The organism is Actinoplanes sp. KI2, from assembly GCF_025630775.1.
Classification (GTDB): domain Bacteria; phylum Actinomycetota; class Actinomycetes; order Mycobacteriales; family Micromonosporaceae; genus Actinoplanes.
In genome coordinates this window covers 1-56,612 of record NZ_JAOSZE010000028.1, presented here as the reverse complement: position 1 = coordinate 56,612, position 56,612 = coordinate 1, and the positions used below count along the sequence as shown (strand labels likewise).

Genomic DNA, 56,612 nt, shown 5'->3' with positions numbered 1-56,612 from the left:
CCAGGCAGGCGGCCAGATCGTCGAGCGTGATGAAGTCACCGGGTTTCGCGGCGCCGCGGTTGGCCAGCACCTCGATCGGCGGCCGGCCGGGGTCGCCGAGCTCGGAGACGACCAGGACGGCCTCGGTGAAGTCCTCGTCCCGGGTGTAGCCGCTGACCGTGACCAGGCAGCGCAGTCCGGCGCCGGTCGCCGCCAGCAGGCCGTTGCGGGAGTCCTCGACCACCAGGGTGTCCTCTTTACGCAGGCCCAACCGCTCGACGGTCAGGTGGTAGACGGCCGGGTCGGGCTTCTTCGCGGGCACGATGTCGCCGGCGAAGACCGGAATGTTTCCGGCCGTTTCCGAACCGACCGCGTTCTCCAGAACGGCGCGGACCGACTCCTCGGCCGAGGTCGAGGCGACCGCAACCGTCCAGTTCCGCTCGAGGGCGGCCGTGATGATGCGCTCGATCCCCGGCCGCGGCGGGAGGCGGCCCTCGGCGACCAGCCGCTTGAACGTCGCCGTCTTCGCCCTGTGCCAGGCCAGCAGCGATGCGGTCCGGTCGGAAACCCTCGCCGCCGAGGCGAAGGCGGGGTCGTCGAACAGGCTGGCCATCCGCTCCTTGCCGCCGCCGATCTTCAGCTTCTCGCCGTACTCCTGCTCGGACCAGTGCGCGGGGAGGCCGAACTGCTCGAAGGTGGCGTTGAACGCGGGCAGGTGGCCGTATCGCTCGGTATCGGCCAGCACGCCGTCACAGTCGAAGATGAGCGCGGTCACCAGGCCCGCCCCGCACTCCCGAACAGCCGGATGTGCCGGCGAGCCATCTCGAGCACCGCGGCCCGCTGATGACGGAAGAGGGTCGGCGGGTCCCACTTGTTCTTTTCCTCGGCGACCCGTAGGTGTTCGAGACCGCTCTGCATGAAGCTCTCCTTGAGCGCGGTGGAGATGTTCACCTTCGCGCAGCCGCGCGCGGTCAGATCGGTGAACTGGTCGTCGGACAGGCCGGTGCCGCCGTGCAGCGCCATCGGCACGCCGGTCGCCGCGACCAGGTCGCTGACCCGCTGCGCATCCAGCGTGGGGGCCTGTTTGTACTGGCCGTGCGCGTTCCCGATGGCCGGCGCGAAGCAGTCCACCCCGGTGTTCTTGATGAAATCGACGGCGACCTCGAGCGACTGGATCTGGGCGGCCTCGTCCGAGCCGAGGTCGTCCTCGACGCCCTGGATGCCCTCGATCTCGCCCTCGACGTGCCCGCCGGTGCGCCGCGCCTCGGCCACCACCTCGGTGGTCTGCCGCAGGTTCTCGGCCACGTCCAGCTCGTGCGCGTCGAACAGCACCGAGTTCCAGCCGCCGGCCAGGCAGTCGGAGATGACCGCGCGATCGGGGCAGTGGTCGAGGTGCAGGGTGACCGGCACATCCACCCCGCGGACCAGCGCCTGGACAATGCCGAACAGCCGGCCCCGCCCGTACTGGCGAACGGTTTTGACCGAAGTTTGCAGAATGACCGGCGCCCGTTCCTCGACCGCCGCGGCGAGGACCGCCTCGATGCTCAGGTCATTGATGATGTTGAAGGCGGCGACCCCGTACCGGTCGGCGAGCGCGCGATCCAGGATCTCCTTCATGGACACGACGGGCATGCGCCCAGTCAAGCCATGGGTCCCCCGATGGCGGTATGGGGTGAATTCCCCATGCCGGCCGAGATCCAGCCACTGGCCAGGGCGGTCATCACCGCCGCGGTCCGGTTCTTGGCGCCGGTCTTTCGCATGATCGCGCCGACGTGCTTCTCCACCGTCTTCGGCGAGAGCGCCAGCCGGGACGCGATCTCCCGGTAGGTGAGCCCCTGGCGGAGCAGCTCGAGGACGTCTGCCTCGCGGGCGGTGAACGGCGCCGGGCCGGCCGGGATCGCGTACGGGATGTCGGCCCGCAGGACCACCCCCCAACCGCGCACGTTCTCGACGCTGACCTCGCCGCCGGCGATGGTCGGCGGCCGGCCGGCCCAGGCGGCGCCGTTCGTCTCGTCCTGCAGGATCACCCGCACGCCCTCGGGCCGGTAGACGATCCCGACCCGCAGGCTCGGCCCGGCCTCGGCCACCAGGTTCGCGGCGACCCGCGCCACCTCCGGCGCGACCGGGCGCACGACGCCGGCCTCGGTCACCACGCGGCCCGCCCGGCGCAGCACGGTGGCGAGCGAGGTGCCCGGCCGGCTGGTCCGCACGATCGCCGCCGCCGCGGTCTGGGTCAGCGTCTCCAGATCGTCGACGTCCCGGGCGGAGAAGGTGCCGCTCCGCGGCGCGAAGGTCACGCTCACCGCGACCACGTCGCCGCGCCACCAGATCGGCACCGCCGCGGCCGGGCCGCGCCGCGCCGGGTCGGCCCCGGCCAGGTGCCCGGCCCGCAGCTGCCCGTACTCGGGGATGACCACCGGCCGGCGGCTGCCGTACGCCCGGCCGGTCGCGCCCTCGTCCAGCGGGAACCGGTCGCCCAGCCGGCAGAGCGCGCCGAACTCGGCGGCCTTGGTGTACCGGCCGGCCGCCGCGTCGATCAGCGAGACGCTGCCGGCGGCCGAGCCGGTGAGGTGGGCGGTGTGCCGCAGCAGGCGGCGCAGGACAGGCTCCAGGCGCAGGTCGCCGTAGACGTCGGCGACCGCGTCGGCCAGGCGGAACCCCTCCGTGGGTGCCACCCCCCGAACATACCCGGCCGCCGTCAGCCGGCAGTCAACGCCGTCAGCAGGCAGTCGATGTCGTCCGCGGTGGTGCCCAGGCCGAAGCTGATCCGCAGCAGGCCGCCCTCGCAGCCCGCGTTCCCGGTCTCCGCGGTCAGCCGCCGGACGAGCGGATGGGCGCAGAACTTGCCCGCCCGCACCCCGATGCCGTGGTCGTCGGCCAGCCGAGTGGCCACTTGCGACGGATCGCGACCGGTCAGCGCCACCGAGACGATGCCGACCCGCTCGCTGTCCGCACCGAACAGCGACACCTCGGTGACACCCGGCACCCGTCGCAGGCCGTCCCGCAGCAGCGCGAGCAGGTTCTGTTCGTGGGCGTGCAGGGCGGCACGATCGGATTCGGCCAGAGCCGAGCAGACGGCCGCGAGGGACACCGCGCCGAGCAGGTTGGGCGTGCCGCCCTCGTGCCGCGCCGGCCCGGTCGCCCAGCGCACGTCGCCGATCCGATCGCCGACCGCCGCGCTCGCACCGCCGCCGGCCAGGTAGGGCTCAGCCGCGTCGAGCCAGTCGGCCCGCCCGGCGAGCACACCCGATCCGAACGGCGCATAGAGCTTGTGCCCGGAGAGCGCCACCCAGTCCGCACCGGTCTCGGCGAGCGAGACCGGCGCGTGCGGGGCGAGCTGGGCGGCGTCGACGGCGACCCGGGCGCCGTGCCGGTGGGCGACCTCGGCCAGCCGGGCGATCGGCCAGACCTCGCCGGTCACGTTGCTCGCGCCGGTGACCGTAAGCAATATCGGGCCGCGCAGGTCACGCAGCGCACGGTCGACCGCGGCCACCGCCTCCTCGGGCGAGGACGGCGCGGGCAGCCGCAGCGGGTTCGGCCAGGGCAGCAGGTTCGCGTGGTGCTCGCCGTCGAAGACGACCGTGGTGGTGCCCGGCGGCAGCGCACGGGCCAGCAGGTTCAGCGCGTCGGTGGTGTTGCGGGTGAAGACGACCTGGTCGCCGGTTCGCAGGCCGAGGAAGTCGGCGATCACGTCGCGGGCGCGCTCGTACTCGAGGGTGGAGGTCTGCGACCGCGGCCCGGTGCCCCGGTGGACGCTGCCGTAGCTGGGCAGCAGCGCGGTGACCGCGTCGGCGGCGGCGCGCACGCACGGCGCGGTGGCCGCGTAGTCGAGATGGACGAATCCGGCGCCGATCACGGCCAGGTCATCGGTGTGCAGGGCAACAGACATGGTCACGCCTCCGCGTGGGTCGAGGACCCGGGCGGGTCCGCGCTTGCCCGCGTCGATCGACGCCGGCCCGGTCCTCACCCGGGGCACCCCATCGCGAACGGAAGGGTTGCCGGTCAGCAAGCCGGGGCTGTGCGCTGACACTCATGACCTGCCGACACGTTAGCAAATATGGTGAGCGCATGTACTCCGACGTTTGGGCCGAGTGGCACGCCGAACACGAGCGCCGCCGGTCCGCGCCGCACGGCTTCCTCGCGGTGACCGGTCTGCACTGGCTGTCCGGGTCGCCGCAGCGCTTCGAGGACGTGCCGGGGGAGTGGTCGTCATCGCCGGGCGGCGTGACGGTGACCTTGCGCGACGGCGAGGACCTGACCCTGGGCGACCGGCCCCTGGGAGTAGGCGCGCACGATCTCGGCAAGGTCGACGAGGACGGCATCACCGCCGCCTTCGGCGACGCGATCGTCGAGATAGCCAGGCGCGGCGAGGGCATCATCGTCCGCCCGCGCCATCCGGAAAATCAGCTTCGGCTTGCGTACGAGGGGACGCCGACGTTCCCGCCTTCGGAACAATGGCTGATCCCGGCGCGCTTCGTCCCGCTCGCCGCGGCGCGATCCGTCTCGCTCACCACGGTCGTCGACGGTCTGCTCGAACCGGACCTCGCCGTGGGCCGGGTGGAGTTCTCGATCGATGACGCGGCGCTGAGCCTGACGGTCTTCCCCGGTGCGGCGCCGGGCAGCCTGACCACGCTGTTCACCGACGCCACCTCGGGCGTGACCACCTATCCGGCCAGCCGCCGGCTCCACCTGCCGGCGCCGGCCGCCGACGGGACGCTGACGATCGACTTCAATCGCGCCACGAACCTGCCCTGCGCGTACACGCCGTTCGCGACGTGCGCGCTCGCGCCCCCGGAGAACCGGCTACCGGTCGCGATCACGGCCGGCGAGAAGACCCCGCCGACGAGCGCGCACTGAGGACCGCGCCTGCCCGGAGACGCGCGCGGATCGGTCAGATTCGCTCGCCGGTGATGTAGCCCTCGAGGCTGCTGCGCTCGGTCTCCAACTCGTCGATCCGGTTCTTCACCACGTCGCCGATGCTGACCACCCCGCGCAGGACACCGTCCTCGAGCACCGGGACGTGCCGGAACCGGTGCTCGGTCATCAGCCGCTCGACGTCCTCGACGGCGGCCTCGGGCGAGACCGACCGAACCTGGACGGTGTGGATCGCGCTGACCGGTTCGGTCAGGACCGCCGCGCCGCGCAGGGCGAGCGCCCGCACCACGTCCCGCTCGCTGACGATCCCATCGACCCGCGCCCCGTCCGCCGACACGATCACCGCACCGATCCGGTGCTCGGCGAGGAGCGCCAGTAGTTGGGTCACGTCCGATCCGGGTGTGACGGTAACAACCTTGTTGCCCTTGACGCGGAGAATGTCGCTGATTCGCATCGTTGCTCCCCATCTGCCGATCCGCGGAAGCCGCCGGGCGGGCCGTCCGATGACGGGGTGGCGACGCCACGTTGCGTGCATATGCCTTAGATGTAGTCAATCACGTCCTGATGTCAAGAGCATCGAGATGTCAAGTCCACGCAGGTAGCCGACCCGCTATGGTGCATCGATGAATCGGACCGCGTTGGTCACCGGAGTCTCGTCGGGAATCGGGCGGTCCACCGCGGCCGCGCTCGTCACCCGCGGCTACCGGGTGCTGGGCACCTGCCGTACGCCGTCGAAGCTGACCGATCCGCTCGACGGCGTGGAACACCTGGCGCTCGACCTCGCCGACGAGCGATCGATCGAGGCGCTCGCCGATCGGCTGACCGACGTGGACGTGCTGGTCAACAACGCCGGCGAGAGCCATTCCGGACCGTTCGAGGAGCTGCCCCCGGACGACCTTCGCCGGCTGTTCCAGGTCAACGTCTTCGGCCCGGTCCGCCTCGCCCAACTCGCCATCCCCGGGATGCGTTCGCGCCGGTACGGCCGGATCGTCATGGTCGGATCGATGCTCGCCTCGTTCCCGCTGTCGTACCGGTCGTCCTACGTCGCCGCGAAGGCCGCGCTCAAGGGCTTCAGCAACGCGGCCCGCCACGAGCTCTCCCCGTTCGGCGTCTGGTCGACCACGGTCGAACCCGGTTCGATCAACACCGGCATCAGCCAGCGCCGCACCAAGCACATCGCCGCCGATTCGCCGTACCGCAGCGACTTCGAGACGATGCTGGCCGCCCTCGACCGGAACGAGCGCTCCGGCGTCTCCGCCGACCGCGTGGCCGAGGTGATCGTCGGCGCGATCGAAGCGAAAAGACCCAAGCAGATGTACGCCGTGGGCAGCAACGCCCCGATCGTGTTCGCTCTCCAGCGCGCCCTCCCCGCCACCCTGGTCGAAAAGGCCACCCACCGCCGCCACGACCTGCGCCGCTGACCCGCCGCCCCACCGCGCCGCCGTCACGACCTGCGCCCGCCGACCCGCGCCGCCGTCATGACCCGCGCCGCCGTCATGACCCGCGCCGCCGTCCTGACCCGCGCCGCCGTCATGACCCGCGCCGCCGTCCTGACCCGCGCCGCCGTCACGACCTGTGCCGCCGTCATGACCCGCGCCGCCGTCACGACCTGTGCCGCCGTCCTGACCCGCGCCGCCGTCACGACCTGTGCCGCCGTCATGACCCGCGCCGCCGTCACGACCTGTGCCGCCTTCACGACCTGTGCCGCCGGCTGGCCATGCCGCCGGCCCGCCGCTGTCTCGCTGATCGGCCGCTCTGCTGCGCCACTGGTTCGCCGCCTCGCTGACCCGCCGACCTGCCGTCGCCGGCCGCGCGCTGCCGACCGCGCTGCGGCGCTCGTTGGGGCGCTCGTTGGGGCCGGGCGCTGCCGGCTCAGGTGGGCGGGTGGCGGCGTAGTCGCCGCAGGGCCAGGGCCAACTGCAATCGGAGGCGGCCGTGCGGGTCGCGGATCGTCCAGCCGAGCAGGTGTTCGGCCCGGGTGATGCGGTCCTGGAAGGTGGAGTGGTGCAGGCGCGACGCGGTCGCCGCCGCGCGCAGGCTGCCCGCCTCGGCGAGCGCGTGCAGGGTGGACAGCACCCACGGGCCCGCCGCCGTGGCGTGGTCGAGCGCGCGCAGGTCGGGCACCTCGGCCGTGTCGGGCAGATCGGCCAGCAGCGCCAGCCCGCCCAGATCCTCGTGACGCACGACCGTCGGCCCCGGGTCCTCGGCCGTGCCATCCGCGGCGAACCGCAGAGCGATCCGGGCCGCGGCGTACGACGCGGGCAGGTCACCCGGCGCGACCGCCGGACCGATCCCGGCCCGGGACCCGGCAGCGGGCGACGGCAGCTCCGGTGGCGCCTCCGCGGGACCGATCCCGGTGCGGCCGGCGATCGCGGACGTGGCCCCGGCGGGGACCACCCGCGGGCCCGACGGCAGGGCCGCGGCTCGGAATCGACCGGACTCGCTCAACCGCATCGAGGCGGCCGCCTGGCGGCGTACCTCTGGCGGAGCCGACGCATCGACGATCAGCTCGACCAGCGCCGGGTCTGCGGAGGGCGCCCGGCCGCGCGTGCGGTCGAGAACCGCGCGTGCCGCGCCCGCGGCTCGCTCCAGAATCATGGCCTCGACCGGGCCGGCCTCGCCGATCCGCTCCAGCCAGAGGATGGCCGAGGCGTCCGGAACCACGGGCGTACGCATCCAGCGCTCGTCCACCGCCGACGGGTCGGGCGCCGCGCGTCCCGCCGGATCGACGCGCACGTGGACGCGGCGCGATCGGTCGTCGAGGCGTGCGGGGCAGCCGGCGAGCACGGCCGCCCCACGGACGATCGCTTGCAGGCCGGCCCTGTTCTCGGCGAGGCCGTCGAAATAGGCGATCACTCGCAGCGCGGCCCCGGCGTCCGCGTCGAGGGCCGCCAGCCGCACCGCGAGATCCTTCACGTCGCCCCCGGAGATCAGCCGTTGAACAGGCGGTTGAGCCAGCGTACCCGGGCGTCGCGGGCGTCATGGCTCAGCTGCGCGGTCGGTGCCAGGCTGTCGAAGCCGTGGAAACCGCCCGGCCAGACGTGCAGCTCCGCGCGGCCGCCGGCCTGCCAGATCCGGCTCGCGTAGGCCACGTCCTCGTCGCGGAACGTCTCCGCCGAGCCGACGTCGATGAAGGCCGGCGGCAGGCCGGAGAGGTCGGCCGCCCGCGCCGGGGCGGCGTAGGGCGAGACGTCGGGGCCGCCGCGGGCGTCGCCGAGCAGCGCGGTCCAGCCGAACGCGTTTGCCTCGCGATCCCAAACGCCCAGACCGGCCATCTGCTGGGCGGACGGGGTCTCGTTGCGATCGTCGAGCATCGGATAGATCAGCATCTGACCGAGCAGTTCCGGTCCGTGCTGATCGCGAGCGCGCAGGGCGAGCGCCGCGGCCAGGCCGCCGCCCGCGCTGCCACCGGCCACGATCAGTCGGGACCGATCGAAACCGAGCTCGTCGGCGTGCTCGGCGGTCCAGAGCAGACCGGCGTAGCAGTCGTCGATCGGGCCGGGGTGCGGCGTCTCCGGCGCGAGGCGGTACTCGACCGAGACGACGACCAGGTTGAACTGTTCCGCCCAGTCGAGCATCTCCAGCACGCCGACCCGGCGGTCGCCGAGCACCATGCCGCCGCCGTGGGTGTGATAGACGCAGCCGAGCGTGCCGGTCGGCGCGGTCGGGGTGCAGATCAGCAGGGTGATGTCCGGGTCGTCGCCGAGGCCGGGCACGATCCGCTCCTCGATCTGGAACGCTCCGCCGCGGCGCAGCTCGTCCTCGGTCGGCACGGCCAGCACCGAGCCGGAGCGCACGGCGGCGAGCCGTTCGCTGTCGAGCGACGGCGTGATGAGGTCGGCGAGGGCGGTGAGCGCCGCGCCGAGTTCGGGGTCGAACGGCGGCGGGGGCAGGGTGGTCGTCACAAGGGCCTCCAGGTGAATGCGATATGACCGCGGACACCAGCATGAACCGGGCGTCGACCGGGGCCGAGCGCCAACCGGCGGAATCTCCCCGCCATCTGGCGGGCCGCGATCGTGCCCGGTCGAGTTTCCTCCGATGCGCGGTACATTCGCGACGGTCACTGTCCTCGTACCGACGCCCGGCGCGCCCGTCGCTGTCACATCCGTCCGCTGAAGGGAAGGCAGACATGGAACTGAACGATCAGGCCGTCATCACGAGTGGCAGCGACTTCTGGTCGAGCACGGCCGCCGGCGGCGTCCCGGCGATCACGCTGACCGACGGGCCGCACGGCGTACGGCTGCAGGTGCCGGACGCCGAGGACCTGCTGGCCGGCCAGCCGGCCACGTGCTTCCCACCGGCCGTGGCGTCCGGCTCGACCTGGGATCCCGGCCTGCTGCGCCGGATGGGCGAGGCGCTCGCCGAGGAGTGCCGGGCGATGGGCGTCCAGGTGCTGCTCGGCCCCGGCATCAACCTCAAGCGGACGCCGCTCGGCGGGCGGAACTTCGAGTACTTCAGCGAGGACCCGCTGGTCGCCGGCGTGCTGGCGGCCGGCTGGGTGCAGGGTCTGCAGAGCGGCGGGGTGGGCGCGTCGCTCAAGCACTTCGCGGTCAACTCGCAGGAGACCGATCGGATGCGGATCAGCGCGGACGTCGACGAGCGATCGCTGCGCGAGCTGTACCTGCGCGCCTTCCAGCGAGTGGTCACGACCGCTCAGCCCTGGACGGTCATGTGCTCGTACAACCGGATCAATGGGGTTTACGCCAGCCAGAACCGCTGGCTGCTGACCGACGTACTGCGGGACGAGTGGGGCTTCGAGGGCCTGGTCGTCTCCGACTGGGGCGCCGTCGTCGACCGGGTCGAGGCGGTCCGGGCCGGACTCGATCTGACCATGCCGGGGCCGGACCCGACCGGTGACCAGGCCCTGATCGAAGCGGTCGGCGATGGCCGCCTACCGGCCTCGACGCTGGCGCAGGCCGCCGATCGGGTTCGCGCGCTGGTGGACCGGACGACCGCGGCCGGGAGGACCGGCGGCTACGACGCCGACCGGCATCATGCCCTGGCCCGGGAGATCGCCGCCCGGGGCATCGTCCTGCTGAAGAACGAGGGCGATCTGCTCCCGCTCGGTCCCGACCAGACCGTCGCGGTCGTCGGCGAGCTCGCTCGCACCCCGCGCTACCAGGGCGGTGGCAGCTCGCAGATGACCCCGACCCGCCTCGACGACGCGCTCACCGCGATCGAGGAGTCGGCCCCGGGCAAGGTCCGGTTCACCGCCGACCCGGCCGAGGCGGTCGAGCTGGCCCGCACCAGCGACGTGGCGGTCGTCTTCGCCGGCACCGAGCAGGAGACCGAGGGCTCGGACCGGGCGTCCCTCGACCTGCCCGCCGACCAGCTGAGGCTGATCGCTGCGGTCGCGGCGGCCAACCCGCGTACGGTCGTGGTCCTCTCCAACGGCGCGGTCGTGCTCACCACGCCCTGGGACCGCGACGTGGCCGCGCTGCTGGAAGGCTGGCTGCTCGGCCAGGCCGGCGGCAGCGCCACCGCGGACGTTCTCTACGGCCGGGTCAACCCCTCCGGCCGGCTGACCGAGACGATCCCGCTGCGGCTCGAGGACCATCCGTCCTATCTGGACTGCCCGGGCGAGGCCGGGCACGTCCGCTACGGCGAGGGCATCCACGTCGGCTACCGCGGCTTCGACGCCCGCAAACAGGAGGTCGCGTACCCCTTCGGTTTCGGTCTCTCCTACACCACCTTCTCGTACGCGGAGGCGACCGCCACCGCGAGCGAGGCCGGCGTCGACATCCGCCTCCGCGTGACCAACACCGGCTCGCGGGACGGCCGCGAGGTGGTTCAGGCGTACGTGAGCCTGCCCTCCTCCCGGGTGCGGCGCGCCCCGCGGGAGCTGAAGGCGTTCGCCGGCGTCGAGATCCGCGCGGGCGAGACCGCCGAGGTGCTGCTGCACGCCGACCGATCGGATCTGGCCTACTGGGATGTGGTGCTCCAGCGCTGGGTGGTCGAGGACGGCACCTACACGATCGAGGTCGGCGCTTCCTCGCGCGACATCCGCGCCACGACCACGGTCGCGGTCCCCGGCGACGAGGGTCGCCACCCGCTGACCGCCGACTCCACGATCGGCGAGTGGCTCGCCGACCCGCGCGGCGCCGAGGTGCTCACCGAGGTCTTCACCAGGATGGCCACCGAGGGTGGTGGCGGGATGGCGGCGACGCTGACGCTGGACCCGGCGATGCTCCAGATGGCGGCCAGTTTCCCGCTCTCCCGGATGGCCATGTTCCCCGGCAGCCCGTTCACCACCGAGACCCTCGCCGGCCTGGTGGTCGCCGCGAACAAATAGCCGCGAACAAATAGCCGCGAACAAATGGCGGTCAGGGGCTCAGGGGCGTGCGGTCAGGTGGTCGAGGATGTCGTCGGCCGGGGTGCGGGCGCGCAGGACGTAGCGCTCGGTGTAATCGGCCACGGCGTCGCGCAATGAGCGGGCGGCGCCCTGGCGGGCCAGCGCCGCGTACGCGGCCAGGAAGCAGTCGCGGGCCGCGGCGGCCAGCACCGGGTCGGTCAGGGCGGCCCGGGCGGCTCGCTCCCACAGGCCGGGCTCGGATGCGAGGTGATCGGTCGCGATCTCGGCTTGCGCGGCGGCCCGCGGATCGTCGAGCAGCGCGGCGGCCACCGCGATCGGAAGACGCCACCCGTCGCCGGGCTGGGCGTCGGCCACGTCGAGTTCCAGATGACCGCGGGCGGCCACCGGCGGGCGCAGGGCGTCCAGGTGATCGGCCAGCTCGGTGGCCGTGGGGGCGTCGCCGGCGCGGAAACGGTCGCGAAGGGACACGCCGGCCGGCGTGGGGGTGCTCATCGCGTACGCAAGCCACGCCTGACGCGGATCGCCTGGCGGAACCACCGGCAGGTTCTTACGGCCCGCCTGCCGGATGCTGCGCAGGCCCGCCGCCGGAGCGTTCGCGAAGGCGGCGGCCAGGACCGGGGCGAGGCGGTGCGCCAGTCGCCAGCGGCGGGCGAGGCCGAGAATCCCGCCGCCCTCCAGGCCCGCCTCGAGGCCGACCCGGATGCCCGCCTCGGGGGAGAACCGGTCGCCGGGCGGGGCGATCAGCGGGCGGGCGGCGCGCAGGTCGTCGGTCATCCGGGCCAGGCAGACCGCGAGGCCGGGGGAGGGCGGACCGCTCACGATCGCCGACCGCGGTGATCCGGGCTTCAGGAAGCCGTGCCGGAGCGCATGGCGGCCGCGCACCTGCGGCGCGGGCACGTCGACCGCGGCGCCCACGAAGCCGGGCGGGGCAGGGGCGAACGCGTTTGCGGCGATGAGCTGTTCGGCGGCGTGTTCGGTCAAGGTGGTCACGGGGCGCCTCACGTGGTCCGGAAGGGGAGGCGAGCATAGCATTCCTATCTGCTAGCTAGGAATGCCCAGATCGGGAGCCGGACGGATTCCGACCCCATGTTCGGCAGCTTCCGGCCGTAGTTGAGCGGGTTGACGCCCGCCCCCTCGGGCTGTCACGCTCGTGAGCACAACCGAAGATCGCGCCGAACGAACCACGGCGGGAGAGCCCCGGTCACGCCGGGGCGCCGAAGGAGCAAATCCTCCCCGGGAATCTCTCAGGCCCCGATACCGTCGCATGGCAGGCGCCTCTGGAAAGCCGGGACGACCTGGTCCCGCACCCACGGTGCAAACCGCCGGAATCCGCGGCGGCGAAGCTCTCAGGTATCCATGACAGAGCGGGGAGGCCACCCTTGATGAGGGGAGCCTTTTCGTGCCGGTCAGCGCCTTCGACCTCTATTCGATCGGAATCGGTCCGTCGTCCTCGCACACCGTGGGGCCGATGCGGGCCGCGCGTCGCTTTGCCTTCGAGGTGCCCAAGGCCGGGCGGATCCGGGTCGAGCTGTTCGGATCGCTCGGTGCCACCGGCCGCGGTCACCACTCCGACGCCGCGGTGCTGCTGGGGCTGGAGGGGGAGGACCCGGCGACGGTCTCCGTCGCCGAGATGCCGGAGCGCCTCGCCGAGATCAGTCGGAGCGGAACCGTCCGGCTGGCCGGCGAACGGCAGGTTCCGGTCGAGCTGATCCTGCACCGGCGGCGCAGCCTCCCGTACCACCCGAACGGCATGACCTTCACGGCCTGGACCGTCGACGGACTGCCGCTCGCCGAGCGGACCTTCTATTCGGTCGGCGGGGGGTTCGTGGTCGAGGAGGGGGAGGAGCCGGCGGTGGACACGGCCGTTCTGCCGCTCCCGTTCGCCTCCGGAGCGGATCTGCTCGCTCATGGCCGGCCGTTGTCGGAGGTGATGCTCGAGAACGAGCGGGTCTGGCGCAGCGACCACGAGATCCGGGACGAACTGCTGCGGATCTGGCGGGTCATGCGTGCCTGCGTCGAGCGCGGCCTGCAGGCCGAGGGTGTGCTGCCGGGCGGGCTCGGCGTGCGGCGGCGGGCGCCGCAGATCTGGCGTGATCTGGTGCGCCGCCCGGACGCCGACGACCCCCTGCACGTGATCGACTGGGTCAACCTGTACGCGCTGGCGGTCAACGAGGAGAACGCGGCCGGTGGCCGGGTGGTGACCGCCCCGACCAACGGCGCGGCCGGGATCATCCCGGCGGTGCTGCACTACTACCGGCGCTTCGTGCCGGGCTCGGGCGACGACGGCGTGGTCCGCTTCCTGCTCACCGCGGCCGCGATCGGCATCCTGATCAAGGGCGCCGCGTCCATCTCCGGCGCCGAGGTGGGCTGTCAGGGCGAGGTGGGCTCGGCCGCCGCGATGGCCGCGGCAGGCTTGTGCGAGGTTCTCGGGGGTACGCCGGCGCAGGTCGAGAACGCGGCCGAGATCGCGCTCGAACACAGCCTCGGGCTGACCTGCGATCCGGTCGGTGGCCTGGTGCAGGTGCCGTGCATCGAACGGAACGCGATCGCCTCCGTGAAGGCCATCAACGCGGCTCGGCTGGCGCTGCGCGGGGACGGCAGCCACCGGGTCTCGCTGGACATGGTGATCCGGACGATGCGCGAAACCGGACGGGACATGTCGACCAAGTACAAGGAGACATCTCTAGGCGGTCTGGCGGTAACTGTGGTCGAATGCTGATTTTAGTGACAAGTCAGGCATGGAGGGTCTGACGTCGGGTTAACTTCGCGCGGCGGTTGCCGAATAGGGCTAAGAACCGACAGCTGCGGAGTGGGTGCCAGTGAGTGACAAGGACAGCGTGCGCCGGGCGGCGGAGCTGACCGATCTGGTGGTCGACGGCGAGCTGGGGCGGGGCGCGTTCACCACCGTGCACCGGGTCCGGCGCGGCGATGACACGTACGCGCTCAAACGGCCCAACGCGGAGCGTGCCGACGATCCCGGCCTGCTCATCGCCTTCCAGCGCGAGGCCGCGCTGCTCGCCTGCATCGACGACCCCGGCGTGCCGCTCATCCACGCCGCCGGCCGGTTCGACGGCGCACCCGCCATGGTTCTCGAGTTTCTGCCCGGCGGCTCGCTCGCCGACACGCTCGCCCACGGGCCGCTGCCGGCGGGGCGGGTCGTCGAGCTCGCCGGCCAGCTCGGCCACGGCCTGGCCGCGGCGCACCGGGTCGGCCTGGTCCACCGGGACGTGAAACCCGGAAACATCATGATGCCGCCGGGCCGGCCGGCCAAACTGATCGACTTCGGTCTCGCGCAGCTCGGAGCGGAGCAGGGCGACGACGATCGAGCGATCGGAACCTTCCTCTACACCTCGCCCGAGCAGTCCGGCATGCTCAAGCGCCCGGTCGACGGGCGATCGGATCTGTACTCGCTCGGCGTGGTGCTCTTCGAGTGCCTGACCGGGCGGCTGCCGTTCGAGGCCGATGATGTCGGCGAGCTGTTGCGGCTGCACCTGACGGCGCCCGTACCGGATCTGGTCGAGCTCTGCCCCGGACTCGACCCCGCCCTGGCCGCGGTCGTTACCCGCCTGCTCGGCAAGGACCCGGACGACCGCTACCCGGACGCCGCCGCCTTCCTGTCGGCCCTTCCCGGTGAGGCCGGCGGAACGGCCGCGGCGTCGATCTGGCCGCTCTGCGGGCGCGACGCCGAGCGCGCCCAGCTTGCCGCCCGCTGGGACCGGGCGCGTGCCGGACACGGCGGCATCGCCGTCGTTCGCGGACCGGCCGGATCCGGGCGCACCCGGCTGGCGCAGGAGGCCGTAACGCTTGCCGACGACGTGCCGGTGCTGCGCGCGGGGTGCCTGGAGGACGAGGCGCTGCCGCTCGCCACCCTGCGCACGGCGATCGACGGTTACCTGCAGGCGATCGCTCTGCTCGCCGGCCCGGCCCGCGCCGAGGCCGAGCAGCGGGTCCAGGACGCCGCCGCGGTCGCCGGCCCGGCGCTGGTCGCGCGGGTCATCCCGCGACTCGAGGCGATGGTCGGTGAGGCCGGCGCCGCCGAGGCGCGCGACGACCACGTGTTCGCCGCGGTCGCCACGTTCCTGGCCGAGCTGGCGAAGGCCCACAAGGGACTGCTACTGATCTGCGACGACGCGCACTGTCTCGACGCGGGCAGTCGCGCGGTGCTGGAGCAGCTCGTGCCCGATCTGGCGGGACTGCCGGTGCTGGTGCTGCTGACCGAGCGGGACGGCGCGGGCGTGCCGGTTGCCGTGCATCCGGACCTCGAGATCGACTGCATGCCGCTCGAGCCGCCCGCCGTGGCAGCGCTGATCGCCTCCCGGCTGCCCGGCGCGGCGGTCCCCGCCGACCTGGTCGCGCACATCACCGGGCGTACCGACGGCACGCCGCTCGCGGTCGTCGCGTACCTGCTGCGCCTGCTCGACGCCGGGCTGCTCAGCCCGCTCTGGGGCACCTGGCACTTCGACGCGGCCGGCGCCGACGCGCTGCCCGCCGCCGACGACGTGCGGGCCTTGCTCGCCTCCCGGCTGGCCACGCTCGCCGAGGCCGACCGCGAGGTCCTGGTCGTCGCGGCGGTGGCCGGTTCGCGCTTCCGCACCGAGACGCTGATCGCCGCGGGCGGTCCGGCGGACCGGGTGGTGGCCGCGGTGGGTGCCGCCGTCGAGCGCCGGATCGTCGAGGTGCGGCCCGGCGGCTGGTACGTCTTCCTGCACCCGATGCTGCGCGAGTCCCTGCTCGAGGGGGTCGGCGAGCAGCGGCTGCGCCGGCTGCACGCGTCGCTCGCGGACGCCTTGGAGAGCCTGCCCAGCGCGTTGCAGGACCCTGACAACGTGTACGCCGTGGCCCGCCACCACCGCCGGGCCGGCGACGAGGTGCCGGCCGAGGCGCGTCGCCGCAGTGCGCTGGCCGCCGGCCTGCGTGCCCTGGCGGACCTGGCCCCGGACCAGGCCGTCGGCTACCTCGAGCAAGCCCTGGACGGCGACCCCGCCCCGGAGACCGCCGTGCTGCACCCGCTCGCGCTCGCCTATCTGCGCGCGTCCCGGTACGCCGAGGCGGGCGCGACCATCGAGCGGGCCCTCGTCGCCGAGACCGATCGGCGGGCCCGGGCCCACCTGCTCATCACCGAGATCGAGCTGCACCACACGCTCTGGGACGACGAGAAGGCCCTCGCCGCGACCGCGGCGGCGCTGACCGAAGTGGGCCGGCCGCTGCCACGCAAGGGCGTTGCGCTGCTCGCGTCGACGATCGGCATCGGGCTCGCCGGCGGCGCCGTGCGGCGTACCGGATGGGGGTTCGGAACGGCGGCGGGCCAGCGCCGGGACGATCTCGCCACGCTCGCCGCCGCCCTGGACGCCGGCGGCTACGCCGCCGCGGTCGGCCTGCGCCTGCGCGAGGCCGGCGTGCTCACGATGCGGGCGATGTACGCGGTGAACCGGCTCGGTCCGTGCCCCGAGTACGTGCGCGTCTATGCGCTGGTGGGTTACGTCGCCGCCGTGACCAAGTTGCGCGGCACCGCCGATCGTTGCCTCGACCGGGCCACCTCGGTCGCCAACGATCTCGGCGACCCGGCGCTGGTGGCCTACGTGGAGTGGGTGCGCGGGTGCGCGTTGCTGTTCGGCGGCTTCGACGACGGCACCGCCTTCGAGGAGGCGATCACCCGCAACGCGCGCTGGTTCGGTCCGGCCCAGCTCCTGCCCGGTCACGCCACCATCGGTATCCGGCTGCTGCTGCGCGGGTACGCCATCGAAGCGGAGGCCGAGTACGAGCGCGGGCTGCGCCGGCTCGGCGATCCGAAGCTGATCCGCGGCACCTCGTTCAGCATGCTCTCGGTGATGATCCCGGCGATGCTGGGCCGGCCGGGGGAGTCCGCCGCCGCGCTGGCCGACCTGCGCGCCGCGCTCCCACCCGGCAAAGGCACCACCGTGCAGAGGGCGAACATGCTCGTCGCGGCCGCGTGCGCGGCGGTCGAGCAGGGCGAGTTCGGCGAGCCGTTCGAGGCGATCGCCGCGGAGTTCCAGGATCTCGGGCTGCGGCTGCGGGACATGATGACGCAGCACAAGTGGTTCTACGTGTACCAGGCGCAGGCCCGGATGACGCAGATCCGGATGGCGACCGAACAGCTGCGTCCGGCCCGGATCGCGGCCGCCCGTGAAGCGCTGGCCGATCTGCGGCGCGTGCGGAAGAGCTCGCCGCTGCTCGATGCGGCGTATCTGCTGGCCACCGGGGCCTTCGCGCAGCAGCTCGGCGAGCTGCACAAGGCGATCGAATGGACCGACAAGGCCGAACACGTCGCGCGGATGACCGACGCGCCGCTCGTGCACTTCGAGGTCGCCCGGATCCGGGCGCGGTCGTTCCGGGCGCTCGGGCTGACCCACGAATCCGATCGGCAGGCACGGATCGCGATTTCGCTGGCCGGCTTCCACGGGTGGGAGTCGCGCCGGCGGCAGGCACGGACCGAGTTCGCCGCCGAGGAGGGGTCGGCGACCAACCGGCGTACGGTGGTGGGCCGCTCGGACGCGCCGCGCAACCGTCGCCTGGAGGCGTTGCAGCAGGTCGCCGCCGCCGCGGCGACCGTGCTCGACCCGCAGGAACTGGCCCGGGTCGCGCTCGACGAGATGCTGCGCATCCTGGGTGCGGAACGGGCGCTGTTCTTCCTGCTCGACGAGGCGGGGGAGCCGGTGCCGTTCGCGGGCCGGGGCGCGGACGGCACCGACCTGGAGCCGACGACCGCCTACGGCGCGACGCTCGTGCGGCGGGTCGCCTTCGGCGGGGAGCCGCTGGTGCTGACCGGGACCGAGCAGGGCGCCGCGCTCGGATCGCGGAGCGCGGTCGTGCACGGGTTGCGCAGCATCATGGTCGTGCCGGTGCAGTTCAAGGGGAACACGCTCGGCGTCGTCTACCTGGACAGCCGGATGGCCCGGGGCATCTTCACCGACAACGACGTCGAGGTCCTGATCGGCGTGACCAGCCACGTCGCCGTCTCGCTCGAGACCGCCCGGGCGGCGCAGCTGCACCTGGCGGTGGCGGCGGCTCAGCAGCAGCAGGCGTTCGCGGAGATGCTCCGCTCGTCGCTGGCCGAGCTGAGTGGCATCCACGATCCGTCGCGGTTGTTGAGCGTGCTGTTCGGCATGCTCGCGTCCCAGTTGAACGCCTCGTCGGGATGCTTGCTGAGCGCGGACGGATCGGTCGTGACCGAGGTGGTCGGCAAGGTGGATCCGGCCGTGCTGGGCGGCCCCTTCCCGGCCGCTCTGCCGTCGGTGCTGACGGCGGCCGTCGTGCCGGCCGGCGACATACCCGAGATATCGGGGCAGACGCTGCTGGTCGTACCCCTGGACAGCCGCGACGGGCGTAGCGGGCTGGTCGTTCTGGGCGCGGACGACTTCGACGAGACCGCGATTCAGATCGCTTCGTCGCTCGCCACCCAGGGCATGAGCGCCTACCTCAACGCGTGCCTGTTCAGCCGCGTCCAGGAACTGGCGACCACCGACGAGCTCACCGGCCAGCACAACCGCCGGCACTTCTACGCGATCGCCACCGCCCTGGTGTCGGCCGCCGCACGCGGGTCGCGCGACCTCGCCGCCGTCATGCTCGACATCGACAAGTTCAAGAGCGTCAACGACACGTACGGTCATGGCGTGGGCGACGAGGTCATCCGGGAGGTGGCCGCCCGGGTCCGCGCCAGCATCCGCCGCTCGGACGTGCTCGGCCGCTACGGCGGAGAGGAGTTCGCGGTGGTCCTTCCCGATCACCACGACGCCGCGCCGGACCTGGCCGAGCGGATGCGCCACGCGGTCGCCGACACCCCGATCCCGACCGCGGCCGGCCCGCTGCCGATCACGATCAGCGTCGGCCTCACTCAGCTCGAACCCGGCGACGCCAGCCTCGATCAGGTGCTGGCCCGCGCCGACCTGGCCCTCTACCGCGCCAAGGAGAGCGGGCGGAACCGAGTCGTGGTTTGCTGAGGGATATGACGCGATACCCGACGATCCACCAGGTGGTCCTCGACGGCACCAGCATCCGGGGGCTCGCCGAGTTCTATCGCAAGCTGTTCGGCCTGCAGTACCGGCCCGGCGACGAACCGCCCGCCGCCGGCGACCCCGACGAGCGCGGCGAGGACTGGCTGGTCCTGCAGAACCCGCAGGGTGGTCCGCAGCTGGCGTTCCAACAGGTCGATCGCCTTGTTCCGACCACCTGGCCGGACGACGCCGTGCCGATGCAGATGCACCTGGACACCACCGTCGAGAACGTCGCCGAGCTGGACGCGCAGCACGACCGGGCCCTCGCGCTGGGTGCCCGGATGATTTACGACCGCAGCGCCGATCCCGAGGAGCCGCTGCGCGTCTACGCCGACCCCGCCGGCCACCCGTTCTGCATCTTCGTCGCCTGATCCCGGTCCGCCTCCGATCACGTGCGTGCCGGAGCAGCAGGCGACCGGTTCGGCCAAGGACCGGCTGCGTTCTTCGCCGAGCTGGTCTGACCGGAAAGGAAACGGCAGCACCGGCCCGCGGGCGCCGGTGCTGCCGTGGTGGCGCTTCGTCAGCCGCCGATGGTGCAGAGCGAGTCGATCTTCTCGCCGTCCTTGTTGACCTGGTCCAGCAGGCTCGGCGGAACGCTGCCGGTCTTCGCCGCGTCCAGCACCTTCTGGTAGTCGTTGGCCAGCGTCGTCATGGCGTCCCGGACCTCATCGTGCGTTGCCTTCGCGGCCGCCGCGTTCAGCTCGTCGATGGTCTTCTGAATCGTGGCGGCGTTGGGCGTCGTGCTGGCGTTGTTGATGATCGCGGCCTTGCCGTCGGTGCAGCCGGGGTCCAGGTAGGTCGAGTTGAGAACCACCGCGCCGACGATGACGCCGCCGGCCATGAGGACGAGCGAGATGATGACACCGGCGACAGCCAGGCCGCGACCCTTCGCCTTGCCCGCGCCGGTCTTGAAGATGGCGATCAGGCTGAGGATGAACCCGATCGGCGCGGCGATGATGGCGAGGATGAACCCGGCGACGGCCAGACCGCTGCGGCCCTGCGGCTGCTGGGGCGTCGGGGGAGCCGGGTAGTTGTAGTTCTGGCCGGGTTGCGGCGGAAGCTGCTCGTTGATCGACACTTGATTCCCATCCCGTTAATTGCGTTGGTGAGCGCCCCGCGACGGTACTGGCTTCACAGCCATTCTTCAGCCCCGTGTCAGATTGTTATCCATCTAAATAGACTGACCAGAGATGTGGTTTTCGGCCCGAATCCGCCTCGTTCCCCCGGGCGGGGCGTTCCTTGACTCCACAAGTAAAGGGGTCGCTCGGGCCGTTCCCGAAGCTCAAGTCCATGATCCGACCAGGGCCGCTACCTCGTGAGACGGCGTCTCACCTTCGGCACGACCGCGATCGGGTGAGATGGCCACTCACCGCCGCCCCGATTGGCAGGATGTGGTCGATGGACACCTGGAACGCGATCAGAACCGAACGCGCCGCGCTGGCCGACGCGCTGAACCAGCTGTCCGGCGACTCCTGGAACCGTCCGTCGCTCTGCGCCGGCTGGTCCGTGCGGGAGGTGGTCGCGCACCTGATCGCGACCGCTCGGATGACGCCACCGAAGTTCTTCGGCCGGATGATCGCCAGCGGCTTCCGGTTCGACGCGATGACCGCCGCCGCCATCCGCCAGGTCCTGGACGGGCACGACAACGGCGAGCTGGTGGCGCTCTACCGAGCACTGGTGGACGCCCGGTCCGCCCCGCCCGGCCCGGCGACCTCCTGGCTGGGCGAGACGATCGTGCACGGCGAGGACATCTTCCGGGCGCTCGGCGGCTACCGCGAGCACCCGGCCGACCACGTGGTCGCGGTGGCCCACTTCTACGCCGGCAGCAACATGCTGATCGGCGCGAAGAACCGGATCGCCGGGCTGAGACTGCGCGCCACCGACGCGACCTGGACCCACGGCGACGGCCCGGAGGCGGCCGGCCCGCTGGTCGCCCTGGTGCTGGCGATGACCGGCCGGGTCGTGGCGACCGAGGACCTGACCGGCGACGGTGTGCCGCTACTTCGCGAGCGGAGTTAACCCCTCGCCGCTCAGGACGTACGCACCGGCCAGTGTGGGCGCGGTGGCCAACTCCACGATGCGGTCGCCCGCGGACCTCGGCGTCAGCGGCGAGGGGCCGGCCGAGTTGCCGTACGCCCGGATCGCCGCGTTGCCGATCACCGTGCCGGGCGTGACCACCGGAAGCACGGTCGTCATCGTGATCCCCAGGTCCCGGGCGTCGGCCGCCGCGTAGCTCGTGATCAGCCGGACGGTCGCCTTCGCGCCCGCGTAGCCGCCGCTCAGCGGTGACCCGCGCAGCTCGGCCCCGCTGCCGAACACGATCACCCGGGACCCGGCCGCGAGCGGAAGCCGCAGCGCCGCTCGCAGCCAGCCGAAGGCGATCCGCACGTCGGCCTGCCAGTTCGCCGAGAACGTCGCCCAGGTGTGCTCGTTCAGCGGCCGCATCACCGGGATCGCCCCCGCCGTGATCACCAGCAGGTCCGGCCGGTGCGCGAACAGCACCTTGTCGGCGAATGCCTCGTCGGTGGCGTCGCCCCGCTCATGGGCGAACCCGGTCACCGCCGAGCGGGACACCACCGTCACGTGTGCTCCCGCGTGGCTCGCCGCCTTCGACACGCCGAGCCCGAGCCCGCGGCTGCCGCCGACCACCACCACGGACCGTCCCGCGATCCCTGTCATCGGTTCCTCCACAACTGTCGGTTCAGTCATGGAGATCCCGGCCGGCGGGCAGATTCACCGGCAGCCCGAAAATCGGGAAGAGCTCCGGCTGTAGGAAGGCGTGGATCCGCCGGACGCCGCCCGGCGCGAGATCGAGCACCTGCAGCGCGTGCGCTTCGTCGTGGACATATACCGCGTACGTGGGCTGGCCGTTGGCCGGCGGTGCGACCGGGCGTACCTGGAAGAATCCCGGTTCGCGGAAAACGTGCGCGCCGAGGAAGCCGAGCACCGGCCCGCGCCCGGCGAACCACGTCGCTACCGGCGGCATCTCCAGGATGACGTCCTCCCGGAGCACCGCGGCCAGGGCACCCACGTCGGCGCGGGTCCACGCGTCGACGTACCGGAGCAGCCGGGCCCGCATCTCCGGAGTGGTCGGCTCGCTCATCTCGGCCGGATCGGGCGCCTCCCGCGACATGCGCTCACGAGCGCGCAGGAGTGCGCTGTTCACCGCGACCGTCGTGGTGTCGAGCACGGTGGCCACGTCGTCGGCCGGCAGGTCCGCGACGTCCCGCAGGATCAGGACCGCTCGCTGCCGCGCCGGCAGGTGCTGCAATGCGGCGACGAACGCGAGCCGCACCTGCTCGCGCGCGCCGGCCGCCTCGGCGGGATCGATCGGAAGCGGTCCGAGCCACGGCGTTTCCGCAGGCGCAGCCCGGACGGCGGCGTTCCAGTCGGATGCCGGGCCGCCCAGCGTGGCGGGCAGGAAGCGTCGCTCGCGCTGTTCGAGCGAGCGCAGGCAGACGTTCGTGGCGATCTGGTGCAGCCACGTTCGCATCGACGCCCGGCGCTCGAACCGATCGAAGCCGCGCCACGCCCGCAGGTACGTCTCCTGCACCGCGTCCTCGGCGTCCGCCGCCGATCCGAGCATCCGATAGCAATGCGCCAGGATCTCTCGCCGCAGCGGCCCGGCCTCGTCGACGAACGCCGGCTCCACCATGCGCGCACCCCTCCGCAGGCATCGATCCGCCCGGCGGAAGAACTCACCGGGCCGACACGGAAGATTCTGTCGCGCGCCTCGACGGGCGGGAACTCCCTGCCGGGGCGAACTCAATCGCTCTGGGTGGTGAGCGCGATCGTGTGCGCATGCGCGGCCGCGCTGATCGCCGGCGCCTCCTTGCGACCGCGGAACCGTCCCAGTACCGCCCCGAGCAGGACCCCGGCGGCGGCCATGACGGCCATCAGGATCGCGGCCCGGGACAGGCCCGCGGCGAGGGCGTCGGCGTCGCTCGCCCCGGCGGCCTTGTGGTTGGCGATCGCCGCCGTGTAGACCGTCGCCGTGGCGGCCGTCGCGAGCGAGCCGCCCACGTACCGGGCCATGTTGGAGATGCCGGACGCCTGGCCGACCTCGGACGGCTCGACCGCGGAGGTGGACGCGGACGACGCCGGCCCGTTCGCGAGCCCGAGACCGATCGCCATGACCACGAGCGGGATCACGAAGTACCCGTAGGTCCACGAGGACTTGGCGAAGCCGAGCGCCGCGAAACCGACCGCGGACAGCAGGAAGCCGAGCACGACCGCCTGCCGCGAACCGATCTTCACGGCGACCGGGGTGATCAGCGGCGTGATCGCAATCATCACGGCCACCGCGGGCAGTGTCGCAAGACCCGCCTGCAGCGCGCTCATCGAGAACCCGGCCGAGTCCTGGAAGTAGAGGCTCAGCACGTACATCAGGCCGTTGATGGTGCCGGCCACGAGCAGGATCGCGATCGTGGAACCGACCAGCACCCGGTTGCGGAAGAGCGCGAGGTCGACCAGCGGCGCGGTGACCCGCTTCTCGGCGAGCACGAAGCCGACCACGCCGAGCGCGGCGAGCACGAAACACCCCAGCGTCGCGGCCGACGCCCAGCCCCAGTCCCCGCCCTCGCTGAGCGCCAGCACCAGCGGCACCAGGATGACCGCGATGAGCACCGTCCCGGCCCAGTCGATCGAACGCGACCGGTTCGGATCGCTCGACTCCTTCACCATGAACAGCGTCACCGGGATGCACGCGGCCGCGATCGCCGCGTCGATCCAGAACAGGCCCTGCCAGCCGGTCGACTCCACCAGCACGCCGCCGACCAGCGGGCCGGCCGCGCCGCCCGCGGCCGAGGCCGCGCCCCACAGCGTGATCGCCTTCATCTGCGCCGGGCCGGACGAGTCGACCGAAAGCAGGCTCATGCCGCAGGCCAGGATCGTCGAGCCGGCCGCGCCCTGGATCATCCGGCCGGCGATCACCCCGGCACCCGAGGTGGAGAGCGCGATCAGCACGCAGGAGGCCACGAACAGCAGCAGGCCGCCAAGGAAGATCTTGCGGCGGCCGAACACGTCGCCGAGTGCTCCGGAGGTCACGATGACCGCGGCGCCGACCAGCATGTAGCCGGTCACCGCCCACTGCAGGGTGGAGACCGGCGTGCCGGTGTCCTCGCTGATCGCCGGCAGCAGGATGGTCACCGCCGAGGTGTTCGCGTTGACCACCAGGGTCGACACGCAGGCGGCGATCAGCACTCCGAGACCGGCGGCCTTGCCGGTGCCGGTCTTCGCGTCCAGCTCGGCCATGTTCTGCCTCCTGGAGAGTCGGATGCTCGCCAGTCTTCGCAACCATCAAGACCGGCACATCGCCCGGCGCGGATGATCCGCCCGCCCGCGCCGGAAACCCCATCCGTCGCGAATGATGACCATCAGGCGCCACCGCCCCGAGACTGGGGCCGCGTGAACGCGGGCGTAGACGACCGGCGCAGCCGCAACTCCGTCAAACGTCGGAAGGGGAGTCGCTGTGGTAGCCGACGAGGTGCTCCGGGACCGAATCAAGTCGCTGATGCCGAGGGCGCGCGACGACCTGGCCGCCATGGTGGCGTTCAAATCCGTGCACGACGCCGCACAGTTCCCGCCGAGCGAGTGCGACGCGATGGTCGACTGGCTGCTCGGCACGTTCCGGGAGGCGGGCTTCGCCGACGTCCAGGCGTACGAGACGCCGGACGGCAGCAAAGCGGTCTGCGGCGAGCGGAAGGGCCCGGAGGGCGCGCCCACGGTGTTGCTCTATTTCCACCACGACGTGCAGCCGCCGCTCGACGACTCGGCCTGGAACACCCCGGTCTGGGAGCTCACCGAGGTCGACGGCCGGTGGTACGGCCGGGGTGCCGCCGACTGCAAGGGCAACATCGTCACCCACCTGACCGCGTTGCGGGCGCTCGGCGACGATCTGCCGGTCACCGTGAAGATCGTCGGGGAGGGCTCCGAGGAGCAGGGCACCGGCGGGCTCGAGGCGTTCGTGCCCGCGCACGCCGACCTGCTGCGATCGGATGCGATCCTGGTCTGCGACGCCGGCAACTTCGCGGTCGGCGTGCCCGCGGTCACCAGCACCCTGCGCGGCCTCGCGAACGTCGTGGTCAGCGTGGACACGATGGCCGGCCCGATGCACTCCGGCATGTTCGGCGGCGCGGCGCCGGACGCCCTCGCCGCGCTCATCCAGATGCTTTCCACGCTCCGCGACGACCAGGGCAACTCGACCGTACGCGGGCTGGAGTCGACGCAGGTCTGGCCGGGTGCCGACTACCCGCCGGATCAGTTCCGGGAGGACGCGAGCGTGCTCGACGGCGTGCGCCTGCTCGGCAACGGGCGGGTCGCCGACATGGTCTGGGCCCGTCCCGCGGTGACCGTGCTCGGGATCGACTGCCCGCCGGTGGTCGGCTCGTCGGCGGCGATCCAGCCGCACGCCCGTGCCCGGATCAACCTGCGCGTGCCGCCCGGGATGAACGCCAAGAAGGCGCAGGACGCCCTGATCGCCCATCTGGAGCAGGCCGCGCCGTGGGGCGCCAAGGTGCACATCGAGCGCGAGGCCGACGGCGAGCCGTTCAGCGGCTCCACCAGCGGTCCGGCGTACGACACGCTGACCGGCGCGATGCAGCAGGCCTACCACCGGACGGCGCTGGTCGAGGGGCAGGGCGGATCGATCCCGCTGTGCAACGTCTTCCAGGACACCTTCCCCGACGCCGAGATCATGCTGATCGGCGTGGAGGAGCCGCGCTGTCTCATCCATGCCCCGAACGAGAGCGTCGATCCGTCCGAGATCGAGCACATGGCGTTGGTGGAGGCGCTGTTCCTGAAGAACTATGCAGCCAGCCGGCGCTGAACGGGCCGGCTCCGGCGCCGGCCCCGACGAGCGCTCACTACTGCGGTTCCTGCTGTTCCTCGGCAGCGGCCTGACCGCTGCCGGGGCGGCGGTCAACGAGATCCAGGACCACTTGATGGCGGTGGCCGCGGCCTACGGCGCACCGCATGCGCGTGTCGCGGTGCTCCCCACGTACCTGGAGATCGCGCTCGAACCCGGGCGCGCGGCAACGCTGGAACCCACCCGCACCTTGCGCGGCGTTCTGCGGCTGGACCAGACCGCGGCGCTCTACCAGCTGCTTCGCGAGGCGAAGGACGGCGCGGTGTCGCCGGAGGCGGGCAGCGCGCGGGTGCTCGAGATCGTCGAGATGCGGCCCCGATTCGGTCGCACACTGACCATCTTCGGCCACGCCGTGCTGACCGCCGGCATCTGCCTCGTGCTCCAGCCGACCTGGGGCGACATGGTGCTGGCCGCGCTGTTCGGGCTGATCGTGGGAGCGTTCAAACTGGTCGGCGGCCGGTGGCCCAGCCTGCAACTGATCATGCCGGTGACGGTGGCGTTCATCGTCTCCTCGATCACGTTCCTGCTGGCCGGACCGGGCTGGGCGGACGCCGACCTGCGCGCGATGATCGCACCGCTGGTGACCTTCCTGCCCGGCGCGGCCCTGACCATGTCGGTCGTCGAGCTGTCGGCCGGCGAGATGGTCACCGGGGCGAGCCGATTGGTCTCGGGGGCGCTGCAACTGATGCTGCTGGCGTTCGGGATCACGGCGGGCGCGCAGGTGGTGGGTCTGCCGGCCGCCGACGAGCTGATCGACAGCCCGCAGAACCTGATTGGCTGGTGGGCGCCGTGGCTCGGGGTGCTCGTCGTCGGGCTCGGCACGTACCTATATCACTCCGCTCCGAAACGGTCGTTGCCGTGGCTGATGCTGGTGCTCATCGCAGCGTGGATCGGGCAGTACCTCGGAAGCCAGCTCTTCGGCGGGTACCTGAGCGGATTCTTCGGCGCGCTGGTGATGACGCCGGTGGCGTACTTCGTCGAGCGGCGACCGTCCGGTCCACCCGCGCTGGTGTCGTTCCTGCCGGCCTTCTGGCTGCTGGTTCCGGGCGCCCTCGGCCTGATCGGCGTGGCCGAGTATCTGGGTCAGGACGCGGTCGCGGCGGCCCAGGATCTGCTGGGCACGGTGTGGTCGATGATCGCCATCGCACTCGGCGTTCTCTGCGGTTACCCGCTCTATCGCTCGTTGGCCCGATCGCTGGGGTGGCTTCGGATCCCGTCGTGAGCGCACGTGCTCCGGCCGGTGGCGCCGCAGTGGCATGATCGGATCAGTGGGGATCACTTTGCGGCCACTCGAGGTCGACGACTGGCCGGCCGTGCACGACTGGGCGCGCCTGCTCGACTCCTGCCGCTACCAGGCGTGGGGACCCAACACCGAGGCGGAGACCCAGGCGTACGTGCGCGAGGCCGCGCGCCTGTGGCACCAGCGGCCGCAGACCAGCTTCCCGCACGCGGTCGTCGTCGGTCAGGAGGTCATCGGCCTCGGCGACCTGCACCTGCGGGGGAGCGGACAGGGCGAGATCGGGTACGGGATCCACCCGCGCGCGTGGGCCCGGGGCCTGGGCACGGCCACGGCCCGGGAGCTGCTGCGGATCGCGTTCGAGGAACACGGTGTGCACCGGGTCTACGCCACCTGCGACCCGCGCAACGTGGCCTCCGCCCGGGTCCTCACGAAGATCGGCATGACGCACGAGGGCCGGATGCGGGAGACCGTCCTGATCCGGGACGGCTGGCGCGACTCCGATCTCTTCGCGATTCTGGTGCACGAATGGGAGCGGTTCAGAGCATCGGGGGCTCGTGCTCCGCGTACGGGGGAATCGGGGGCTCGTGCTCCGCGTACGGAGGCATCGGGAGCTCGTGTTCCGCGCCCGGATGACGCCGGGTGAGCTGCGGAGCGCTCAGCGCCCGGGTCATCCGATCGACGTAAATCTGCGCGGCCTCGACGCTGTCCAGCGCGATGGCCCGGCGGCCGCCGGGACTTATCGTGCCGCCCGGGCGTAGCCGTTCCCGGAACTCGCGCATCGCCGCCAGATGGCCGTCGAGCAGGTTCAGCACGTACGCCGAGAGGTCGGCGTGGGCGGCGGGTTCGGCTTCGAGCGTCATGATCACACTCCGGTCGGGTGCAGCGGTACCGCGCCATTCTCGTGAGCCAAGAGGGGCGACCAGGTCATATTCGTGCGAGACTCCCCGGTAGGAGGATGTCTTAGTTTTCTGGGGCAGCGGACGGCGCACCTCCTTCCCGGGGGATGATTCGCGTCGTAAGGTGGTCCGGCGGCTGAACGCACGGTAACGAAGGGTGATCCGATGCGCGCCTCTGTGCTGGAAGTGCGGACGAGTGCCGACGGGAGCGTGGTGATCGCTCCACACGGCGCCGTCGGCCTGGACAAGGCGGTCGAGCTTCGGCAGGTGCTGGTGCACACGGTCCGCCGGGTGCGGCCCTTGCGCCTGATCGTCGATCTGACCGACGTCCCCGAGTTGGATCCGATCAATGTCGGTTCGGTCGCCGCCGCGTGCATCCTCGGTGATGATCATCAAGTGGCGGTATTCGTGCACAACTCGCCGCCGCTGCTCGCCGAACAGCTCACCGCGGCCGGCGTTCCCCACCAAAGGCTTCGCAATTCGATGGCCATTAACTGAATAGTAAATGGCCGCAGGGTTAACGAACCGGATTCGGATCTCCCGCCGATTCCGGAATTGCTTGTGTGCATTACCGTGACGGCGTGTCCGCAGTTATCGAGGCCACGCGAACCATGGCTCGCCGAGCCGTCCAGCCCGAGACACCCGCCCGGCTGCGCCTCTGGGTCGCGGTCACCGTCCTCACCGCCGCCGCCCTCCTCGCCGGCCTGAGCCTGCTGATGGCGCGGGTGCAAAACCAGGTCCGGGTCATCGGGGACCGGGCCGCGCCGCAGGCCGCGACCGCGGCCGATCTGTACTTCGCACTCAGCGATATGGACGCTCAAGTCGCACGCCTGGTGCTCACCGCCGGCAACGACGCGCTCGCCGGCAGCCAGATCGACGCGCTCGGCACCTATCAGGCGCGCAGTCGGCAGGTCGATGCCGATCTGCAGAAGTCGCTGGCCAGTGTGGCCGACAAGGACACCGTGCTGACCCTGCTCGACCAGCTGGCGGTCTATCGCGAGCGGGTCTGGCAAACCCTTACCGCCGGATCGTCCGCGCCGGGCTACTACACCCAGGCGACCAACACCATGCACCTCGGCCTGCTGCCGGCGGCGCAGTCGCTGCGCTCCGCGAGCGAGGAGAGGCTTTCCCAGGCGTACGCGAGCAAGCAAACGACCCAGGCGTGGGCGGTGACGCTCGCGATCGTGCTCGGCGGCGCTCTGCTGGTGCTGCTGTTCGCCCTGCAGGTGTGGCTCGCGCGGCGGTTCCGGCGGGTCTTCAACCCGGCGCTGCTCACGGCCACCGTGCTCACGATCGCGCTGGTCCTGCCGGCGATCGCGGTGCTGCTGCTGCAAGGCGACCAGTTGAGGACGGCGCGATCGGAGAGTCTGACACCGTTCCTGCGGCTGTCCCAGGCGCGGGCGGTGAGCTATGACGCGGCGGCGGATACGAGTCGTTATCTGGTCAGTTCGAAACTCGCCTTCTACGACAACGACTTCAAGCGGAAGTCGGCCTGCCTGACCGGGGACGACCGCGACACGTCGCTGCCGGTCGCGTCCGGCGGCCCGGATGTGAGTCCCGATCAGGCCGGTCAGGTCGTCACGCGGTGGCAGGCCTACGCGCGCGACCATCAGAAGATCGTCGGGCTGGCCGCCTCGGGCCAGCACGACGAGGCGATCGGCGCGTTGACCGGGATCCGGCGCGGGGACGCGGCCTTCGACTTCTCCTACTACGACGCCGCGGTCGCAGAGATCGCGGATGCGCGGAAGAGCGCTTTCGACCGGTCGATGCACGACGCGTCGGTGCTGATGCGCGGCTGGGCGGTCCTCCCGCTGGTGGTGATGGGTCTGGTCATTCTGCTGGTGCCGATCGCGGTCCGCAGACGCCTCGCGGAGTACCGATGACGACGCGGCGGTGGCCCCGTCCTGGGGGAGCTGTGCGAACTCGGATCGTAGGGGTGCTCGCGGCCACCGGACTGCTCGCGGCGTGCTCACCCGCGCCGTCGTCCGCGGTGGCCGAGCCGATCTCCTGCGCTTCCGGGGAGGTCACCGGGCAGGGGTCGTCGGCCCAGGCCAACGCGGTCAGCGCCTGGATCAGGAACTATCAGGTGAGCTGCGCCGACGCGACCGTCTCGTACTCGAGCATCGGCTCGGGCGCGGGAGTTGCCGCGTTCATCGGCGGCGCCGGGGACTTCGCGGGCACCGACTCGCCGCTGGCGGCCGCGGACCGGCCTAAGGCGGCGGCGCGGTGCCAGGGAGCGGCGATCCATCTGCCGATGGTGGTCGGGCCGATCGCGCTGGCCTACAACGTCGCCGGCGTCTCCTCGCTGCGCCTGCAACCGGAGACGATCGCCCGCATCTTCGACGGGCGGATCGCGTCCTGGAACGATCCGGCGGCCCGGCGCGACAACCCCGGCATCGCCCTGCCGGCCACCCCGGTCAGGACCGTGCACCGATCGGACAGCTCCGGCACCACGGACAACTTCACCAAGTTCCTCGCCGGGACGGCCGGACCGGAGTGGAACCACGGCTCCGGCAGCACCTGGAAGGCGTCCGGCGGCCTCGCCGAGAAGGGCAGCAACCAGATCGTCGCCACGATCGAACGGACGGACGGCGCCATCGGCTACGTCGAGGCGTCCTACGCGCGCTTCCACAACCTGCCGACCGCGGCGGTGGGCACCGGCGCCGGCGCCTTCACCGCCCTGACCGACGAGGCGGCGGCCCGGATGATCGGATCCGCTCGGATCACCGGCAGCGGCGGCGACCTTGAACTTTCGATCGACTACCGGTCGGCGTCGGCCGATGCGTATCCGATCGTTCTGGTCACCTACGAGGTCGTCTGCAAGACCGGCACACCGGCTCTGGTCAAAAGCTTCTTGACGTACGCATCGAGCCCGGCGGGGCAGGCCGCCGCGACTCGGCTCGGTTACGCGCCGTTGCCTGAGGACCTGCGGGGGAGGGTGGCGAAGGCGGTCGCGGGCCTCTAAGCACTACCCGACCCCGATGCCATCTGCTGACAAATCACTCTTTCGAGGACAGCTCGCGCCCCGAAAGTGACCAGCCCGGGCCGCCGTGAATCCGGTGGCGGCCCGGGCTGGATCGCGGCGCTTCGTCAGGCGGCGGTGTCGACCAACTGCTTGGCCCGCTCCGGCCAGCTCGCGATGCCGGACGCGGCGCGGACGCCGGTGGCGGCCAGGGCCGCCCGCAGGGTGGCCTCGTCCGAGTCGGCGAGCTGCTGGTAGGTGGTGATCCCCGCGGCGGTGAGTGCCGTGGCCATCTTCGGCCCGATGCCCGGGATCTTCGTGAGGTTGTCGACCTTCACCGCGGTGGCCACTGCGGTCGCGCCCGGCTCGGCAACGGGTTCGGCCTCGACGGCCGCCGCAACCGGCTCGGCGACCGCGACCGGCTCGGCGACCGCGACCGCGACCGCGACCGGCTCGGCGACCGCGGCAGGCTGTGGCTCAGCGACGGTGACAGGCTCGGCGACGGCAGCGGGCTCAGGCTCGGCAGCGGTGACGGGCTCAGGCTCGGCAACGACGACGGGCTCAGCGACGGCAGCTGGCTCTGCCTCGGCCAGGGCGACGGGCTCAGCCTCAGCCTCAGCCTCAGCAACGGCGACCGCCTCGGCGGCGGGCTCGGCAACGGCGGCGGGCTCGGCAACGGCGACCGGCTCGGCGGCCTCGACGGGCTTGGGCTCGCTGGCGACGGGCTCGGGCTCGGCGACAGCTTCGGGCTCGGTCGCGGCGACCGGCTCGGCTTCGGCTTCCGGGTCGGTGGTGGTCGCAGCTGCGGCGGGTGCGGCCTCAACCTGCTCGGTTGCGGCGGCGACCTCGGGAGTGGCGGTCGTAGGGACGGGCGTGGTCGCATCGGCCGGCTGCGTCGAGCCGGTCCGCATGCCACGCAGGAACCAGCCGCCGACCAGGCCGATCACGACCCCGGCGACCAAAGAAAAAAACGAAGCCATGAAGGGCCTCCGGACAATGAGAACTGCGGATGTAGCGCGCAGCTTTGCACATCGTCGCCTTTGCGCACCATGAGGGTGGCACGTTCAGATCCGATCCGTCCTTACCGTCGGTCACCATCGGTCATCGAGTCGATACGGCTGGTTCGGGGGCGGACGGCTCGGCCGGAAGGCTCGCCACCGTCCCTGAACGCTCGCATATGGACGGCCCGCCGTCGGCACATGTGATCGAGAACGGTCACGGCCGATCCGGTTGGTCGTGGGGTGTCGGGATCGATCGCGGTGTGGGTGACTTTAGGTGCAACGAGCCTGACTGAACGTCGGTGATCGAGACCCGGTCGAAGGACTCCGCCGGAACGATGATCGTCGTTGGGTGGTGGCGCGGCCGGTGCGTCAGGGGGCTGGTAACCGGCCGCGCCGTCCGGCCATGGCACCGGCCCGCGTGGAGTCCGCCGCAATGTCGAACGACCACAACCGCCGCCACCCCTCCGCCCACCGACCGCATTACGAGACCGGCCGGCCGCACCCCGAGGCTGGCACGCACTACGAGGGCGGGCGGCCGCACTCCGAGGCTGGGCCGCATTACGAGGGCAGCGGGCCACATGCCCAGCACGGGCAGCCGGGCGGCCGCGCCTATCCGCCGGCCGGCCGGCCCGCGATGCAGGCCGGCCAGCCCGCGATGCCGGGCGCGGATTATCGTGCCGGCAGCGATGGGCGGGCCGGCCACAGTGCGCCGTCGAGCAGCGCGCAGTCCGGTGGTCCGCGGCCCGGTGGTCCGCAGTCCGGTGGTCCGCAGTCGGGTGGTCCGCAGTCCGGTGGTCCGCAGTCCGGTGGTCCGCAGTCGGGTGGTCCGCAGTCCGGTGGTCCGCAGTCCGGTGGTCCGCAGCCCGGTGGCCCGCAGCCCGGTGGCCCGCAGTCCGGTGGTCCGCAGTCCGGTGGTCCGCAGTCCGCGCCGCGGAAGCGAACCCGGTGGCTGCTGGTGTTCGGCGGGTTGTTCGTGGTCATGATTCTGGGACTTGCCGGACTGCTCGCTTACGCTCTCGGCTGGCCCGGCCCGGTCATGAAAGCTCTCGGCATCGACCAGAACACCGGGAAGGCCGCCGGCGGCAGGATGAACCAGCCGATCGCCGACGGGACTTTCGAGTTCACGGTGACGGCCGCGCGATGCGGCGTGCACCAGGTCGGGGAGGGCAACGCCGGTCAACCCGCCCAGGGCCAGTTCTGCCTGGTCGACGTCACGGTCAAGAACGTCGGAGGCACACCGGTCATCTTCGACGACGTCTCGCAGACCGCCTACGACGGGACCGGCAACCAGTATTCGGCCGACGCGTCGGCCGACGTCATCGCGAACAAGGACCGGCCCGCCTTCCTCCAGGCGATCGATCCGGGCGCCACCGTTCAGGGCCGGCTCGCGTTCGACATCTCCACGCGGGAGAAGCTCACCGCGATCGTTCTGCACGAGTCGATCTTCTCGGACGGGGTACGCATCCCGCTGGTTTCCTGAAACGCCGGGCGGCGCGGTCGCGACGTACGGAACGATCGGCCGCACGCCGCGACGGTCGCGCCGGGGTCAGGACCGACGGCCTCGCATCGCGCCCTCGGCGAGGGCGATGCCGCCCGCCGCCAGTGCGATCTGGAGTATCAGTTCGATCCAGTCGACGCCGGGGGTCTTGGCGACGCCGAGCAGGGCGGCGATGAACGTGCCGATCAGCGCGGCCACGATGCCGATGAGGAGGGTCAGCCAGAAGCCGATCTTCTGTTTCCCGGGGAGCACCAGGCGGCCGAGCAACCCGATGACGAGCCCGATGATGATGGCCGAGACGATGCCGGTGATTTCCATGACGTCCTCCCGCTTGTCGAGGCCGGCCCGGATGGCCGCCTAGTCGAGGTCGACGATTTCCCGCCCCAGCGGCCAGAACGCCACCGGGACCAGCTTGAAGTTGGCGATGCCGAACGGGATGCCGATGATCGTCAGGCACTGGGCGATACCGGTCACCAGGTGGGTGAGCGCCAGCCACCAGCCGGCCACGATCACCCAGAGGATGTTGCCGATGCCGGAGGCGACGCCCGCGCCGGGGCGCGCGACCACCGTGCGGCCGAACGGCCACAGTGCGTAAACCGCCAGCCGCAGCGAGGCGATGCCGAAGGGAATGGTCACGATGAGCACGAAACAGATCAGAGCGGCGAACCCGTAGGCGATCGCGAGCAGGAAGCCGCTGCCGAAGATGAACCACAGAATGTTCAGGATGAGCCTCACGCCCTCCAGCATGACTCGTTCGCGCCAGGCGATCACAATCGGTGGCAGCCGTTGGTGAGAGCCGGGTAACGCTTCGCGCACAGAAGATTGACGGCTGCGAAACCGCCCGCACCTACCGTCGTGGACGTGGTGAACATGGTGGCCGCGCAGGTCAGGACCGTCTGCGGATACTGCGGCGTGGGCTGTGGCCTGGTGCTCGACATCGAGCGGCGGGGCGACGGGAGGCGCGTGGCGGTCAAGGCGCGCGGCGATCGTGATCATCCGGCCAACGCGGGACGGCTGTGCACCAAGGGCGCGACCAGCGCGGAGATGCTCGCCGCGCCGGGCCGGCTCGGGACCGCTCTGATCCGAGACGAGCGGGAAGGCGCTCCGGCCCCCGCCAGTGTCCGGGAAGCGATCGGGCTGACCGCCCGCCGGCTGCGCGACATCATCGACGAGTACGGGCCGGACGCGGTCGCGCTGTACGTGTCGGGCCAGATGACGCTCGAGGCGCAGTACCTGGCGAACAAACTCGCCAAGGGGTTCATCGGCACGAATCAGATCGAGTCGAACTCGCGGCTCTGCATGGCCAGCGCCGGCACCGGCTACAAACTCTCGCTCGGCGCGGACGGGCCGCCCGGCTCCTACGACGACCTCGACCACGCCGACGTGTTCTTCGTGATCGGCGCGAACATGGCCGACTGCCACCCGATTCTCTTTCTGCGCATGATGGATCGGGTCAGGAGCGGGGCAAAGCTGATCGTCGTCGACCCCCGGCGCAGCGCGACCGCGGACAAGGCGGACCTGTTCCTGCCGATCCGGCCGGGCACCGATCTCGCGCTGCTCAACGGCCTGCTGCACCTGCTGGTCGCGAACGGCGACATCGACGAGGAGTTCATCGCCGCGTACACCTCGGGGTGGGCGGCGATGCCCGAGTTCCTGGCGGACTACCCGGTGGACCGGGTCGCGGAGCTGACCGGTCTGGCCGAGGCGGACATCCGGCGGGCGGCGGAGTGGATCGGCGCGGCCGGCAACTGGGTGACGCTGTGGACGATGGGGCTCAACCAGAGCACGCACGGCACCTGGAACACCAACGCGGTCTGCAACCTGCACCTCGCGACCGGCGCGATCTGCCGCACCGGCAGCGGGCCGCTGTCGCTGACCGGCCAGCCGAACGCGATGGGCGGCCGGGAGATGGGCTACATGGGTCCTGGGCTGCCGGGGCAGCGATCGGTGCTGGTGCCGGCCGACCGCGAGTTCGTGGAGAACGCCTGGGGGCTGCCGGCCGGAACGGTGCGCACCGAGGTCGGCAAGGGCACGGTCGAGATGTTCGAGCGGATGGCCGCCGGCGAGATCAAGGCGTGCTGGATCATCTGCACGAATCCGGTCGCGTCGGTCGGCAACCGGCGCACGGTGATTGCCGGCCTGGAGGCCGCCGAACTGGTCATCACGCAGGACGGCTTCGGCGAGACCGAGACCAACGCGTACGCCGATGTGGTGTTGCCGGCCGCGATGTGGTCCGAGGTCGACGGCATCATGATCAATTCTGAGCGGAGCCTGACGCTGGTGCACCCGGCGGTCGACCCGCCGGGAGAGGCGCTTCCGGACTGGAAGCTGATCGCCATGGTCGCCGCCGAGATGGGGTATGCGGCGCAGTTCGCGTACGAGACAGCCGAGGACATCCTCGACGAGATCAAGCAGTTCTGGAATCCGCAGACCGGCTATGACCTGCGCGGGGTCACCTACGACCGGCTGGACGAGGGTCCGGTGCAGTGGCCGTTCCCACCCGCCGCCGAGGCGCGCAACCCGATCCGATATCGCAACGACGGGGTCAGCCAGGCGCTGCGGGTGAACGAGGACGGCTCCCGCCCGGCGCTCACCTTCGCCACGCCGGACGGGCGGGCGGTCTTTCATCCGCGACCGTTTCTGCCCGCGGCCGAGCTGCCGGACGATGATTTCCCTTTTGTGCTCAACACCGGCCGGGTTCAGCACCAGTGGCACACGCTCACCAAGACCGGCAAGGTGGACAAGCTGACGAGGCTGAACCCGGGTCCGTTCGTGGAGATCAACCCGGCGGATGCGGACCGGCTCGGGATCGCGGCCGGGGCGCCGGTCGAGATCGCCTCGCGGCGCGGACGAGCGGTGCTGCCCGCGGTCGTGACCGATCGGGTGCAGCCGGGGAACTGTTTCGCGCCGTTCCACTGGAACGACCTCTTCGGCGAGTACGTGTCGGTCAACGCGGTCACCAACGACGCGGTCGATCCGCTGTCGTTCCAGCCGGAGCTCAAGGTATGTGCCGTCGCCCTGACGCCGGCGCCGTTGCCGCGCGTACTTCCGGCCGTCTCCGGTTCACGGGACGGCACGGGTCCGCCGCTCGGGAGCGCTCCGGCACCTGACGGCTCCGGGGCGGCCTCGCTGACCGGCGGCGTTTCCGCGTCTGCTGACCTCGGCGCGACCGCCCCGGCCGGGGGCGCGGCCGAATTGCTGCGCGGAGCTCTGGGGCTGCCCGCGGTGCCGGTTCTCGACGAGACGCAGCAGCACTACCTGTCGGGCTTTCTCAGCGCGGCGAGCCTGCTGGCCGGTTCCCGGTCCGCGCCGCCGATGCTGCCGGACGAGGCGCCGTTCGATGCGTCGGCGGCGGCGTGGGTGAACGGGTTGCTGGCGGGAGCTTTCGGCCGCGTACCGGAAAAGCCTTTTGCGGCCGCGGAGCCGGCGGCCGCGGTGCCCACCCGGCGCCTGCAGGTGCTGTGGGCGTCGCAGACCGGCAACGCCGAGGACTTCGCGCAAGCGGTCGGGAAGCGGCTCGCCGCCGCCGGCCGGCCGGCCGAGTTGCGGGGGATGGACGCGTCGGCGACGGAGCTTCTGACCTCGGATGCCGACCTGCTGGTCGTGACGAGCACCTTCGGCGACGGCGAGGCGCCGGACAACGGGAGCGGGTTCTGGGAGTCGCTGACCGGCCCGGAGGCGCCGCGGCTCGACGGCCGGCGGTTCGCGGTGCTCGCTTTCGGCGACTCGAGCTATGACGACTTCTGCGGGCACGGGCGCCGGCTCGACGACCGGCTCGCCGAGCTCGGCGCGGTGCGGCTGGCACCGCGGGTCGACTGCGAGCCCGACTTCGAGGAGGACGCGAACGCGTGGCTGGAGCAGGTGGTCGTGGCGCTCACCGCACCGGTCACCACGCCCGCGCCGCAGCCCACCCGGGCCGCGCCGCTGGCCGCCACGCTGATCGGGAACGAGCTGCTCAGCGGGCCCGGTTCGGCCAAGGAGGTCCGGCGGTTCACCTTCGACACCGGCGGTCGGCTGGAGTACGCGGCGGGGGACGCGCTGGGCATCTGGCCGTCGAACTCCCCCGAACTGGTCGCGGAATGGCTGACCGTGACCGGACTGCGGGCGGACCAGACCGTGTCGATCGCCAAGCTCGGTGACCGGCCGCTGAGCGAGGCCCTGCACCGCGACCTCGACATCACCCGGATCACCTCCGGTCTGCTGCGGTTCCTCGCCGAGCGGACCGGGGACCCGTTCCTCAAGACGCTGCTGCGCCCGGACAACAAGGGCGAGCTGGCGAAGTGGATGTGGGGGCGGCAGGCGGTGGACCTGATCGCCGAATACCCGGTGCGCGCCGCCGCTCAGGAGTGGGCGGATGCGCTCAAGAGGATGCAGCCACGGCTGTACTCGATCTCGTCGACGCCGCTGACCGATCCGTCGCTCGTCAGCCTGACCGTGTCCGTCGTCCGCTTCGACAACCACCGCGGCGTGCCCCGTCGCGGCGTCTGCTCGACGTTCCTCGCCGACTCGGCCGACGAGGTGCCGCTCTTCGTGCAGCGATCGCCGCACTTCCGCCCGCCCGCCGACGCGGCGACTCCGATGATCATGGTGGGGCCGGGCACCGGCGTGGCGCCGTTCGTGGGCTTCCTCCGCGAGCGCCAGGCGCGCGGCGCGACCGGTCCGAACTGGTTGTTCTTCGGCGAGCAGCGCCGGGAGACGGACTTCTACTACGCCGACGAGCTGGCCGCGTTGCAGACCGATGGCGTCCTGACGCGACTGGATCTGGCGTTCTCCCGCGATCAGCGCAGCAAGGTGTACGTCCAGGACCGGATGCGCGAGCACGGCGCCCAGCTGTGGTCGTGGTTGCAGGACGGCGCTCACCTGTACGTGTGCGGCGACGCCAGCCGCATGGCGCGGGACGTGGACCAGGCCCTGCGCGACATCGCCGCGACGCACGGGCGGGTGGATCCGGACTCGTACGTGAAGCAGCTGTCCGCGGAGAAGCGGTACGCCCGCGACGTCTACTGAACCGGGGACCGGCCTAGAGTCCGGTCATGGGGCGGGAGCGCGATGGCTGATCGGCGGCGGTGGGCCGTTCTGGTGGCGGGGATGGTCGCGTTGACCGCGAGCTGTGCGGTCCAGTTCGGGCTGCCGTTCCTCATCCCGGCCCTGCGCGCCGAGGGGTTCACGCTCGCCCAGGCCGGCGTCGTCACGGCCTCGCCGGTCGCCGGGATGCTGGTCACGCTGATCGCCTGGGGCGCGGCCGCCGACCGCTGGGGTGAGCGGTGGGTGATGACGATCGGTCTGGGCGGGGCCGGTCTGGTTCTGCTGGTCACCACGGGCGTCACCGAGATGGTTCCGCTCGCCGTCTGCCTCTTCCTCGCGGGGGCGTCCGGCGGGGCGGTGCAGGCGTCGAGCGGGCGACTGATTCTCCGCTGGTTCGCGGCCCGCGAGCGGGGGTTGGCGATGGGGCTGCGACAGACCTCGCTGCCGTTGGGAGTGGCGATCGCGGCGCTGACCCTGCCGGTGCTGGGCCGGTCGTTCGCGCTCGGTTTCCTGGCGGCGTTGTGCCTTTCGCGAGCGCTTCAGCCGCGGTGGTCGCGCGTGACCCGCCGATGCCGGCCGCCGCGCCCTCGGGTCGCGCCGTCGATACGGCCGGCGCAGCGGACGAAGCGCGCGTCGCGGGTGCGGCTCGCGAGGGTGCTGCGGGTGCAGGTGCGGGTACGGGTGCGGCTGCGACTCGCCAGGGTGCGGAGCGTGTTGGCCGGGTCGGTTCGCCCTACCGCACGGCCGTGCTGTGGCGGATCCATGCGGCGAGCGCGCTGCTTGTCGTTCCGCAGGTCACTGTGGCGACGTTCGCGCTGGTGTACCTGGTCGACGACCACGGCTGGCAGGCAGGTGAGGCCGGCCGGTTGCTCGCGGCGACCCAGGTCGGGGGTGCACTCGCCCGGCTCGTGGCCGGCTGGTGGTCGGATCGGATCGGTGCGCGGCTGCGGCCGATGCGCCACGTCGCGCTGGCCATCGCGGTCGCGCTAGCGCTGCTGTCGGCCGGGCCCGATGCGGCGGCGGTGGCCGCGTTGCTGGCGGCCGGGATCATGACCGTCAGTCCGAATGGGCTGGCCTTCACCGCGGTGGCCGAACGGGCCGGCGGCGCCTGGGCCGGCCGGGCCATGGGCGTGCAGAACACCGCCCAGAGCCTGGTCGGCACCGCCACCGTCCCGGTCATGGCCACGGTCGTCGGCGCGGCTGGCTACGGCGTCGCGTTCGCCGCGACGATCGCGTTCCCGCTCGCCGCGGCCGCCGTGATACCGGTCGCTGCCGAGCGGGACTTGTCTACCTCGACCTTGTCGCCGAAAGGGTGAACGCCCGCGCGAGTGACGGGCCGGGGGGAGTGGGGCGGGTGGCCCGTCGTGGCCGTGGGAACTGGGCGCTGCCGCCCGATCGGCGGGGCAGAGGCGCCGCGGTGCGCGCGAGGCCGACCGTCGTGGTGGGACGATGCGGGCATGCGCGCCTACATCCTCACCGGCACGCCCGGATCGGGGAAGACCGCGATCCTGCGGCAGCTCGAGGCGGACGGGCACGCCGTCGTCGAGGAGGCGGCCACCGACGTGATCGCGCTCGGGCAGGCGCTCGGCGACCCTCGGCCGTGGGAGACCGCCGGGTTCGCCGAGCGGATTCTCGACCTGCAGCGGCGGCGGCGACGGATCGCCGAGGCGTACGGCGCGGAAGTGGTCTTTTTCGATCGGTCGCCGGTGTGCACGCTGGCGCTCTGCCGGTACGCCGAACTGCCCGTGCCGGCCGGGCTGCTCGACGCGGTCGACGGTTATGAGCGCACGGCATTCCTCGTACGCAATCTGGGGTTTGTGGAACCTACGGCCGCGCGGCGGATCACTTTCGAGCAGTCGATCGGTTTCGAGCGGATTCACGAGCGGGCGTATCGGGAGCTTGGCTTCGAGTTGGTGGAGGTGCCGCCGGGGGCGCTGGCGCGGCGTACGGAACTGATCGAAACCGCCACCAGGGTTCGGCCCTAGGGGGACGGACCGGGACTTCACCGATGCCTTCTCGGGTGTGGCGGTTCCTAGGCTCGGGCCATGAGATCGATGGCCTTCGCCGCACCGCTGTTCCTGCTGGCCTACGGTGTCCTGCGCTGGATCGACGGGCGGGACGGGCACCACCACAAGGGCAGCCTCGCCTGGAATGTCGGCCACCTCGCGTTTCTCGCGTCGATGGTGACGTTCGCGCTCCTTGCCGTCGCGTTGTACCGCCGTGCGACGCTCGGCCGGCGCACCGCGCTCGTGGCGGCGGCGGTCGCCGTGTTCGGGGCCGGCGGCATGATCTGGGTGATCATCGGTGATCTGTCGAGGTCGTTCGCGGCCACCTATCCGCTCCCGGACGTGCTGCAACCGATCGTTCCGATCGGGTTTGTGCTCGGCATGATCGGTCTGCTCAGCCTGCAGGTCGCCGCCGGGCGGGTTCCGGTGTGGAGCCCGATGCTGTTCTTCGCCGGGTATACCGCGATCAGCATCAACCTCGACCTGTTGCCGTTGGCGGCGCTGCTGATCCTGGGCGCGATGTGGCCGCTCGCGAGGCCGGCCGTCACCGCCGCGAAGCCGGCGCAACGACCGGCATCGACGTCGCAGACCGCCTGATCGCGACATGACCGAGGGGCGCAAGCGGGCGCCGGTGATGGGTCGACCCTGAAACGGTTCATTCCCATGTGTCAACGGTGTCAATCGGACAGCCGCCGAAACTTCCGGAACACGAGGACGTTCAAAGCGCCGCGTAATAGCAGATAAAAGCCCGCAAAACGGGCCATGGGAGCGTTCCCAAGATCAGCATGCAAGGAAGACGGTATTGAGATTTCCGGAACGTGGCGTTAATGTTTCGATCGATCCGGATCACTTTCTGCTGTATCGGCATCCGCCCGTCCCCCTGCACAGCTGGAAGGAATCATGAACCGTTCCCCCCGGCGGCGCGTCCTCGCCGCCACCCTCTCCGCCTCCGCCGCGCTCCTCGCCGCGGCGGGCTCGATGATCATGGCGACGGGCAATGCCGAAGCGGCCACCACGCTCGGCGCCTCGGCGGCCGCCACCGGCCGCTACTTCGGCACCGCCGTCGCCGCGTACAAGCTGAGCGACTCGGTCTACTCGACGATCCTCGATCGCGAGTTCAACATGGTCACCCCCGAGAACGAGATGAAGTGGGACGCCACCGAGCCCTCGCAGAACTCGTTCTCCTACAGCAGCGCCGATCAGATCGTCAGCCACGCCCAGTCGCACAACATGCGCATCCGCGGCCACGCGCTCGCCTGGCACTCACAGCAGCCGGGCTGGGTGCAGAGCCTCTCCGGCACCGCGCTGCGCAACGCGATGCTCAACCACATCACCAACGTCGCCGGCCACTACAAGGGCAAGATCTACTCCTGGGACGTGGTGAACGAGGCGTTCAGCGACAACGGCGACGGCTCCCGGCGCCAGTCCAACCTGCAGGCCACCGGCAACGACTGGATCGAGGCCGCGTTCAAGGCCGCGCGCGCCGCCGACTCGGGCGCCAAGCTCTGCTACAACGACTACAACACCGACGGCGTCAACGCGAAGTCGACCGCCATCTACAACATGGTCAAGGACTTCAAGTCGCGCGGCGTCCCGATCGACTGCGTCGGTTTCCAGTCGCACATCAACTCGGCGTCGCCGCTGCCCAGCGACTACCAGTCGAACCTCCAGCGGTTCGCCGATCTCGGGGTCGACGTGCAGATCACCGAGCTGGACATCGCCGGGTCGGGCACCGCGCAGGCCAACACGTACGCAAGCGTGGTTCGTGCCTGTCTCGCGGTGAGCCGCTGCAACGGCATCACCGTCTGGGGCATCCGCGACTCGGACTCGTGGCGTTCCGGCGACACGCCGCTGCTGTTCGACGGCAACGGCAACAAGAAGGCCGCGTACGACTCCACGTTGAACGCGCTCAACGCGGGCGGGACGACCACCCCGCCCACGACGCCGCCCACGACCGAGGGGACGACGCCGCCCACGACGCCGCCCACCTCGGTTCCGACCACCCCGCCGACCGGCTCGGGCTGCAGCGCCACCGTCTCGCTCAACCAATGGAACGGTGGTTTCGTGGCCACGATCCGGGTGGCCGCAGGCTCGACCGCGCTCAAGGGCTGGACCGTCGCGCTGACCCTGCCCAGCGGGGCCGCCGTCACCAACACCTGGAACGCCACTGCCAGTGGTAGCAGCGGCTCGGTGAGCTTCACCAACGTCAGCTACAACGGCTCGGTCGGGGCCGGCGCGTACACCGAGTTCGGTTTCCAGGGAACCGGAACGGGTCCGTCCGGCACGCCCGCCTGTACCGCTCGCTGAGCCGGACGCGGCTAGGGGATGCCTCCCGTCCGGCGTCCCCTGGCCGCGTCGTCCCACCGTCCTCGCCGACCTGCCGCGTCCCCTGGCCGCGTCGTCGCACCGCCCTCGCCGACCTCCCGCGTCCCGTCCGCACCGCCCCCACCGAAGACGCTCCCGAAGGACCTCACCATGAAGAAACTGCTCGCCAGCTTCGCCGCGGCCGCAGCGGTCATCCTCGGGCTGGTGGCCCTCCCGGCCTCCCCCGCCGCCGCGGCTTCGCTGCAGGAAGTGACCGGTTTCGGGACCAACCCGACCGGCATCCGGATGTACCTCTACGTGCCCGACCGGCTCGCCGCGAACCCGGGGCTGCTGGTCGCCCTGCACTACTGCACCGGCTCCGGCCCGGCGTTCTACTCCGGCACCGAGTTCCACTCGCTCGCCGACCAGTACGGCTTCATCGTCATCTACCCGTCCACCGTCCGATCGGGATCGTGCTGGGACGTCTCGTCCTCGGGCGCCCTGACGCACAACGGAAACAGCGATCCGGTCGGCATCGTCTCGATGGTCAAGTACGTGCAGAACACCTACCACACCAACACCGCGCGTACGTTCGTGACCGGTGCGTCCTCCGGCGCCATGATGACCAACGTGATGCTCGCCGACTACCCGGATGTCTTCGCGGCCGGGGCGGCCTTCATGGGTGTTCCCGACACCTGCTTCGCCGCGAGTGCGGGAGACCCGAGCAACCCGGCGAACCAGGCCGGCTGGAGCAGCGCGTGCGCGAACGGTCAGGTGAGCAAGACCGCTCAGCAGTGGGGCGACGCGGCCCGCGGCTCGTACCCGGGCTACTCCGGCGCACGCCCGCGCATGCAACTGTTCCACGGCACCGCCGACACGACGCTGAACTACAACAACTTCGGCGAAGAGATCAAGCAGTGGACCAACGTGCTCGGCGTGAGCCAGACCCCGGTCGCCACTGACACGCCGCAGTCCGGGTGGACCCGGACCCGATACGGTTCGAACACGACCCAGGCGCCGGTCGAGGGGATCAGCGTCGCCGGCGTCGGTCATTCGCTGCCGCTCTCCGGCCAGGCGAAGATGGCGATCTCGTTCTTCGGCCTCGACGGCACCACGCCGACGTCGCCGCCCACGACCCCGCCGACAACGCCGCCCACCACTCCGCCGACCACCCCGCCCACCACTCCGCCGACGACCCCGCCGACCGGTGGCGCGTGCAAGGTGACGTCGCAGGTCAGCGCGTGGAACACCGGCCTGACCGCGAACCTCACCATCACCAACACCAGCTCGACCGCGCTCAACGGCTGGCGGCTGACCTTCACGCTGCCCTCCGGCCAGACCATCACCAGCGGCTGGAACGCCACCTACAGCCCGACGTCCGGGCAGGTCACGGCCACGAACATGTCGTACAACGGCGCGCTCGCGGCGGGCGGATCGACCACGATCGGCTTCCAGGCCACGCACACCGGCAACAGCGGCGCACCGACCGGGTATGCGCTCAACGGCACGGCTTGCACCACCGCCTGATCGGGGCCACCGCCCGATCGGGTACCGGCGTCGCCGCGGGGTTCCAAACTCCGCGGCGACGCTTTCCTGCCTGACGGGTCGCGAGAAAGACGCTTTCCTGCCTGACGGGTCGCGAGAAACGGGCTAGAAACCGATCGGCAGGCCCGCGTAGTTCTCGGCCAGACCGGTCGCCCCGGCCGGGGAGGACGTGACCCAGCGCAGCTGGGAGAGCTGCAACTGGGCGTCGAACGGATCGTCGCCGACGTGCAGCATCGTCGTCATCCACCAGGAGAAATGCGTGCACCGCCAGACGCGGCGAAGAGCGTCGTCGGAGTACGAGTCGACCAGCGTGCGATCCTGCGCGGCGAAGCGGGCGACCAGCGCCCGGGACAGCAGCGCCACGTCGGCGATCGCCAGGTTGAGTCCCTTGGCGCCGGTCGGCGGCACGATGTGCGCGGCGTCCCCGGCCAGGAAGAGATTGCCGTGCCGCATCGGCGTCTGCACGTAGCTGCGCATCGGCAGCACGCTCTTGTCGGTGATCGGCCCGGGGGTGAGCTTCCAGCCGTCGTGCCCGTGGCCGAGGCGCAGCGCCAGCTCCGTCCAGATCCGGTCGTCGGACCAGGAAGCGGGGTCGGTGCCGTTGGGCACCTGCAGGTAGAGGCGGCTGACCGTGGGGGAGCGCATCGAATGCAGGGCGAACCCGTTCGGGTGCCAGGCGTAGATCAGCTCGTCGGTGGAGGGCGCGACGTCGGCCAGGATGCCGAGCCAGGAGTACGGATAGGTGCGCTCGAACGTCGCCGCCGGCACGGCGTTGCGGCTCGGCCCGAACGAACCGTCGCAGCCGGCGATCACGTCGGCGTCCAGTTGCTGCCGGGTCCCGTCGCGATCGAGGTAGGTCACCGACGGCCGATCGCTCTCGACGTCGTGCAGCGCGACCTCGGTGACCTCGTAGCGAACCTCGGCGGTGCCGGCCGCGACCAGGTCCTTCTGCACCTCGGTCTGGCCATACACCCACACCGTACGGCCGGTGAGGTCGACGAAGTCGAGGTGGTGCCGTTCGCCCGGCCAGTTCAGGTAGATGCCCCGGTGCTCGTGGCCTTCCGCTCGCAACCGCTCGCCGAGGCCCACCTCGGTGAGCAGGTCGACGCTCGACTGCTCGAGGATGCCGGCCCGGATCCGGGCCGCGACGTACTCCTGGGAGCGGGTCTCGAGGACCACGGAGTCGACGCCGCTGCGGGTGAGCAGGTGGGCGAGCAGCAGGCCGGCGGGGCCCGCGCCGATGATGGCGACCTGGGTACGCATGCCATCAGCCAACCCGTGCCGAGTGTCACCGGCAACCCTCTATTTCCATTGAGTGGAAGTGGAGTCGGTCAGCGTACGCGTGATGCCCTGCGCCGCCACCTGCAGCGCCGAGACCAGGCGGGCCTTGTCCCGCCGCAGCTCCGGCACCACGATGCCGAGCGCCGCCACCACCTCGCCGGTGGCCCCGCGCACCGGAACCGCCACCGAGCAGGCGCCCAGGCTCATCTCCTCGCCGGTGGTCGCGTAACCCTCGACGCGGACCCGGCGGATCTGCTCGAGCAGGCGGGCGGGCTGGGTGATCGTGTACGCGGTGACCCGGGTCAGGTTGCCCAGCACCTCGGCGAGCACCTCGTCCGGCCCGTACGCGAGCAGGACCTTGCCCACGCCGGTCGCGTGCATCGGCAGCCGTGACCCGATCTTGCTGACGACCGGCACCGACTCGTGCCCGGAGAGCCGGTCGATGTACAGCACCTCGGCGCCGTCGCGGACCGCCAGATGCACCGTGGCCAGGGTCGCGCCGTACAGGTCGTGCAGGAACGGCGAGGCCGCCTGGCGCAACCCGGCCTGCACCGGGGCGAGCAGCCCGAGGTCCCACAGCCGGCGGCCGATCACGTACTCGCCGGAGTCCAGCCGGGCCAGGGCGCCCCACCGGTGCAACTCGCCGACCAGCCGGTGCGCGGTGGCCAGCGGCAGCCCGGCGCGCCGGGCGAGGGCGCTGAGCGTGAGGCTGCGGTGGTCCGGGTCGAACGCCCCGAGCAGGTCGAGGGCGCGCGAGGTGACGCTGGCGGACATGGTCGGCCTTCCGGTGGGTGGCTGTGTTTCCGGTGAATGGAAGGCCAGTATCGCGCCCGGCGGTCCGGGCGAATAGCGTCGGTCCGGTGACGACCACCCAGGCGGACATCAGCCGCGAGATCCAGGCGGGCCAGGACGGCGGGCACGACCGCCAGCCGCGCCTCGACTACCCGGCCTATCGCAGCAGCATCCTGCGCCATCCCACCAAGGCGTTGCAGCCGGTCGACCCCGAGGGCGTCGAGCTGTGGGCGCCCTGCTTCGGGCACACCGACGTGGCCGAGGCCGAGGCCGACCTGACCATCCAGCACGCGGGCGAGCCGCTCGGCTCGCGGATCACCGTGGGCGGCCGGGTGCTGGACGGCGACGGCCGGCCGGTGGCGCACCAACTGGTGGAGATCTGGCAGGCGAACGCCGCCGGCCGGTACGCGCACCTGCGCGACCAGCACCCGGCTCCGCTCGACCCGAACTTCACCGGGCAGGGACGCTGCCTGACCGACGCCGACGGGTGGTACAAGTTCACCACCGTCCAGCCCGGGCCGTACCCGTGGCGCAACCACCTCAACGCGTGGCGGCCGGCGCACATCCACTTCTCGCTGTTCGGCACCGACTTCACCCAGCGCCTGGTGACCCAGATGTACTTCCCGGGTGACCCGCTCTTCCCGCTCGACCCGATCTTCCAGTCGGTGACCGACCCGAAGGCGCGCCAGATGCTGATCGCGACCTATGAGCACGACCTGACCAGCCCGGAGTTCAGCCTCGGCTACCGTTGGGACATCGTGCTGACCGGCACCCATCGCACCCCGCTCGACGCCGACCTCGAGGAGCCCTCATGAGCGCGGCGCCCGGACAGACCGTGGGGCCTTTCTTCCACATCGGGCTTCCGTACCCGGGCGGGAACGAGCTGGTGCCGCCGGGCCGGGCCGGGGCGATCCGGCTGCACGGGCGCGTGTTCGACGGCGACGGCGTGCCGGTGCCGGACGCGCTGGTCGAGATCTGGCAGGCCGACCCGGACGGCAAGATGTGCCGGGTCCCCGGATCGATCCGGCGCGACGGCTGGACGTTCACCGGGTTCGGCCGGGCCGCAACCGATCCGGACGGGCACTACTGGTTCACCACGCTCGAGCCGGGCCCGACCCGGCCGGGCCGGCCGCCGTTCTTCGCGGTGACCGTTTTCGCGCGCGGGCTGCTCGATCGGCTGTTCACCCGGGCGTACCTGCCCGATCCCGAGGTGGCCGGGGCCGATCCGCTGCTCGACGCGGTCGATGCCGATCGGCGCGGCTCGCTGATCGCCACCCGGGACGAGCAGGGACTGGCCTTCGACATCCACCTGCAGGGCCCGCGCGAGACGGTGTTCCTCAGCTTCCCGAAACACCGCGGCGTCTGGGCATGACCGACCTGCTGTGGCCGGGGGACGCTCGCGCCGGTGACCTGTTCACTGACGAGAGTGTCGTCGCGGCCATGGTGGCGGTCGAGTCGGCCTGGCTGGCGGCGCGCGGGTTCGCGCCGCAGCTCTCCGGGATCGCGGACCTCGGCGAGCTCCACGAGGAGGGCGGCGGCAACCCGGTCATTCCGCTTCTCGGCGTGCTCCGATCGCGGAACCCGGCGGTCGCCGACCACCTGCACACCGGACTGACCAGCCAGGACGTGCTCGATACCGCACTGGTGCTCTGCCTGCGATCGGTGACCGCCAAAACCAGGCAAAACCTGGACCAGCAGGTGTACGCCCTGGCGCGTCTCGCCGATCGGCACCGCCGGACGAGGATGGTCGCGCGCACCCTCACCCAGCACGCGATCCCGACCACGTTCGGTCTCAAGGCGGCCACCTGGCTCAACGCGGTCCTCGACGCCCGGGAGACGCTCGCCGCCGCCGCCGACCTGCCGGTTCAGATCGGCGGCGCGGCCGGCACGCTCGCCGCGCCCAGTGCCATCGCCGGCTCGCCGGAGTCCGCCCTCGGCCTGGTCGGCGCCGCGGCCCGGCTGCTCGGGTTGCGGGATCGGCCGCCGTGGCACACCGCGCGGGCGCCCTTCACCCGGATCGCCGACGCGTTCGTCACCTGCACCGACGCCTGGGGCAAGGTGGCCAACGACGTGCTGCTGGCGAGCCGGCCGGAGATCGGCGAACTGTCCGAACCGGTCACCGAGGGCCGGGGCGGATCGTCGGCGATGCCGAACAAACGGAACCCGGTCCTGTCCGTGCTGATCCGCCGGGCCGCCCTGGCTGCTCCGCCGCTGGCCGCGACCATGCACCTGGCCGCGGCCACCGCGATCGACGAGCGCCCGGACGGCGCCTGGCACGTCGAGTGGGCCACGCTGCGCACGCTCTCCCGCCGCACCGTGGTGGCCGCCGAGCAGACCACCGAGCTCGTCTCGGGCCTGGTCGTGCACGCCGATCGGATGGCCACCACACTGGCCGCCGCCTATCCCGGGGTGGACGCCGAGCGGCGCAAAATCGGCGGCGAACTGCCCTATCTCGGCGCGAACGACCAGCTGATCGACGCCGCTCTCGCCCGTGCGGAAGGAAAGCCGTGACTTCCCGTGTCTTCCACGCCGCCGGCCGCCCGGAGGGAGAGCCATGCTGACCGCGACCACGCTGCGGGACGCTCCCGGCCGCCCTTTGCTGGTGCTCGGGCCCTCGCTCGGCACCTCGGTCGAGGCGCTCTGGTCCCGCTGCGTCGCCCGGCTCGACGGGGATCACCACGTGGTCGGCTGGGACCTGCCCGGGCATGGCCGCAGCGCGCCGGCCCATGCCGGTTTCGGCGTTCCGGGGCTGGGCAGGAGCGTTCTCGAGCTGGTCGACCGGATCCGCCCCGGTGCGGCCTTCCGCTACGCCGGCGACTCGATCGGCGGCGCGGTGGGGCTGCAACTGCTGCTCGACGCCCCGGACCGGGTGGAGGCGGCGGTCGTGCTCTGCACCGGCGCCAAGATCGGCGAGGCGACGGGATGGCGGCAGCGCGCCGAGACGGTCCGCGCCGACGGCGTCCAGGCCGTGCTGGCCGGCTCGGTCCAGCGGTGGTTCGCCCCCGGGTTTGCCGAGCGTGAGCCCGACATCGCCGAGGAACTACTGGCCGCGCTGCGCGCCGCCGATCCGGAGAGTTACGCCCTGGTGTGCGAGGCCTTGGCGACCTTCGACGTACGCGATCGGCTCCCCGAGATCACCGCGCCCGTTCTCGCCGTCGCGGGCGCCGCGGACCAGCCCACGCCGCCGGATGGGCTAGCGCTGATCGCCGAAGGCGTGCGCAACGGCCGGCTCGTCGTGCTCGACGGCGTGGCCCACCTGGCCCCCGCGGAGAGTCCCGCCGAGGTGGCCGGACTGATCGACCGGCACTTCGCCGGGCGGCGGACGGTCGACGACGTGCGGACCGCCGGGATGGCCGTGCGGCGCGCGGTGCTCGGCGACGAGCACGTGGACCGGGCCGTGGCCGGGACGACGCCGTTCACCCGCGATTTTCAGGAGCTGATCACGGCGTACGCGTGGGGGGAGATCTGGACCCGCCCCGGCCTGGACCGCCGCAGCAGATCGATGATCACCCTGACCGCGCTGGTGGCCCTCGGCCACCAGGAGGAGCTGGCCATGCACGTGCGCGCCGCGCGGCGCAACGGGCTCACCGACGACGAGATCAAGGAAGTGCTGCTGCAGGCCGCGATCTACTGCGGGGTACCGGCCGCGAACACCGCGTTCCGGATCGCCCAGCAGGTCCTCGACGACACGGCCTGATCGGCAATGCCCCGCGCGGGCGGCAGACCGCCACCCGAGGTTCGCACGTCGGCGGTCGTGCTGGGACGTCCCACCCCGCCGGTGCTAATGATTGTCACGGTGACGAAGAACGGCGTTCGGCGCGCTGACTCTCCCGCTCGGCCAGAGCGGGGTGGGGACCGGAACAATGCTGGTCCGGCCCCCGGAGATTTCAGCCGTTCCGCTATGTGTCGTGGCGAATGTTGACGTACGCACGCGCCATCTCTTCCAGGGTGACGTTCCCGCAATCGTTGGCCGCGACGGTGAAGGCAGCCACGAACACCGGAACGGATGTCCCGCCGGTCGCGATGGTGGACACAATGAGCGCGAGACCAGCCTCATTGACGACGCACCGCACGTACTGCGATATCCGATCCCAAGCCTCCTGCTCGATATCTCCCGGAGCCCTCAACTCGACGTAGTAGTAATAGTGCGTTAACCAACACTCCGGGGGCCAGCCTCCGCATCCCGCGTCGTCATCGCCGGGAATGTGGTACCGGCCAAGGTCCAGTACGTATTCGTCGTCCAATATCAGCTGACGTTGCCAGATTGTCGATGTGGCTGACAATCCGGAGTTCTGTAGCCGGGCGCTTGCGGAATTCGGCTGACTTTTCCCGCCAATCACCTGGTATAGGCCGGCGGCCTGCGGGGCGGAAGGGGCGGCCTGGGCCGGTGCGGCAAGTAACATGCCGGCGGCGACGGCGCAAACCCCGGTGATGCCAAGGCGAAACAATAGCCGGTTCACGTACAGCCTCCGTTCGAAGGGCGGTCGACCGAGGATGCTCGGAGACCACTCAGCATTAGAGAATTTCTCGCAAATCATCCCGGACCTGACCGGCGACGTGGGCGTTGTGAGCCAGGTTGCAAAAAGGTCAGGCCGGGGAAACGAGCGGGAATGGCGGCAATTCGGTTTCCGTTCAGCCGCTTCGCGCTCGGCTTGAGAAAATGGGCTCAAATCGAGCGGGGCGGACGTCCGCGGCACCACCAGGAACGCGACGACGGCCAGCGCGGCCGAGAGCGCCCCGAGCACGCCGAGCGCCGGCTGCAGCCCACCGGCGGCGGCCTTGAATGCGGCCACCGGCCGCGGTGGCGATCGCGAAATCGCCACCGACACCTGGGGCTTCGAGGTCCGGCCGAACGAGTTCGACGAGGTATTCCAGCCGCTGCGCCGGGTGGCGATCCCGCACATCGGGCTCTTCATCGGCGAGATGTGGGACCCGGACGCCCTGGCCGCCGACTGCGTCGCCGAGCACGTGTACGACTTCTGGCTCACCGCCGCGCCGCTGCCGATCACCGGGGCGGTCGGCTCGCCGATCAACCCGAACGCCGTCCGATGACGCGCACCTGAGGTCGTCCTGAGAACGTGAGGTGACTCTCATGCGATCAACATTGCTCACTGGGCAAGATCTGGCGGACGCTTGACCCCGGACCACGGGGGAGGCGTCCATGAGGGGGAAACCCGCGGCACGGCGTGCCCTGCGCGAGCTCCTGCTCGTGGCGGTGCTGTTCCTCGCGTACAAACTCGGTCGTGTCCTGGTCGAGGGGCACGTCGGGGCGGCGCTCACCAACGCGCGCGACGTCTGGGACTTCGAGCGGCTGGTGCACCTGCCCAGCGAGGAGTCGTTGCAGGCCGCGCTGCTCGGGCACCTCTGGTGGATCCGGGCGGCCAACAGCTTCTACGCGTACGTGCATTTCCCGGCCACCGCCGCCGCGCTCGTCTGGCTCTACCGGAGGCGGCCCGGGATCTACCTCTGGTTCCGCCGGAGCCTGGCCTCGCTCACCGCGTTCGCCCTGCTGATCCACTCGTTGTTCCCGCTGGCCCCGCCGCGCATGCTGACCTCGGCGGGCATGGTGGACACCGGGCACCTCTACGGGCCGTCGGTGTATGGGGCGCCGTCGACCGACACGCTGAGCAACCAGTACGCGGCGATGCCGTCGCTGCACGTGGGCTGGGCTCTGACCGTGGCGATCGCGATGATCGCGGCGACCCGGTCGCGGTGGCGGTGGCTGTGGGCGGCCCACCCGGTGGTGACGCTGCTGGTCGTGGTGGTCACCGGCAACCACTACTGGCTGGACGCGATCGCGGCGGTGACCCTGGTCGCGCTGGTGCTCGCGGTGGTGACGCCGCTGTCGCGGCCGCCGGCCGTCGCGCCCGCCCCGCGCCCGGCCACCGCCGTCGTTCCCGCCCCACGTCCGGCCATCGCCGTCGCGGCCGCCCCGCGCCCGGCCCTCGTCCACGAGATCCCGGCCCTGCCGCCCTTCCCCGGGCTCGGCGTCTATCGGCCGGTCCTCCCCGAGCAACGGCGCGACGAGCCGGCGCCCACGGCGTACTCGACGAAAACCCACCCGGAGGGGGTGGGTCGCGCAGCCGAAGTTCCGCGTAGTTTCGGCCTGTGATCGACATTCGTGGCTGGATACCGGGCATCCGGACGGTCACCACGTACCAGGCCGCTTGGCTGCCCCGCGACCTGGTGGCTGGCGTGGTGCTGACCACCCTGCTCGTGCCGCAGGGAATGGCGTACGCCGAGCTGGCGGGCCTGCCGGCGATCACCGGGCTGTACACGTCGATCCTCTGCCTGCTCGCCTACGCGGTCTTCGGCCCATCCCGGATCCTGGTGCTCGGGCCGGACTCCTCGCTCGGGCCGATGATCGCCACGGTGGTCGTCGGCGGGCTCGCCGCCGGCGCGGGCCCGGCCGAGGCGGTCGCGCTCGCCTCCACCCTCGGCCTGGTGGTCGGGATCCTGCTCGTGCTGGCTGGCGTGGCGAAGCTCGGCTTCCTGGCCGACCTGCTGTCGCGCCCCACCCAGCTCGGCTACCTGAACGGCCTCGCGCTGACCATCCTGATCGGCCAGCTGCCCAAGCTGTTCGGCTTCTCGGTCGAGGGCGACGGGCTGATCCCCGAGGCCAAGGGCTTCTTCCAGGGCGTCGCGGACGGCAAGACGGTGCCGGCCGCGCTGGCCATCGGCGTCTTCGGGCTCGCCGTGATCCTGGCGCTGCGGGTCTGGCTGCCGAAGGTGCCGGGCGTGCTGATCGCGGTCGTGCTCTCGATCGCGGCCGTCGCCGTGTTCGGGCTCGAGGATCGCGGGGTGGACCTGGTCGGGGCGCTGCCGCGGGGCTTCCCGCCGTTCACCGTCCCGTCCGTCGACCTGAAGGATCTCGGCACGATCGCCGCCGGTGCGCTCGGCATCGCGCTGGTGTCGCTGACCGACACGATCTCCACGGCCTCCGCGTTCGCCGCCCGCACCGGGCAGGAGGTACGCGGCAACCAGGAGATGGTCGGCATCGGCGCGGCCAACATCGCGGCCTCGTTCTTCCAGGGCTTCCCGGTCAGCACCAGCGGGTCGCGTACCGCGGTGGCCGAGCAGTCGGGCGCCCGCACCCAGGTCACCGGGGTGGTCGGGGCGGTGTCGATCAGCCTGATGCTGCTGTTCGTGCCCGGCCTGCTGAGGGACCTGCCGCAGCCGACCCTGGCCGCGGTGGTGATCGCGGCGGCGCTGTCGCTGGCCGACATACCGGGCATGGTGGACCTGTGGAGGCGCCGGCGGGTCGAGTTCAGCCTGGGCGTTGCCGCGTTCCTCGGGGTGGCGATCCTCGGCGTGCTGCCCGGCATCGCGGTCGCGGTCGGCCTGTCGGTGCTGAACGTGTTCCGCCGGTTGTGGTGGCCCTACCAGGCGGTCCTCGGACGGCCCGACGGCATCAGCGGGTACCACGACATCAGCGTCCACCGGGAGGCGCAGCGGCTGCCCGGCCTGCTGCTGTTCCGGTTCGACGCGCCGCTCATCTTCGCCAACGCGCGGACCTTCCGGGACCGGATCCGCGGCTTCATGGCCGACGACCCCGACCTGAAGTGGATCATCATTGCCGCCGAGCCGATCACCGACGTCGACACGACGGCCGCGGACACCCTCGAGGAGCTCGACGAGGAGCTGAACGCCCGGGGGATCAGCCTGGTCTTCGCCGAGATGAAGAGCCCGGTGCAGGAGAAGATCGAGCGGTATCAGCTGACCCGGACGATCGATCCGGAGCACTTCTTCCCGACGGTCGAGGACGCGGTGGCCGCCTACCGCCGGGAGACCGGCGCGGAGTGGACCCGCTAGCGTCTGTCCTCCCACTTGCCAGTGCAAGCCCGAACTACTGCGTGTGCACCCTCATGCCGATGAGGATCGTAGACCGATCAGCTCTGCGACTCGCAGTGCATCGGAGGCGGCTGACTCCATCGCCGCCGGCGTCGTTGGCTCGTCCATCGACACAATGGTGAACAACTCGCCGTCCAGAAGAGTCCACGGCGGTATTTCGTTGTTCACATGGGCCTTTCTCAGTTCCTCGTGATCGAGGCGGTCGGCGTTCACCGTGTCGTTGAAAATCGTTCGGAACCGGCGCCGGAACTCGTCCTCGCCGGCGCGCTGCCGATAGACCGTGCGGTAGCGTCGCACGGCGAAATCCGGCGGTGACCCAGGAAGTCGCACGACGGTGAAGATGCCGCGGCCCTTCCATCGGTCGGTGGCGTCACCAAGCCCGTCGTCGATCCATGAAAGCTCACCGACGGTGACCGGGAGGCCGCCGAGGTCGCGGTCGAAAGCGAACGTCACGGTCACCATGCCGGGCGCCCGGATGTGATTGGTCCACGGCCAGATGCGGTCGACGCGGCCAGGGATCCAGCCGGAGGTGGCCTGCCACCGGTCGAAGTCCCTGCGAACGCGGGCAAGCCGACGTTTCCGCAAGAGGTCCCGTAGGACGAAGGTCGTCAGAAGCAGCCCGCAGAGGGCCGTCGTCAGCGGCCATCCCAACGGTCGACGGCGCGAAAAGTCGGCGAAGGCCAGCGGCACCGCGGCGCACAGGAGGCAAACCACCAGAATCACGGCGCAGACGACGATCAACGTCATCAAGCCGGGTTCGCGTCGGTGACTCCGGACTCTGCCCTCCATGGCGGCGATAGTATCGACGGCCGCCACCGGCCGAGATGGTGATGCTCGATGCGAAGCTCGCGGGATGCGTCAGCGCCCTGGCTGGTTACCGCGGGCGACCGGTTGCCTTGCACAGGCCAGGTCCGCCCCGGGGCTACGTCGTTGCCGGCGGGGTTGGGCACCATGAGCGGAGGGTCGCCTCGTCGCCAGGAAGATTGCACTCCCGGAGCAGACGCGCGACGGCGACATCCTCAATGAGGCCGCTCTGCAGGACGGCGTGAGCGGCCGCGTACTGCTGCGTCGAAAGATCGGCTGGCGATGCCCCGTCGGGCAGTGGGCCGTCCGGGAAGACCAGACTGAACAGTAGTTGCACGGCGTACATGAAGCGGCTCATGTCCTCGCCGCCGGCCGCCAGCCGGTCGAGCAGCATGGCGGCGAGGCCGGGAAGGCAGCGCGCTGGCAGGTCACCGAGGGCGACGGCGGCAGCCAGAGCCGGGTCCTCCTGGTGGAACGCCCAGCCGTAGAGGTTCTCGGGGCCGTGGAACAGGCAGTCGCATAGTTGCTCGAGCATGCCCGGGTCCGGTGTCTCGGTCAGCCGGACCAGTCCCATCAGCACGGTCCAGCGGTTGATCCTGCCCGGCTGGTCGCGCCAGCGGGTCACGGCGGCGACCAGGTCCGCGTCGTCCGGATCGCCGATCGTGCCCGCGGTGAGGCAGAGGAAGGAACCGACGACCGGATCCGGCTCGACAGCCAGACGGGCGATGATCGCCGGTGTTGTCTGCGGCCCAGTCTCCGGAAAGAAGCTGAGCAGGTGGGCGCTCAGGCCCCGGGCGTCGCGGTCGGCGTCGCCGAGCAGCCGCAGGTACGTCGGCACACCGGCACGGACCGCCTCGTACGCCTGCCGGTACACCGGATCGATCTCCGGACGTCGGTATCCGCCGTGCCGCAGCCACTCCGGCCGTCGTGCCAGATACCAGTCGCTGCGCTGCTCGGCGAGTTCGTGGAGCCGGGGACCGAGCCGATGGGGGCGAATGCCGGACAATCGATCCAGTTCCTGCTCGGGCAGGATCGCGGCCAGCAGTTCGTGACCGAGCGTACGGTCCGGGGCGCTGTCGTCGGCGAGCAACTCAATCAGGTATGGCACCGCGGCCGCAGCAGCCGGATAGAGGGAACCCTGATGCAGCGCCCGGGCACGAAATTGCTCCGCGGCTCCGGCTCTACGCTGCTGCTCCGGCGAGCGCAGGGCCCGCAGCAGGCCGGGCAGATCGGTGGCCGGCCCGTACGCGTGACTCAGCGCCGACCAGTCGAAATCGAGCGGATCCGTAGTCACCCGGGCACCCTACCGGCCGAGCCGCCGCCAACACGAGGCGATGCTCGGCGACCCGGCGGCGTCCGGATT

49 protein-coding genes, 2 pseudogenes and 2 riboswitches (1 of these 53 running past the window's edge) are annotated in these 56,612 nt (G+C 71.4%); of the genes and pseudogenes, 29 read left to right on the top strand and 22 right to left on the bottom strand.

Annotation, left to right across the window (positions count from 1 at the left end; genetic code table 11):
* The 4 genes in view from ODJ79_RS28180 to ODJ79_RS28165 are tightly spaced (at most 23 nt apart) and all read right to left on the bottom strand, a layout consistent with a single transcriptional unit that may run on beyond the window.
* Positions 1-754: the 5' portion of an HAD-IA family hydrolase gene (locus ODJ79_RS28180; RefSeq protein ID WP_263026614.1), read on the bottom strand. It extends 14 nt beyond the left edge of the window; 754 of the gene's 768 nt are visible here — the first part of the coding sequence; it begins with the start codon at positions 752-754; its stop codon lies off the left edge, out of view.
* Complete coding sequence (locus tag ODJ79_RS28175; RefSeq protein ID WP_263026613.1) at positions 751-1,611, bottom strand: class II fructose-bisphosphate aldolase; 861 nt, start codon at positions 1,609-1,611, stop codon at positions 751-753. Before ODJ79_RS28175 ends, ODJ79_RS28180 begins: the two co-directional genes overlap by 4 nt.
* 8 nt (positions 1,612-1,619) lie before the next feature.
* Positions 1,620-2,654 (bottom strand): LuxR C-terminal-related transcriptional regulator, encoded by a 1,035-nt coding sequence (locus tag ODJ79_RS28170; protein WP_263026612.1) that lies wholly within the window; start codon positions 2,652-2,654, stop codon positions 1,620-1,622.
* A 23-nt stretch (positions 2,655-2,677) separates the two neighbouring features.
* A complete protein-coding gene (locus ODJ79_RS28165) occupies positions 2,678-3,868 on the bottom strand; it encodes an aminotransferase class V-fold PLP-dependent enzyme (RefSeq protein ID WP_263026611.1) in 1,191 nt (396 codons plus the stop codon).
* Between the two features lie 34 nt (positions 3,869-3,902).
* Positions 3,903-4,017, bottom strand: a riboswitch (SAM riboswitch).
* 30 nt (positions 4,018-4,047) lie between these two features.
* Here ODJ79_RS28165 and ODJ79_RS28160 point away from each other — a divergent pair.
* Positions 4,048-4,836 (top strand): DUF1684 domain-containing protein, encoded by a 789-nt coding sequence (locus tag ODJ79_RS28160; protein WP_263026610.1) that lies wholly within the window; start codon positions 4,048-4,050, stop codon positions 4,834-4,836.
* 34 nt (positions 4,837-4,870) lie between these two features.
* Here ODJ79_RS28160 and ODJ79_RS28155 read toward each other — a convergent pair whose 3' ends face one another.
* Positions 4,871-5,308: a CBS domain-containing protein gene (locus ODJ79_RS28155; RefSeq protein WP_263026609.1), complete on the bottom strand. Its 438-nt coding sequence runs from the start codon at positions 5,306-5,308 to the stop codon at positions 4,871-4,873.
* A 169-nt stretch (positions 5,309-5,477) separates the two neighbouring features.
* Between ODJ79_RS28155 and ODJ79_RS28150 the strand changes: the two genes are divergently transcribed.
* Positions 5,478-6,275 carry an SDR family oxidoreductase gene (locus ODJ79_RS28150; RefSeq protein WP_263026608.1) on the top strand — a complete coding sequence of 266 codons (798 nt, stop codon included), beginning with the start codon at positions 5,478-5,480 and terminating at the stop codon, positions 6,273-6,275.
* Positions 6,276-6,298: 23 nt separating this feature from the next.
* Here the strand turns inward: ODJ79_RS28150 and ODJ79_RS28145 are convergent, their stop codons facing one another.
* The 3 genes from ODJ79_RS28145 to ODJ79_RS28135 all read right to left on the bottom strand — a co-directional run bounded on the left by ODJ79_RS28145 (position 6,299) and on the right by ODJ79_RS28135 (position 8,759).
* Positions 6,299-6,550, bottom strand: coding sequence for a hypothetical protein (locus ODJ79_RS28145; RefSeq protein ID WP_263026607.1), 252 nt, complete (start codon positions 6,548-6,550; stop codon positions 6,299-6,301).
* A gap of 176 nt (positions 6,551-6,726) precedes the next feature.
* On the bottom strand, positions 6,727-7,770 hold the full coding sequence (locus tag ODJ79_RS28140) for a helix-turn-helix domain-containing protein (RefSeq protein WP_263026606.1): 1,044 nt from the start codon (positions 7,768-7,770) through the stop codon (positions 6,727-6,729).
* 14 nt (positions 7,771-7,784) lie between these two features.
* Positions 7,785-8,759, bottom strand: a complete 975-nt coding sequence (locus ODJ79_RS28135; RefSeq protein WP_263026605.1) for an alpha/beta hydrolase — start codon at positions 8,757-8,759, stop codon at positions 7,785-7,787.
* 224 nt (positions 8,760-8,983) lie between these two features.
* Between ODJ79_RS28135 and ODJ79_RS28130 the strand changes: the two genes are divergently transcribed.
* Positions 8,984-11,146 (top strand): glycoside hydrolase family 3 C-terminal domain-containing protein, encoded by a 2,163-nt coding sequence (locus ODJ79_RS28130; RefSeq protein WP_263026604.1) that lies wholly within the window; start codon positions 8,984-8,986, stop codon positions 11,144-11,146.
* Positions 11,147-11,185: 39 nt separating this feature from the next.
* Here ODJ79_RS28130 and ODJ79_RS28125 read toward each other — a convergent pair whose 3' ends face one another.
* Positions 11,186-12,157 carry a glutamate-cysteine ligase family protein gene (locus ODJ79_RS28125; protein ID WP_263026603.1) on the bottom strand — a complete coding sequence of 324 codons (972 nt, stop codon included), beginning with the start codon at positions 12,155-12,157 and terminating at the stop codon, positions 11,186-11,188.
* A 187-nt stretch (positions 12,158-12,344) separates the two neighbouring features.
* A riboswitch (glycine riboswitch) is annotated at positions 12,345-12,437 on the top strand.
* A 129-nt stretch (positions 12,438-12,566) separates the two neighbouring features.
* Here ODJ79_RS28125 and ODJ79_RS28120 point away from each other — a divergent pair.
* From ODJ79_RS28120 to ODJ79_RS28110, 3 genes are all read left to right on the top strand, one after another.
* Positions 12,567-13,886: an L-serine ammonia-lyase gene (locus ODJ79_RS28120; RefSeq protein ID WP_263026602.1), complete on the top strand. Its 1,320-nt coding sequence runs from the start codon at positions 12,567-12,569 to the stop codon at positions 13,884-13,886.
* 100 nt (positions 13,887-13,986) lie between these two features.
* Positions 13,987-19,125 carry a diguanylate cyclase gene (locus ODJ79_RS28115; protein ID WP_263026601.1) on the top strand — a complete coding sequence of 1,713 codons (5,139 nt, stop codon included), beginning with the start codon at positions 13,987-13,989 and terminating at the stop codon, positions 19,123-19,125.
* A gap of 5 nt (positions 19,126-19,130) precedes the next feature.
* Positions 19,131-19,550 (top strand): VOC family protein, encoded by a 420-nt coding sequence (locus ODJ79_RS28110; protein WP_263026600.1) that lies wholly within the window; start codon positions 19,131-19,133, stop codon positions 19,548-19,550.
* 149 nt (positions 19,551-19,699) lie between these two features.
* Here ODJ79_RS28110 and ODJ79_RS28105 read toward each other — a convergent pair whose 3' ends face one another.
* Positions 19,700-20,257, bottom strand: coding sequence for a DUF4190 domain-containing protein (locus ODJ79_RS28105; protein WP_263026599.1), 558 nt, complete (start codon positions 20,255-20,257; stop codon positions 19,700-19,702).
* 320 nt (positions 20,258-20,577) lie between these two features.
* Between ODJ79_RS28105 and ODJ79_RS28100 the strand changes: the two genes are divergently transcribed.
* Positions 20,578-21,198, top strand: coding sequence for a maleylpyruvate isomerase family mycothiol-dependent enzyme (locus ODJ79_RS28100; RefSeq protein WP_263026598.1), 621 nt, complete (start codon positions 20,578-20,580; stop codon positions 21,196-21,198).
* Here ODJ79_RS28100 and ODJ79_RS28095 read toward each other — a convergent pair.
* The 3 genes from ODJ79_RS28095 to ODJ79_RS28085 form a co-directional block, all read right to left on the bottom strand.
* Complete coding sequence (locus ODJ79_RS28095) at positions 21,178-21,858, bottom strand: SDR family oxidoreductase (protein WP_263026597.1); 681 nt, start codon at positions 21,856-21,858, stop codon at positions 21,178-21,180. The genes ODJ79_RS28100 and ODJ79_RS28095 overlap by 21 nt on opposite strands.
* A 22-nt stretch (positions 21,859-21,880) precedes the next feature.
* The gene (locus ODJ79_RS28090) at positions 21,881-22,834 is read right to left on the bottom strand and encodes an RNA polymerase subunit sigma-70 (RefSeq protein WP_263026596.1); all 954 of its coding nucleotides are present in this window, start codon (positions 22,832-22,834) and stop codon (positions 21,881-21,883) included.
* A 110-nt stretch (positions 22,835-22,944) separates the two neighbouring features.
* Complete coding sequence (locus ODJ79_RS28085) at positions 22,945-24,432, bottom strand: MFS transporter (protein ID WP_263026595.1); 1,488 nt, start codon at positions 24,430-24,432, stop codon at positions 22,945-22,947.
* Between the two features lie 217 nt (positions 24,433-24,649).
* On the opposite strand from ODJ79_RS28085, the gene ODJ79_RS28080 reads away from it, so the two are divergent.
* From ODJ79_RS28080 to ODJ79_RS28070, 3 genes are read left to right on the top strand one after another with little or no spacing between them, the layout of a single operon-like run.
* On the top strand, positions 24,650-26,005 hold the full coding sequence (locus ODJ79_RS28080; RefSeq protein WP_263026594.1) for a dipeptidase: 1,356 nt from the start codon (positions 24,650-24,652) through the stop codon (positions 26,003-26,005).
* Entirely contained in the window at positions 25,986-27,266 is a 1,281-nt protein-coding gene (locus ODJ79_RS28075; RefSeq protein WP_263026593.1) for a threonine/serine exporter ThrE family protein, read from the top strand. Before ODJ79_RS28080 ends, ODJ79_RS28075 begins: the two co-directional genes overlap by 20 nt.
* A gap of 46 nt (positions 27,267-27,312) precedes the next feature.
* Entirely contained in the window at positions 27,313-27,927 is a 615-nt protein-coding gene (locus tag ODJ79_RS28070; protein WP_263026592.1) for a GNAT family N-acetyltransferase, read from the top strand.
* On the opposite strand, the gene ODJ79_RS28065 is transcribed toward ODJ79_RS28070, so the two are convergent.
* The gene (locus ODJ79_RS28065) at positions 27,821-28,144 is read right to left on the bottom strand and encodes a hypothetical protein (protein ID WP_263026591.1); all 324 of its coding nucleotides are present in this window, start codon (positions 28,142-28,144) and stop codon (positions 27,821-27,823) included. The two genes, ODJ79_RS28070 and ODJ79_RS28065, sit on opposite strands and share 107 nt — an antisense overlap.
* 201 nt (positions 28,145-28,345) lie before the next feature.
* Here ODJ79_RS28065 and ODJ79_RS28060 point away from each other — a divergent pair, with 201 nt between their 5' ends.
* The 3 genes from ODJ79_RS28060 to pstS all read left to right on the top strand — a co-directional run bounded on the left by ODJ79_RS28060 (position 28,346) and on the right by pstS (position 31,145).
* Positions 28,346-28,678, top strand: coding sequence for a hypothetical protein (locus ODJ79_RS28060; protein WP_263026590.1), 333 nt, complete (start codon positions 28,346-28,348; stop codon positions 28,676-28,678).
* 83 nt (positions 28,679-28,761) lie between these two features.
* Positions 28,762-30,063 (top strand): hypothetical protein, encoded by a 1,302-nt coding sequence (locus ODJ79_RS28055; RefSeq protein WP_263026589.1) that lies wholly within the window; start codon positions 28,762-28,764, stop codon positions 30,061-30,063.
* Positions 30,064-30,095: 32 nt separating this feature from the next.
* Positions 30,096-31,145, top strand: coding sequence for a phosphate ABC transporter substrate-binding protein PstS (gene pstS, locus ODJ79_RS28050; protein WP_263026588.1), 1,050 nt, complete (start codon positions 30,096-30,098; stop codon positions 31,143-31,145).
* A gap of 125 nt (positions 31,146-31,270) precedes the next feature.
* Here the strand turns inward: pstS and ODJ79_RS28045 are convergent, their stop codons facing one another.
* Positions 31,271-32,122, bottom strand: coding sequence for a helix-hairpin-helix domain-containing protein (locus ODJ79_RS28045; RefSeq protein WP_263026587.1), 852 nt, complete (start codon positions 32,120-32,122; stop codon positions 31,271-31,273).
* Between the two features lie 454 nt (positions 32,123-32,576).
* On the opposite strand from ODJ79_RS28045, the gene ODJ79_RS28040 reads away from it, so the two are divergent.
* Positions 32,577-33,623 (top strand): DUF4352 domain-containing protein, encoded by a 1,047-nt coding sequence (locus ODJ79_RS28040; protein ID WP_263026586.1) that lies wholly within the window; start codon positions 32,577-32,579, stop codon positions 33,621-33,623.
* A 66-nt stretch (positions 33,624-33,689) separates the two neighbouring features.
* Here ODJ79_RS28040 and ODJ79_RS28035 read toward each other — a convergent pair whose 3' ends face one another.
* Both ODJ79_RS28035 and ODJ79_RS28030 read right to left on the bottom strand, forming a co-directional pair.
* Complete coding sequence (locus ODJ79_RS28035) at positions 33,690-33,959, bottom strand: GlsB/YeaQ/YmgE family stress response membrane protein (protein WP_263026585.1); 270 nt, start codon at positions 33,957-33,959, stop codon at positions 33,690-33,692.
* A 39-nt stretch (positions 33,960-33,998) separates the two neighbouring features.
* The gene (locus ODJ79_RS28030) at positions 33,999-34,376 is read right to left on the bottom strand and encodes a YccF domain-containing protein (RefSeq protein ID WP_263026584.1); all 378 of its coding nucleotides are present in this window, start codon (positions 34,374-34,376) and stop codon (positions 33,999-34,001) included.
* Between the two features lie 135 nt (positions 34,377-34,511).
* On the opposite strand from ODJ79_RS28030, the gene ODJ79_RS28025 reads away from it, so the two are divergent.
* The 7 genes and pseudogenes from ODJ79_RS28025 (at position 34,512) to ODJ79_RS28000 (ending at position 44,503) form a co-directional block, all read left to right on the top strand.
* The gene (locus tag ODJ79_RS28025; RefSeq protein WP_263026693.1) at positions 34,512-38,648 is read left to right on the top strand and encodes a bifunctional nitrate reductase/sulfite reductase flavoprotein subunit alpha; all 4,137 of its coding nucleotides are present in this window, start codon (positions 34,512-34,514) and stop codon (positions 38,646-38,648) included.
* Positions 38,649-38,690: 42 nt separating this feature from the next.
* Positions 38,691-39,212 (top strand): annotated as a pseudogene (locus tag ODJ79_RS47215) (MFS transporter); the annotation flags it as partial.
* Positions 39,213-39,235: 23 nt separating this feature from the next.
* On the top strand, positions 39,236-39,982 hold the full coding sequence (locus ODJ79_RS28020; protein WP_411267377.1) for an MFS transporter: 747 nt from the start codon (positions 39,236-39,238) through the stop codon (positions 39,980-39,982).
* A 141-nt stretch (positions 39,983-40,123) separates the two neighbouring features.
* Positions 40,124-40,651: an AAA family ATPase gene (locus ODJ79_RS28015; RefSeq protein WP_263026582.1), complete on the top strand. Its 528-nt coding sequence runs from the start codon at positions 40,124-40,126 to the stop codon at positions 40,649-40,651.
* A 60-nt stretch (positions 40,652-40,711) separates the two neighbouring features.
* Positions 40,712-41,269 carry a hypothetical protein gene (locus ODJ79_RS28010; RefSeq protein WP_263026581.1) on the top strand — a complete coding sequence of 186 codons (558 nt, stop codon included), beginning with the start codon at positions 40,712-40,714 and terminating at the stop codon, positions 41,267-41,269.
* Positions 41,270-41,572: 303 nt separating this feature from the next.
* Positions 41,573-42,979 (top strand): endo-1,4-beta-xylanase, encoded by a 1,407-nt coding sequence (locus ODJ79_RS28005; protein WP_263026580.1) that lies wholly within the window; start codon positions 41,573-41,575, stop codon positions 42,977-42,979.
* A gap of 168 nt (positions 42,980-43,147) precedes the next feature.
* The gene (locus ODJ79_RS28000; protein WP_263026579.1) at positions 43,148-44,503 is read left to right on the top strand and encodes a PHB depolymerase family esterase; all 1,356 of its coding nucleotides are present in this window, start codon (positions 43,148-43,150) and stop codon (positions 44,501-44,503) included.
* Positions 44,504-44,626: 123 nt separating this feature from the next.
* On the opposite strand, the gene ODJ79_RS27995 is transcribed toward ODJ79_RS28000, so the two are convergent.
* On the bottom strand, positions 44,627-45,784 hold the full coding sequence (locus ODJ79_RS27995; RefSeq protein ID WP_263026578.1) for a 4-hydroxybenzoate 3-monooxygenase: 1,158 nt from the start codon (positions 45,782-45,784) through the stop codon (positions 44,627-44,629).
* 39 nt (positions 45,785-45,823) lie between these two features.
* Positions 45,824-46,576: an IclR family transcriptional regulator gene (locus ODJ79_RS27990; protein ID WP_263026577.1), complete on the bottom strand. Its 753-nt coding sequence runs from the start codon at positions 46,574-46,576 to the stop codon at positions 45,824-45,826.
* 86 nt (positions 46,577-46,662) lie between these two features.
* Here ODJ79_RS27990 and pcaH point away from each other — a divergent pair, with 86 nt between their 5' ends.
* The 5 genes and pseudogenes from pcaH to pcaC all read left to right on the top strand — a co-directional run bounded on the left by pcaH (position 46,663) and on the right by pcaC (position 50,291).
* On the top strand, positions 46,663-47,409 hold the full coding sequence (pcaH, locus tag ODJ79_RS27985) for a protocatechuate 3,4-dioxygenase subunit beta (RefSeq protein ID WP_263026576.1): 747 nt from the start codon (positions 46,663-46,665) through the stop codon (positions 47,407-47,409).
* Positions 47,406-47,966 (top strand): protocatechuate 3,4-dioxygenase subunit alpha, encoded by a 561-nt coding sequence (gene pcaG, locus ODJ79_RS27980; RefSeq protein ID WP_263026575.1) that lies wholly within the window; start codon positions 47,406-47,408, stop codon positions 47,964-47,966. The genes pcaH and pcaG overlap by 4 nt, the downstream gene beginning before the upstream one ends.
* A complete protein-coding gene (locus ODJ79_RS27975; protein ID WP_263026574.1) occupies positions 47,963-49,105 on the top strand; it encodes a lyase family protein in 1,143 nt (380 codons plus the stop codon). Before pcaG ends, ODJ79_RS27975 begins: the two co-directional genes overlap by 4 nt.
* A gap of 43 nt (positions 49,106-49,148) precedes the next feature.
* Positions 49,149-49,871, top strand: a pseudogene (locus tag ODJ79_RS47210) (alpha/beta fold hydrolase); the annotation flags it as partial.
* A 72-nt stretch (positions 49,872-49,943) separates the two neighbouring features.
* Positions 49,944-50,291, top strand: a complete 348-nt coding sequence (gene pcaC, locus ODJ79_RS47205) for a 4-carboxymuconolactone decarboxylase (protein WP_411267378.1) — start codon at positions 49,944-49,946, stop codon at positions 50,289-50,291.
* Between the two features lie 202 nt (positions 50,292-50,493).
* On the opposite strand, the gene ODJ79_RS27965 is transcribed toward pcaC, so the two are convergent.
* Complete coding sequence (locus ODJ79_RS27965) at positions 50,494-51,387, bottom strand: hypothetical protein (RefSeq protein ID WP_263026572.1); 894 nt, start codon at positions 51,385-51,387, stop codon at positions 50,494-50,496.
* Between ODJ79_RS27965 and ODJ79_RS27960 the strand changes: the two genes are divergently transcribed.
* From ODJ79_RS27960 to ODJ79_RS27950, 3 genes are all read left to right on the top strand, one after another.
* Positions 51,374-51,646, top strand: coding sequence for a hypothetical protein (locus ODJ79_RS27960; protein WP_263026571.1), 273 nt, complete (start codon positions 51,374-51,376; stop codon positions 51,644-51,646). The two genes, ODJ79_RS27965 and ODJ79_RS27960, sit on opposite strands and share 14 nt — an antisense overlap.
* A gap of 109 nt (positions 51,647-51,755) precedes the next feature.
* A complete protein-coding gene (locus tag ODJ79_RS27955; protein WP_263026570.1) occupies positions 51,756-52,706 on the top strand; it encodes a phosphatase PAP2 family protein in 951 nt (316 codons plus the stop codon).
* Positions 52,703-54,406: a SulP family inorganic anion transporter gene (locus ODJ79_RS27950; protein ID WP_263026569.1), complete on the top strand. Its 1,704-nt coding sequence runs from the start codon at positions 52,703-52,705 to the stop codon at positions 54,404-54,406. Before ODJ79_RS27955 ends, ODJ79_RS27950 begins: the two co-directional genes overlap by 4 nt.
* Before the next feature lie 51 nt (positions 54,407-54,457).
* Here ODJ79_RS27950 and ODJ79_RS27945 read toward each other — a convergent pair whose 3' ends face one another.
* Both ODJ79_RS27945 and ODJ79_RS27940 read right to left on the bottom strand, forming a co-directional pair.
* Positions 54,458-55,192, bottom strand: coding sequence for a hypothetical protein (locus ODJ79_RS27945; RefSeq protein WP_263026568.1), 735 nt, complete (start codon positions 55,190-55,192; stop codon positions 54,458-54,460).
* Between the two features lie 175 nt (positions 55,193-55,367).
* On the bottom strand, positions 55,368-56,543 hold the full coding sequence (locus ODJ79_RS27940) for a hypothetical protein (protein ID WP_263026567.1): 1,176 nt from the start codon (positions 56,541-56,543) through the stop codon (positions 55,368-55,370).
* Positions 56,544-56,612 lie beyond the last annotated feature (69 nt).

Excerpts from the sequence above, each read along its gene's own strand:
- ODJ79_RS28175 (WP_263026613.1), bottom strand. The coding sequence starts at position 1,611 with ATGCCCGTCGTGTCCATGAAGGAGATCCTGGATCGCGCGCTCGCCGAC.
- ODJ79_RS28165 (WP_263026611.1), bottom strand. The coding sequence starts at position 3,868 with ATGTCTGTTGCCCTGCACACCGATGACCTGGCCGTGATCGGCGCCGGA.
- ODJ79_RS28160 (WP_263026610.1), top strand. The coding sequence starts at position 4,048 with ATGTACTCCGACGTTTGGGCCGAGTGGCACGCCGAACACGAGCGCCGC.
- ODJ79_RS28155 (WP_263026609.1), bottom strand. The coding sequence starts at position 5,308 with ATGCGAATCAGCGACATTCTCCGCGTCAAGGGCAACAAGGTTGTTACC.
- ODJ79_RS28150 (WP_263026608.1), top strand. The coding sequence starts at position 5,478 with ATGAATCGGACCGCGTTGGTCACCGGAGTCTCGTCGGGAATCGGGCGG.
- ODJ79_RS28130 (WP_263026604.1), top strand. The coding sequence starts at position 8,984 with ATGGAACTGAACGATCAGGCCGTCATCACGAGTGGCAGCGACTTCTGG.
- ODJ79_RS28110 (WP_263026600.1), top strand. The coding sequence starts at position 19,131 with ATGACGCGATACCCGACGATCCACCAGGTGGTCCTCGACGGCACCAGC.
- ODJ79_RS28100 (WP_263026598.1), top strand. The coding sequence starts at position 20,578 with ATGGACACCTGGAACGCGATCAGAACCGAACGCGCCGCGCTGGCCGAC.
- ODJ79_RS28095 (WP_263026597.1), bottom strand. The coding sequence starts at position 21,858 with ATGACAGGGATCGCGGGACGGTCCGTGGTGGTGGTCGGCGGCAGCCGC.
- ODJ79_RS28090 (WP_263026596.1), bottom strand. The coding sequence starts at position 22,834 with ATGGTGGAGCCGGCGTTCGTCGACGAGGCCGGGCCGCTGCGGCGAGAG.
- ODJ79_RS28085 (WP_263026595.1), bottom strand. The coding sequence starts at position 24,432 with ATGGCCGAGCTGGACGCGAAGACCGGCACCGGCAAGGCCGCCGGTCTC.
- ODJ79_RS28075 (WP_263026593.1), top strand. The coding sequence starts at position 25,986 with ATGCAGCCAGCCGGCGCTGAACGGGCCGGCTCCGGCGCCGGCCCCGAC.
- ODJ79_RS28065 (WP_263026591.1), bottom strand. The coding sequence starts at position 28,144 with ATGACGCTCGAAGCCGAACCCGCCGCCCACGCCGACCTCTCGGCGTAC.
- ODJ79_RS28060 (WP_263026590.1), top strand. The coding sequence starts at position 28,346 with ATGCGCGCCTCTGTGCTGGAAGTGCGGACGAGTGCCGACGGGAGCGTG.
- ODJ79_RS28045 (WP_263026587.1), bottom strand. The coding sequence starts at position 32,122 with ATGGCTTCGTTTTTTTCTTTGGTCGCCGGGGTCGTGATCGGCCTGGTC.
- ODJ79_RS28040 (WP_263026586.1), top strand. The coding sequence starts at position 32,577 with ATGTCGAACGACCACAACCGCCGCCACCCCTCCGCCCACCGACCGCAT.
- ODJ79_RS28035 (WP_263026585.1), bottom strand. The coding sequence starts at position 33,959 with ATGGAAATCACCGGCATCGTCTCGGCCATCATCATCGGGCTCGTCATC.
- ODJ79_RS28025 (WP_263026693.1), top strand. The coding sequence starts at position 34,512 with ATGGTGGCCGCGCAGGTCAGGACCGTCTGCGGATACTGCGGCGTGGGC.
- ODJ79_RS28020 (WP_411267377.1), top strand. The coding sequence starts at position 39,236 with ATGCCGGCCGCCGCGCCCTCGGGTCGCGCCGTCGATACGGCCGGCGCA.
- ODJ79_RS28015 (WP_263026582.1), top strand. The coding sequence starts at position 40,124 with ATGCGCGCCTACATCCTCACCGGCACGCCCGGATCGGGGAAGACCGCG.
- ODJ79_RS28010 (WP_263026581.1), top strand. The coding sequence starts at position 40,712 with ATGAGATCGATGGCCTTCGCCGCACCGCTGTTCCTGCTGGCCTACGGT.
- ODJ79_RS28005 (WP_263026580.1), top strand. The coding sequence starts at position 41,573 with ATGAACCGTTCCCCCCGGCGGCGCGTCCTCGCCGCCACCCTCTCCGCC.
- ODJ79_RS28000 (WP_263026579.1), top strand. The coding sequence starts at position 43,148 with ATGAAGAAACTGCTCGCCAGCTTCGCCGCGGCCGCAGCGGTCATCCTC.
- ODJ79_RS27995 (WP_263026578.1), bottom strand. The coding sequence starts at position 45,784 with ATGCGTACCCAGGTCGCCATCATCGGCGCGGGCCCCGCCGGCCTGCTG.
- ODJ79_RS27990 (WP_263026577.1), bottom strand. The coding sequence starts at position 46,576 with ATGTCCGCCAGCGTCACCTCGCGCGCCCTCGACCTGCTCGGGGCGTTC.
- pcaG (WP_263026575.1), top strand. The coding sequence starts at position 47,406 with ATGAGCGCGGCGCCCGGACAGACCGTGGGGCCTTTCTTCCACATCGGG.
- ODJ79_RS27975 (WP_263026574.1), top strand. The coding sequence starts at position 47,963 with ATGACCGACCTGCTGTGGCCGGGGGACGCTCGCGCCGGTGACCTGTTC.
- pcaC (WP_411267378.1), top strand. The coding sequence starts at position 49,944 with ATGGCCGTGCGGCGCGCGGTGCTCGGCGACGAGCACGTGGACCGGGCC.
- ODJ79_RS27955 (WP_263026570.1), top strand. The coding sequence starts at position 51,756 with ATGAGGGGGAAACCCGCGGCACGGCGTGCCCTGCGCGAGCTCCTGCTC.
- ODJ79_RS27945 (WP_263026568.1), bottom strand. The coding sequence starts at position 55,192 with ATGACGTTGATCGTCGTCTGCGCCGTGATTCTGGTGGTTTGCCTCCTG.